37 protein-coding genes (2 of these 37 cut by a window edge) are annotated in these 57671 nt (G+C 49.7%); 15 read left to right on the plus strand and 22 right to left on the minus strand.

Translation table 11 applies throughout. The features are described from left to right. The 3 genes from H8S65_RS06810 to H8S65_RS06820 form a co-directional block, all read right to left on the minus strand. Window positions 1-314 carry the start of a RagB/SusD family nutrient uptake outer membrane protein gene (locus tag H8S65_RS06810; RefSeq protein ID WP_186929241.1) on the minus strand. Its footprint begins 1441 nt before the window's first position, so only the first 314 of its 1755 coding nucleotides appear in the window; the start codon lies at window positions 312-314; its stop codon lies beyond the left edge, outside the window. Window positions 315-333: 19 nt separating this feature from the next. Further along, window positions 334-3612, minus strand: coding sequence for a SusC/RagA family TonB-linked outer membrane protein (locus tag H8S65_RS06815; protein ID WP_186929242.1), 3279 nt, complete (start codon window positions 3610-3612; stop codon window positions 334-336). A gap of 214 nt (window positions 3613-3826) precedes the next feature. After that, window positions 3827-10135, minus strand: coding sequence for a YDG domain-containing protein (locus tag H8S65_RS06820; protein ID WP_186929243.1), 6309 nt, complete (start codon window positions 10133-10135; stop codon window positions 3827-3829). Window positions 10136-11211: 1076 nt separating this feature from the next. Here H8S65_RS06820 and H8S65_RS06825 point away from each other — a divergent pair. Further along, window positions 11212-11979 carry an AAA family ATPase gene (locus tag H8S65_RS06825; protein ID WP_186929244.1) on the plus strand — a complete coding sequence of 256 codons (768 nt, stop codon included), beginning with the start codon at window positions 11212-11214 and terminating at the stop codon, window positions 11977-11979. Window positions 11980-11994: 15 nt separating this feature from the next. Here H8S65_RS06825 and H8S65_RS06830 read toward each other — a convergent pair whose 3' ends face one another. The 4 genes from H8S65_RS06830 to H8S65_RS06845 are packed head-to-tail and all read right to left on the minus strand — an operon-like array spanning window position 11995 to window position 19401. Next, complete coding sequence (locus H8S65_RS06830) at window positions 11995-13182, minus strand: DUF6057 family protein (protein WP_186929245.1); 1188 nt, start codon at window positions 13180-13182, stop codon at window positions 11995-11997. Between the two features lie 5 nt (window positions 13183-13187). Then, window positions 13188-14663, minus strand: coding sequence for a TolB-like translocation protein (locus H8S65_RS06835; protein WP_186929246.1), 1476 nt, complete (start codon window positions 14661-14663; stop codon window positions 13188-13190). A 46-nt stretch (window positions 14664-14709) separates the two neighbouring features. Then, window positions 14710-18849, minus strand: coding sequence for a hybrid sensor histidine kinase/response regulator transcription factor (locus H8S65_RS06840; RefSeq protein WP_186929247.1), 4140 nt, complete (start codon window positions 18847-18849; stop codon window positions 14710-14712). Window positions 18850-18894: 45 nt separating this feature from the next. After that, complete coding sequence (locus H8S65_RS06845) at window positions 18895-19401, minus strand: flavin reductase family protein (RefSeq protein ID WP_186929248.1); 507 nt, start codon at window positions 19399-19401, stop codon at window positions 18895-18897. A 344-nt stretch (window positions 19402-19745) separates the two neighbouring features. Between H8S65_RS06845 and H8S65_RS06850 the strand changes: the two genes are divergently transcribed. Beyond that, window positions 19746-21146: an alanine/glycine:cation symporter family protein gene (locus H8S65_RS06850; protein WP_186929249.1), complete on the plus strand. Its 1401-nt coding sequence runs from the start codon at window positions 19746-19748 to the stop codon at window positions 21144-21146. Window positions 21147-21153: 7 nt separating this feature from the next. Here the strand turns inward: H8S65_RS06850 and H8S65_RS06855 are convergent, their stop codons facing one another. Then, entirely contained in the window at window positions 21154-22380 is a 1227-nt protein-coding gene (locus tag H8S65_RS06855; protein ID WP_186929250.1) for a M16 family metallopeptidase, read from the minus strand. Here H8S65_RS06855 and H8S65_RS06860 point away from each other — a divergent pair. The 5 genes from H8S65_RS06860 (at window position 22379) to H8S65_RS06880 (ending at window position 27709) form a co-directional block, all read left to right on the plus strand. Then, window positions 22379-22885 carry an ORF6N domain-containing protein gene (locus H8S65_RS06860; protein ID WP_222616251.1) on the plus strand — a complete coding sequence of 169 codons (507 nt, stop codon included), beginning with the start codon at window positions 22379-22381 and terminating at the stop codon, window positions 22883-22885. The genes H8S65_RS06855 and H8S65_RS06860 overlap by 2 nt on opposite strands. Window positions 22886-23115: 230 nt before the next feature. Next, entirely contained in the window at window positions 23116-23733 is a 618-nt protein-coding gene (locus tag H8S65_RS06865; RefSeq protein ID WP_186929251.1) for an SIS domain-containing protein, read from the plus strand. Window positions 23734-23738: 5 nt separating this feature from the next. Further along, entirely contained in the window at window positions 23739-24668 is a 930-nt protein-coding gene (locus H8S65_RS06870) for a carbohydrate kinase family protein (RefSeq protein WP_186929252.1), read from the plus strand. Between the two features lie 78 nt (window positions 24669-24746). Beyond that, window positions 24747-25811 carry a tyrosine-protein phosphatase gene (locus H8S65_RS06875; RefSeq protein WP_186929273.1) on the plus strand — a complete coding sequence of 355 codons (1065 nt, stop codon included), beginning with the start codon at window positions 24747-24749 and terminating at the stop codon, window positions 25809-25811. 125 nt (window positions 25812-25936) lie between these two features. Next, entirely contained in the window at window positions 25937-27709 is a 1773-nt protein-coding gene (locus H8S65_RS06880; protein ID WP_186929274.1) for a DEAD/DEAH box helicase, read from the plus strand. A gap of 41 nt (window positions 27710-27750) precedes the next feature. On the opposite strand, the gene H8S65_RS06885 is transcribed toward H8S65_RS06880, so the two are convergent. The 3 genes from H8S65_RS06885 to H8S65_RS06895 all read right to left on the minus strand — a co-directional run bounded on the left by H8S65_RS06885 (window position 27751) and on the right by H8S65_RS06895 (window position 29156). Next, on the minus strand, window positions 27751-28002 hold the full coding sequence (locus tag H8S65_RS06885) for a hypothetical protein (protein WP_255489058.1): 252 nt from the start codon (window positions 28000-28002) through the stop codon (window positions 27751-27753). 151 nt (window positions 28003-28153) lie between these two features. Next, complete coding sequence (locus tag H8S65_RS06890) at window positions 28154-28618, minus strand: hypothetical protein (RefSeq protein WP_186929253.1); 465 nt, start codon at window positions 28616-28618, stop codon at window positions 28154-28156. Window positions 28619-28676: 58 nt separating this feature from the next. Then, window positions 28677-29156 (minus strand): glucosaminidase domain-containing protein, encoded by a 480-nt coding sequence (locus tag H8S65_RS06895; protein ID WP_186929254.1) that lies wholly within the window; start codon window positions 29154-29156, stop codon window positions 28677-28679. Between the two features lie 141 nt (window positions 29157-29297). On the opposite strand from H8S65_RS06895, the gene H8S65_RS06900 reads away from it, so the two are divergent. Continuing rightward, window positions 29298-29528 carry a DUF4248 domain-containing protein gene (locus H8S65_RS06900; protein WP_374046311.1) on the plus strand — a complete coding sequence of 77 codons (231 nt, stop codon included), beginning with the start codon at window positions 29298-29300 and terminating at the stop codon, window positions 29526-29528. Here H8S65_RS06900 and H8S65_RS06905 read toward each other — a convergent pair. The 9 genes from H8S65_RS06905 to H8S65_RS06945 form a co-directional block, all read right to left on the minus strand. Then, complete coding sequence (locus H8S65_RS06905; RefSeq protein ID WP_186929255.1) at window positions 29525-29971, minus strand: HU family DNA-binding protein; 447 nt, start codon at window positions 29969-29971, stop codon at window positions 29525-29527. The two genes, H8S65_RS06900 and H8S65_RS06905, sit on opposite strands and share 4 nt — an antisense overlap. Before the next feature lie 190 nt (window positions 29972-30161). Further along, a complete protein-coding gene (locus tag H8S65_RS06910) occupies window positions 30162-30584 on the minus strand; it encodes a transposase (protein ID WP_186929256.1) in 423 nt (140 codons plus the stop codon). A gap of 619 nt (window positions 30585-31203) precedes the next feature. Beyond that, a complete protein-coding gene (locus H8S65_RS06915; RefSeq protein WP_186929257.1) occupies window positions 31204-33486 on the minus strand; it encodes a DUF3987 domain-containing protein in 2283 nt (760 codons plus the stop codon). Between the two features lie 203 nt (window positions 33487-33689). Next, window positions 33690-34013: a hypothetical protein gene (locus tag H8S65_RS06920; protein WP_186929258.1), complete on the minus strand. Its 324-nt coding sequence runs from the start codon at window positions 34011-34013 to the stop codon at window positions 33690-33692. Window positions 34014-34408: 395 nt separating this feature from the next. Then, entirely contained in the window at window positions 34409-37327 is a 2919-nt protein-coding gene (locus H8S65_RS21235; RefSeq protein WP_186929259.1) for a DUF6383 domain-containing protein, read from the minus strand. A gap of 679 nt (window positions 37328-38006) precedes the next feature. Further along, a complete protein-coding gene (locus tag H8S65_RS06930; protein ID WP_186929260.1) occupies window positions 38007-38225 on the minus strand; it encodes a hypothetical protein in 219 nt (72 codons plus the stop codon). Then, window positions 38222-38449, minus strand: a complete 228-nt coding sequence (locus H8S65_RS21310) for a DUF3990 domain-containing protein (protein ID WP_363182653.1) — start codon at window positions 38447-38449, stop codon at window positions 38222-38224. The genes H8S65_RS06930 and H8S65_RS21310 overlap by 4 nt, the downstream gene beginning before the upstream one ends. Beyond that, on the minus strand, window positions 38406-38630 hold the full coding sequence (locus tag H8S65_RS06940; protein WP_005645048.1) for a DUF3791 domain-containing protein: 225 nt from the start codon (window positions 38628-38630) through the stop codon (window positions 38406-38408). The genes H8S65_RS21310 and H8S65_RS06940 overlap by 44 nt, the downstream gene beginning before the upstream one ends. A gap of 65 nt (window positions 38631-38695) precedes the next feature. Continuing rightward, window positions 38696-40270 carry a beta-N-acetylhexosaminidase gene (locus tag H8S65_RS06945; RefSeq protein ID WP_186929261.1) on the minus strand — a complete coding sequence of 525 codons (1575 nt, stop codon included), beginning with the start codon at window positions 40268-40270 and terminating at the stop codon, window positions 38696-38698. A gap of 170 nt (window positions 40271-40440) precedes the next feature. Here H8S65_RS06945 and H8S65_RS06950 point away from each other — a divergent pair, with 170 nt between their 5' ends. Further along, window positions 40441-42051 (plus strand): dipeptidase, encoded by a 1611-nt coding sequence (locus H8S65_RS06950; protein ID WP_186929262.1) that lies wholly within the window; start codon window positions 40441-40443, stop codon window positions 42049-42051. 44 nt (window positions 42052-42095) lie between these two features. Continuing rightward, complete coding sequence (locus H8S65_RS06955) at window positions 42096-43265, plus strand: C1 family peptidase (RefSeq protein WP_186929263.1); 1170 nt, start codon at window positions 42096-42098, stop codon at window positions 43263-43265. A gap of 57 nt (window positions 43266-43322) precedes the next feature. Here H8S65_RS06955 and H8S65_RS06960 read toward each other — a convergent pair whose 3' ends face one another. Then, complete coding sequence (locus tag H8S65_RS06960) at window positions 43323-44897, minus strand: ATP-binding protein (RefSeq protein ID WP_186929264.1); 1575 nt, start codon at window positions 44895-44897, stop codon at window positions 43323-43325. Window positions 44898-45118: 221 nt separating this feature from the next. On the opposite strand from H8S65_RS06960, the gene H8S65_RS06965 reads away from it, so the two are divergent. The 3 genes from H8S65_RS06965 to H8S65_RS06975 all read left to right on the plus strand — a co-directional run bounded on the left by H8S65_RS06965 (window position 45119) and on the right by H8S65_RS06975 (window position 51766). Continuing rightward, complete coding sequence (locus tag H8S65_RS06965; protein WP_186929265.1) at window positions 45119-47908, plus strand: DUF8487 domain-containing protein; 2790 nt, start codon at window positions 45119-45121, stop codon at window positions 47906-47908. A 72-nt stretch (window positions 47909-47980) separates the two neighbouring features. Continuing rightward, on the plus strand, window positions 47981-49612 hold the full coding sequence (locus H8S65_RS06970; protein ID WP_186929266.1) for a glycoside hydrolase family protein: 1632 nt from the start codon (window positions 47981-47983) through the stop codon (window positions 49610-49612). Window positions 49613-49624: 12 nt separating this feature from the next. Then, window positions 49625-51766 (plus strand): alpha-L-fucosidase, encoded by a 2142-nt coding sequence (locus H8S65_RS06975; RefSeq protein WP_186929267.1) that lies wholly within the window; start codon window positions 49625-49627, stop codon window positions 51764-51766. Between the two features lie 235 nt (window positions 51767-52001). Here H8S65_RS06975 and H8S65_RS06980 read toward each other — a convergent pair whose 3' ends face one another. Then, window positions 52002-54353: a glycosyl hydrolase family 95 catalytic domain-containing protein gene (locus H8S65_RS06980; protein WP_186929268.1), complete on the minus strand. Its 2352-nt coding sequence runs from the start codon at window positions 54351-54353 to the stop codon at window positions 52002-52004. Window positions 54354-54743: 390 nt separating this feature from the next. Here H8S65_RS06980 and H8S65_RS06985 point away from each other — a divergent pair, with 390 nt between their 5' ends. Further along, window positions 54744-55550 carry a KilA-N domain-containing protein gene (locus H8S65_RS06985; protein WP_186929276.1) on the plus strand — a complete coding sequence of 269 codons (807 nt, stop codon included), beginning with the start codon at window positions 54744-54746 and terminating at the stop codon, window positions 55548-55550. 1431 nt (window positions 55551-56981) lie between these two features. Continuing rightward, the coding region annotated (locus tag H8S65_RS06990) for a hypothetical protein (protein WP_436277870.1) crosses the window boundary (this coding region is incomplete at its 3' end): on the plus strand, window positions 56982-57671 show 690 of its 2576 nt. Its footprint extends 1886 nt past the window's final position.

A 57671-nucleotide genomic window follows, 5' to 3' on the forward strand; every position in this document is an offset into this window, starting at 1 on the left:
GTGCAGTTTTCGATAAAGTAATTGATGTTACGCAAGTCGCTCCACGACCATCCGTCGCTCAACTCTGCCGAGTAAGCCCCTTCACGGATAAAGTTGTCGAAGCTGGTCACCGCCCCATAGTCGCACATCGCATCCTGCCGGAACCCATTCGCCACCGAAGGGAGCATGTTATAGAAGGAGTAGGAATACGTTTCCAGCCCCTTCTCGGTCCTGAAGACCGTGTCCTTGTCCACCGAAGCCTGCGGTATCTCGTCCATCGAGCAGGAAGAAAGAAGTAAACAGGCAGATACAAAAGAATATATAATCCGTTTCATGTCGTTGATAGTTCTTTAGTTAAAATGTTACTGATAAACCTAAACTCACACTCTTCATCTGCGGATAGCTGTTCCCGTCACCGCTGCCACGGTTCCCGTTCAGCCCGGAGGACATATCGGCATCCGTCAGGTCGGGATCGGAACCGTAGATGTTCGTCACATCCAAGTCGCGTGTATGTTTATAGAGCGGAGACCAGCACCAGAGGTTCTCGGCGGATATATAGACCCGTACGTTCTGCAACTTTGCCTTTGAAACAACCTGTTGCGGCAGGGTGTAACCGAATTGCAGGTTCTTCAGACGGATATACGCGACATTCTGCAGGTAGCGGGTCTGCGGCGTAGACTTCAGGGAAGCATTGTAACCGGCATAACGGGGCAGGTAAGCATCCGTATTGTCTTCGGTCCAGTAGTTGCCCTGATGCCAGGTCGGCATGTTGTTGTACGGGCGGTTGTACTGTCCCCAGAAGATACATTCCGAACTGGGATACCAATCCTGTTTCCCCACCCCCTGGAAGAATGCAGAGAGGAAGAAGTTGTTCCAGTCGCCGGAGAGATTGAGGCTGTAGGAATAGCGGGGCAGTGCGTTACCGATCACCTTCTTGTCGCCATGATCGTCCAATGTGTTATTGCCGTAGTCGATCACTTTATCGCCGTTCAGGTCCTTGATCTTCACGTCTCCCGGATAGGTGATGCGTTTGGAGGAAGACTGGATCAGCGTCTGGTCGGCATGGCTGTCGATATCGGCCTGGTCCTTGAACAGCCCTTCGGTCACATATCCCCAGATTTCACCGACGCGCTTGCCGGCATAGTAGTCGTCCAGGTTACCCGTCTGGTTGTTATAGCGGTCGATGGTCGAGATATAGTCGGACAACGTACCGCGGATCTCGTAGTTGAACGGTTTCTCCGCCAATGTGAACTGGTCGCGCCAGGTCAGCGTGATTTCCCATCCTTTGGTCGTCATGTCGGCATAGTTGCCTTTGGGAGAAGAGGCGCCGAAGACGTCGGGAAGCGTTTCGCCGACCGTGTACATATCCGTTGTCTTACGGATGTAATAGTCGCCGTTGAACTGCAAACGGTTGTTCAGCATGCCGAAGTCCAGTCCGACGTCGGTCGTCGTAGCCGTTTCCCAGGTCAATCCGTCAGGCATGACAGCCGGAGCGCTCGTGTACTTATTCTTCAAGCCGTTCAAGACACGACCGGAAGTGCTGATGCTCAACAGTTCGAGATAACTGTACGGAGAGACGTTACCGTTACCCAACGAGCCGTATGAGGCACGTATTTTCAGATTAGAAAACAGGTCCGGGTTTATTTTCCAAAACGATTCCTCCGACACACGCCATCCACCCGATACGGAAGGGAAAAACGCCCATTGCTGGTCGGTCGGGAATTTGGAAGAGCCATCATAGCGTCCGTTCACTTCCAACAGGTAGCGGTCCTTGAAGGCATAGTTCATACGGAAGAAACCGCCTGCCACGCGCCATTTGTTATAACCGCCCGATGTGGTGATCGCATCTCCTAACGCCAAGTTGATATTTTCCGATTCGTCGAGCAGCAAGCCGTTACGCTGCACGTATGTGCTCTTATAGGTAGACTGTTCATAGTTGTAACCGATCATTCCCTTGAAATAATGCGCATCGCCAAATGTTTCCTCATAGTCGGCATACAGGTTGGTCGCGATATACTCGGTCCGCATATTACTCTCCTTCAAGTCATTGTACTTCGTGCTAAGTTCGCGTGTTTCTCCCTCGTATGTGCTGTAAGGAACCGGTACACGGCGTTGCGTCTGCGCCTCATCCGTATTGCGGAACGTGAAGTCGCCCCGTACGTGCAGCTTGTTTTCTAAGAAGGAAGCCGTAAAGCCGGTCGTATTCTTCAATACCTTGTTATTGGTGTCGATCCCGTTCTTGCCATAGATAAAGTCACCGACCGAATAGGCGGCCGAGAAGGTCAGGCTACCGTCGGGATTGAAGATAGGCGAGGTCGGATGGCCTTCATCGGAAATGTTACGCCAGATGGAACCGCCTTCGCCGACGTTGATCGGGTTATGGTAATCCATGTTTGAAAAGTCCATATTGTTCTCGATCTTCAGCCAGTCGAACACCTGCACGGAACCTTTCGCACGCAGGTTCATCATCTTATAATCATCGGTATTGTAGCGGAACAAGCCGTCGTAGCCATAGAAACGCCCGGAAACGTAGTAGTTCAGCTTCCCGTTGTTACCGGTCACCGACAAGTTATGATCCTGCGCGAAGGTCGTTTTCTTATACAGGGCGTCGTAATAGTCCTCGTTGCCGTAGTAGACGTATTTGCCGGTAGCATCGACCGTCACCTCGTCAGTTATGCCCTGTTCCTTCCGGTTCTTGAAGTCTTCCAGCCAGCCGAGGGAGAATTCCTGCGTCTTGTTGATGTTCTTAGGGTCGGCCGAATAGTTGTTCCACGCATGATAGGCTTCATAGAAGTGGCTGGCATATTCATATCCGTCGGTCACGAAGTCGGGAACCGTCACCGGCTTCTGCACGGCGAAGTTACCGGAATAGGTGATGGAAGTCTTGTCCTTAGTCGGCTCTTTGGTGGTGATCAGGACAACACCGAAAGTACCGCGCGCGCCATAGATGGCAGCCGAGGCGGCATCTTTCAGGACAGACACGCTGGCGATATCGTTCGGATTCAACATCGAGGGATCGCCTTCCACACCGTCGATCAGGACTAACGCACTACCGCCCTGCCCGATCGAAGTCGTACCGCGGACATTATAACTCGCCGAGCGGGTCGGCTTGCCGTCGGTCAACTGGATGTTCAGGTTGGGGATCGAACCTTGCAAGGCCTGTGTCACGTTGGGGACGGAACGATTGTCAAACACTTCGCTGGTCACCTGTTCGACGGCTCCGGTCAGGTTCACTTTCTTCTGCGTGCCGTAACCGACCACGACTACTTCGTCCAGCGTCTGCGTATCTTCCATCAAGACTACTTTCAAGTCTTTCTCTCCTTTCAGTGTGATTTCTTTCGGAATATATCCGATAAAAGAGATTGTTAACACAGCGTCAGGGGCTACTTCCAGCGAGAACTTCCCGTCGATATCGGTCACCGTCCCGTTAGTCGTTCCTTTTTCCACTACATTGGCTCCGATAACGGGTTCCCCGTATCCATCCACAATCGTACCTGTCAGATGATACGTTCCCTGCCGGGTAACGCTTATGATTCCGCCCGGATTGGCGGAATAGATTACAGGGATTCCCTGTAATGCACCTGCGATACATAGTAAACCCGCAAACCGGGTCACTCTACTCTTAATCTCCATGTTTGTTCTTTTTGCGTTAAAACAAATATATTTTTACCTATTAAAACCGCTGCAAAGGAACAACCGGAGTATTAAATCAGCGTTTACTATTCATTACAATATCGTTACAAAAGCCGTGGCAATATTACTTTATTTTCAGGGCATACAAAGAAAAAAGGGCGCCCTCGCGGACGCCCTTTCTCATTCAATACTAAAACTCTCTATACATAATGGATTAGTATACATTAACCTTGGTAACAATAGAATTGCCGGCATTGGTTAATTTCACAATGTAAATGCCTTTCGTTACCGGTATTTGCGTATTGCCACTGATACGTGCATTGTAGACGATCTTACCGATCATGTTTACAACGGTCACCTGTAGCGGCTGAATCGGATTCACATAAATATTTCCCTTTCTTCCAAACACTTCTGTATTGGCAAGAGCTTCTTCGAGGCCGGTTGCGAAACCTACGGTTACTTCGCAAGTGGCGGTTACATCACCGATCGTTGCTGTGATCGTTGCTTTTCCAACCTTAACACCTTTGACTGTCACCTTGTTTCCATCTGCTGTTACAGAGGCTACAGTAGGATCGCTGCTGCTCCATGTAACCGTCTTGCCGGCAGGAGATACAGTAGCTGTCAGTACGAACTCTTCCGTACGAGGAAGATCTTTGGTTGTTGCATCTAAGGTGATTGTAACGGTTTCGTCTTCGTCACCACCACCAGCAGGAGGATTCGATTCGCTCTTGAAACCGATCTGGTTCTTGTCGTAAACAACAGAATAATTTTCTGTTTCACCACCGTTCACATAATAAACAGCATTGCTGCCACTACCTTCGGAAGTTATTGTAGGATTGAAGTCGATTTCACTGCCTATAACAGCTTCACCGGTTTCACGGACTGTCAGTTTGATTTTGCTCTTCAGGTTGCTTGCAGAAGAAGCTCCTTCAGGTAATACGGCAACGATTGTTGATTTTAGGATATTGCCTTTTCCAGGTTGAGAACTTGCCAGCTTATAATTTCCGGCATCACCAGTCGTACCCATTGCAAGCTCTACAGTTTGTTCGCCGACTGTCGCTGCACCAAAGATTACTTTAATCGGAACGATATCGCCACTGATACGGTCGTTCGATGCATAATCAGTCAATTCCATAACAGACTTTCCGTTGTAGTAGGCACTAAGCGGGGTTCCGACTGTCACTTCTTTCTGACTGATCTTACCGGTCAGTTTTCCTTCCAAGACATAATTGTTAGCTTCGCTACCGATCAGAACCAGCGATTGAGACGGAGTGATCGTTTTGCTATCACCTGCCTTCTTATCAGCAAAGTTGAATGTAATACCGGAAAGATCCAGTGCTACGTCCTTTCCGTCTGCACCTGTTAATGTAGGCGTTCCGGAGGCAAGAGTCGTTCCGTCGTAAGTCTTATCCATATCGGTTGCGCTAATCATCAGCTTAGCCGGAGTAACTTCGAGGTTTAGAATTTTTACTTCACCTGCACTGATAGCCAGAATCGTTGCCTTACCTGTTGCTACAGGGGTACAAACTATATCATTGCCAGTTGCATCAACAGTCAAAACATTGGCATTTGTCGATTCATAAGTCCAAGTGCCATTTCCACCAAGTTTCGTCACCTCGTATGAAACACCGTAAGATATTTTCGTGAATGCTTCCTGATTCCAATTGCCGGCAACAGCAGCTTTCGTTTGCATAGGTGCATTAAGAGAAGTAGTTGTAGCAGGAGAAGTTTCAATCTTATTCAAACTCTGGCCTATCACCTTGCCACTTGCATCCAGAATATTAGCATAGCCATCTCCTCCTACTTCAGAAGCATTCAATCCGGAATAACCGGCTTCATCAACGATCATTGCTTTTCTGTCACTTGACGTACCATATACTACCGCTTTCGGAGTACCCAACTCTACAGTCAGCGTACCCGGAACAGTTTTAATTGTGTAGTTCGGACATGCACCTGACATTTTCAGGTTCAAAGCAGAACTTTCTTCTGTTACCGTAAGTTCGCCACTATAAGCAGTGCTTAATGTTTCGCCGTTTACCAAGCCAGTTGCTTCGAATTCATATTTCGTATAACGCTGGTTCCACATGCGGGTCACGTCTTTTACCTTAACAGAGAGCGGAGCTTTCGTGATCTTACCGGTTATATTTGTCGGCTGGATCAACGTATAGTTGGCTGCATTCGTACCTGTCAATGTCAGTTCCGGCATCAGGACTTTCACGCTTTCGCCTGCGTTCTTGTTTGCGAAGCTAAGTGTCAGACCAGCTGTCTTAACGGAAACATCGTTAGACGCACCTGTTAATGTGAAAGTTGGAAGTGTCTCGATAGCAGTCGTCCCGTCATAAACCTTCTCTATTGCACCTACTGCAACCGTGATCGGTTTCGGAGTGATTTCGATTGTTTTAGTTGCTACGGCGGCAGAGTGAGTAGCATCGGCAGCACGTGTTACAGTCAAAGTGACTTTACCGACTTTAGTTGCTTCCAGCTTGCCATCCGTAATCGTTGCCAGATCGCTTTCAGCTACGGTATAGGTATATTCACCTGTAGCAGCTTCTTTGTCACTTGTAGCAGACAATGTCATTTCGTTGCCATAAACCATTGTAGGCAGGACAGATGTACTGAAAGAAACTACCTGCGGAGTCTTTTCATCGATTGTTACCTCAACAGGCTTACTTGTTCCTGTATTGTTGTCAGAAACAGTTGCAGATGCAGTAATTGAATATTTTCCTGCTGCAGCATTGGATATTGTTGCTGTATAGAAATCATCTTTTAGCGTTGCGTCAACAGAATTACCACTATTGTATGTAAACTTAACAGAAGCATCTGTGTCTACACCACCCTTGTTAACCAAACAAGCTTTCAACTGGATATCACGATCTGTTCCGTTCAATACCGTCTTTGCTTCTACCATTTCGATAACCGGGGCAACAGCATTAATAGTCAATGTACCCTTCGCAAACGTGATCGTATAGTTATCGGAAGTCAGGCCATAAGGTACGATATCGTAACCACCCTCTTTCACCAATGAATCTTTGGTTGCGGAGCAAGTGAATTTCAGGATTCCATCGAGTTTATCTCCCTCGACCAGATCGGTAGTTGTCGCTGTAAATTCAGGGTTTTCCACACCATATTCACGCGATTTAGCCTCTGCCGTGACAGTTGCAGCCTTCGGAGTAACCTTTGCTTTTACAAATGTGATAGGAGCCAGTTCGTAGAATGCGGTAGAATCAGAACCATTTGCCGCCAAAGCAGCGGTAACGATTACCTCTTTGTTTTCTCCTGCATTTGCATCTGTCAGTTCACCTTTAAATCCTTCTGCCAAATCCAGACCTGTCGCATCCGTACCTAACTTACCGGAGAATCCCAATGTTCCCTTTGTCAGAGTTATAGTCTTCGCACCATCATAGGTCTTCTCTGTAGCAGTCAAACCAGCAGTCAATGTAACCTTACGTTTGTTAACTTTCAAGACTTGCGTATTGACAGCATCTTCGTCATAAGTGAAGTTGCCATTTTCTTTATCTTGTTCATCTATTACACCATCATTATTCTTATCTTTTTTAACTTTCAAATCAAAAGTAACAGTACCCGGTTTCTTGATAGTCAGAACGCCATCATCACTGAGTGCTACGACTTCACTTGTGCCATCAATTGAAACTTCCGTACCCGGCAAGTTGAATGCCAACTTGATCGGAGCCGTACCATACACCACGCTATCCGGCAAGTTGGTTATCTTAGCCAATGTTTTCTGGAAAGATGCAATAGTATATTGGTCGCTGTTAAATGTCAATTCATACACAACCTTACCTGCATTCAGTAATTCTTTTGCTACAGTTTTGTTGGAAGCGATAACACCGTCCTTACATTCTATAGAGAAAGTCTTTTCGGAAAGATCAGATTTGTTTGTAGCCTTATTCATCGCAACAATTACAGAATCAGCAACAACAGTAGCAGCATTGACCATTAAAGTACCACCGCACAAGTTAATACCGGTCATGATATCTGATACCGGGAGGTTGAGTTTACCGTTGTTGACCAAAGTCGCAGCCTCTTCGCCTGTTCCAAGTTCAAGTCCGGAGTTGAAACTCCAAGTTTTTCCGGCTGCAATGGCAAAATCGGATGTTCCTTCGGACACAGCCGTACCATCACGGAATTTCTTCAAAGATGCTTTTGTTCCTGTCAATTCGATATTCGCATTGGCCAAGCCCTGTCCGATCATCATAATCGGATTTTCACTTTTTGAGTCGACGAATTTAAAAGTAACCCCTTCCGAAACTGTAGGGACTGGTTTTCCGTTCGTATCGGAATCGGCCCAACCATCAACAGCACCTAAGCTGGCTTTCAGATCCGTTAAGTTGTTAAACGTACAGCCCTCGAACATAAAGCTTCCTTTACGAATCTGTCCACGGTTGATCGCCCCCATTTCATAGTAATTCCCCTCCTTGCTGAACATGCAATTCTTGAGGGAGGCCTCGATTTCGTCCGCATAACCGTTAGACAGTGTTCCGTAGAGAGAACCGAGTTTTGCTCCTGTGATAGTTACTTTGGAAGTTCCGGTATAGGCATACCCTTGTCCGCCTCCACAACCTAACCCTTCGGGGAGTTCTACTCCTTCGGAGATAGTGATCTTGACATCTTTTGTACCGCAAACGGCATCATTCCATGTCGTAACCGGAGTCTTCTGAGCCGGATTAGCAAAACCTCCTGCATATAAGCACTGTACCTTCGTCTGATTACCGGAAATATTGATATCCACAGCATTGGTCTTGGCAAACTGATCGCCACCACCACACAAAAGATCCATGATTGTACCGCCTTTTATCATTATGTTTGCCGTCCCGGTAACATTGGCCGTTTTTTCAGCCGTCGAACCGTAACCACCACCATAGATCCGTTTTATATTACCGCTTTCCATCGTAATTGTAGAATTCTCTACAGCCCTATTCTTAGAGCCACCGTAAACAATCGCTTCATCACTCTTCAACTGGATGAAATCTGAAGCATTGTCTGTCGCACAAACAATCACTTCACCCTCTACGCCCGCAGCTTTAATAGTAATAGGATTACCATTTGCGAAAACAGTATTACCTTCCTGTGTCAGTTTCGAGTTCGTCCAATAATACATAGGAGTCTTGTTGTCTTTACCTCCCAAGCCTTCGAAGTAACTCCAACTTTGACCTTCCGGGCATACAACCAAACCGTCAGGATTGCTCGCATTTTCTTTTTCTGCCCAAATTTTGGCTGATTCGGCAAAAGTCGATCTTTCATCAAAAGTAAACAATCGGGGATATTCAGGGTTTCCTTTATCAACGTTCACACCTCCCCAAGTATTCCCTTTCGTATGCAAATTTGTTGCATGAACTTCGCTATGTACCAGCAAGCCCGCATTTATATTATTTTCCAGAGTCACATTCGGCAAGATAGTGCTCATTTGGGATTGTGCATTAATACCGGAGCCTTTTGAACCCTTTATACAAAGATTTTGTAATTTAACAGTTCCTCCTGCATTTCCCTCTATGGAGATCAAGTTCTTTTTTGAATCATCAACATTCCATTCTCCTATTGCCGTAATAGTTGTAGCCGGATTTCCATCCTTATCAAGTTCTCCTTTTAATGATAATGGTTTATTGATCACCAATTGGGAAGTCAGAGCATATTCGCCTTCGTTAACTAAGTTCAATGAAGAACCGGCCGGCATATTGGCAACCGTAGCAGCGTCTAACTTGTACGAATTTTCAGAACATTTCAAATAGACATTCACTGACTCGCCACCATTCAAAGCAAGATCCGGCTTGTTTGCGATAGCTCCAAAAGGAGTATACTGCTGAAGATCACTCATACTTTCACCGGTTATGGTCACATCATTATAATAGAGTTGTATCCCTTCCATATTGACAGTGCCCTTTTCTGCTCCGGTAAATGTGATACGTCCGTTATTAAGAACCAAGTTCTTCAGTGTAACTGTACCGATATTCTTTTCCGTATCTTTCGCCGGAGAATTGAAATAGATCGATCCTGCAAATTTTTCTTCTACCGGAGCATTGAATACAAGATTATTCAAAGTCACATGGTCTCCCAACACTTCGATCACCTTGTTTACTTGCTTCTTACAAGTAATAGTTGCATTCTGGATCTTTACATTATCTCCATGAATCGTGATCAGATTCTGGTCTACCCAGTTTCCATTTACAGCTTCTGCTGATGAATAAATCTTTACATCAGAAGGCTCTTGTCCACCTCCGACAATTTCGACATTGTCACGGGTAATAGCCAAATAATTACCGTCTCCGGTAGTCGCATTAGTCCGCTCGATGTCATAATTTCCCGGAGCAACAGTAATCACAAGTTTATCGATTCCCCCCAGATTATTGGCAGCTTGTACCGCAGCTTTCAATGTTTTAAAGGCTGTTTGGGTATCTGCCTCTGTACGAGTTGCATCGACTGTCCAGACAATATCTGCCGCCTGCAACCACCCCACACTCGTTATCGTCATAAAGACCGATAACAACATAAGTAATCTTCTCTTCATAATTTCTCTAATTAAAGTATTAATAATGAGTTCATTGAATGATAATTTTCATTTTTACTTTAATCGCTTTATTAACTTACCCCATACGAATGGTTTTCCCTGAAAAAGTAGTTAACAGGTGTGATTATATGTATTTTGACGACCAAAAACGATCCTTTTTTTTAGTCATTTTCTGGCTGGGTGCGAGTTTGGAGAGATTTTGAAGAAAAAAAGTCTCATCTATTGAATATTAAGGAGTTATTTTGTTCTAAAAAAATTTGGAGGATTGAAAAAAAATGTTGACTTTTGTTGACAAAAAAAACGATCGTTTTTTTTAGTCATTTTTTCAGTAGATTTTTGTTCTGCAAAGCGGACTTGATTATCAAAAGATAATAGTCTTCCCGAAAAAACACTTACGTTTTTCTGTAAAAACCTGCCGGCAGTTTTCTAAATGTATTTTCACAAAATAGCATTTTCGGGAAAAAGTTTCCGCACGTTCCGCATGTTCCGCTCTATACACTTTTCGCTTGGTAAGTTTTGCTGTTTTTCAGGTTGTTACGCTTATATTATCCTCGCAGAATCCGCACGATCAGTCGCTTTTTTGTACCCATGTATAAGGGCTGATTCTATGTCTATTTTTTCAATTGCGAGAATTTAGCCCTTTTGACAACCTTTCAAGTGTTAAAATTCGGCAGAAAGTAAATTTTAGTCGCATACTTTGCTCCCAAATGCAAAACCCGCTCGTCCGTCATCCGGTAATCGATGGCCAGCGTTTTTGACACATCTTCATGCCACTCGGTTACCCTATTTATTACAAATAATCATCTAAATTCTATCAATTTGATTTATTTCAGACGTTTTACCAACACATATATCGCGGTTTTAGATAGTCAATTTAACATTATGACAAATTGCTTATTGGAATATATGTGGCCACCTATTAAATAAATAATATAAGGTGCGGAACATGCGGAACGTGCGGAAACCAAGTTTTGCAGAATTGAAAGTTGAAAGTTGTTTTTCTTTCGTATCTTAGTATCGGGAAAGCCCGGCTTTCTCTAACTTTCAATTGTTAATGTTCAACTTTCAACTGTATCATGGTTTATCTGAAGCAAATCAAACTAATCAATCCGGACGAGGTATCGGGGCCGGTAGAAGACTTGAAATATCCCTACAAGGCGGCAGCCGTGCGGTATATGGAAGAACTGGTATTCACGAAGCCCGTCACGTTCTTAGTGGGAGAAAACGGAATCGGCAAATCGACCTTGTTAGAAGCCGTCATGTATAAATACGAGAGGCGTGACGAGGATTTGCAAGGAATGCTGAACGATGGCGACGAGAGCCACAAGGTACTCGCCAATGTCCTGCCCGACCAGATTCGCTTAGTGGAAGTGCGCAAGCCGGACGACCATTTCTTTTTCCGTGCCGAATCCTTTTTCGACCATGCCCGCGAGATCGACGCCCAATCTATGCGCGACATCCTCAGATACGGGCGCGACTACTCTATGGGACGCTATGGGGGGCGGCGCCTGCTGGAACAGTCGCACGGTGAAAGTTTCCTCAGCACGTTCCTCAACTACGGGGAACGGAACATGCTCTACATCCTCGACGAGCCGGAGGCGGCCCTTTCCCCCCAGCGCCAACTGTCGCTGCTCGTACGGATAAAAGAGTTGGCGGACCAGGGATGCCAACTCATCATCTCCACCCATTCGCCGATACTGATGGCTTATCCGGGAGCCGACATCTACAACATAGACGAAGACGGCGCCCGCCTGACCCCTTTCGAGGAGACGGAACATTACCAGCTGACGAAATATTTCCTGACGCACACGGAACAGATGCTCCGCGAACTGGGAATCGTCTAAGCCTGACCCGGAGGTTTACAGGGCGGAGGCTGCATCAAAATACATCTTTGCACGGGTGTTATGGGGGTTTTCCTTCAACAAGAGTTCCATCTCGTGCAGGAAAGGATAGGAGCCGATGAAAATATCGAAATAGCTTTTCTCCGGAGTGTCCACCGGCTTTTCTTTCAACGCATCCAGCAGGGCCAACCGCGACCGTACCCATCCCGCATGGCAGGTGGAGCGGCCCAGCAGGGTCAGGTACTTCTTCGCCAGCCGGTCGTTCCCCATCTTCAGATAGCCGTCTGCGATCTGCCGGAGGCAACCGAAAGTCATCCCGTCCGCATATTGGATAGCTACCTCGGAGAGTTGATGCACATACTCGTTGTACAAGCCCAGCGAACGGTAGAACAAAGCATTGAAGTAGCGTTCATCGGGTGTGGACGGCAAATAGAAATAGAAGCTGTCGGGCGAGGACAAGCGGAATTTCGGCAGATTCTCCGCCAGTTTATCCATCCCGGCAAATGCCAGAAGGGCGTACCGCTGCAACATCGGGTCGTGCAGGGCCTCGTCAGGCGTAATATAGCGAAGAACGGCATTCCAGGCGGTCGCCGTCGCCGCCTGCTTGACAGCAATTCTTTTCTCCCGGTTGTGTGCCGACGGGGATAGGGCGAACAGGGCAAAGGCAGACAGTATGATGGCGGCAGACAGCCCATAATGTATTTTCGGGTTCGCGATCCGCAGCAAGCGCAAAGGGATGGCAAGGCGAACCCGTTCAGGCAGCAGGACGACACACGACACGAGAAGCCCGTAGCCCGCCACAACGCCTATAGCCGGTTCAAGCCGCCCCCAATGCAGTTGCAGGCAAAGGAAAAGCCCGGCGACCACCCACGAAAACCAGGCGCACTCCCGGCAACGCAAACGGCAGGACAACAGGTCGGACAACCCTAACATGCAGCCGAAAAGAAGGGTTTGGATCAACACGCCCCCTTCGCGCCAACGAAAAAACTGGGACAAGAAACCGGACGCAAGCGACAATATCCCGGCCACTCCCCCGGAGAGTTTTTCATCCGCATAGTCGGGCGTCCACACGAAAAAGCTCTCCGCCTCCACATTACCAATCGTTTCCGGGTACAAGAAATACCATAAAAGCCAGACAAGAGGCAAGAGCCCGTAATGCCATGCCAGCCCGATCCGCTTCGTCTTTATTTCGTTCTTCTTTTTCATGTTTTCTATTCGATATCGAACAGGGAAGTGACTTTCCCTTTGTCCAGTTTTACTTCTCCCCGGATAAACTCCGGTATATTATATGATTTCATACGCAAGGTGTTCTGCTCCGGATCTTCCTGGGGCAGGAGAAACGGCTTGCCGAAACGGCCGTTTTCATCTACCGCTGCGATGAAAAGACGAGTGTAGCGGCCATCCAGCCGCCGGCTGCTAAAGAGCACCCACCGCCCGTCGGACGACCAGGAGTGGTAGCTTTCCGTATCGTCGCTATTGAGCGCCGACGTATCCATCTCCACTTTGTCGACAAGGCGGATCATTTTAAGATCGGCTTCGGCATGCCAGATGGGGAAAGTGGCACAGGCGGCTTCGGTATAAAGCAGGTATTTCCCATCGGGCGAGATACGGGGGAAAGAGGCGCTTCCTCCCGCTACCGCAGGGTTATAGAGCGTATCGACCTGTTCGAGCAACTGCCCGGTATTCTCGTCGAAGCCTACCCGGCAAAGGGCATATTTCAATGATTTATACTCCATCGGCATTTTCCGGGCCGGGGCCGTGCAGAAATAGACCTCTTTCCCGTCGGGGGAAAAGGCGGGGAAGGTTTCCATATTTTCCCGGTTTGTAAAACGGGGATCGGTCAGTACCCGGTTATGGGCCACATCATAGATCATCAGGTCTGAAGACAGGTCGTACACCTCTACCGGCATGTGCCCGAAGTGATAGAACGCCTGGTGCGTGTCGTTGGAAGAAAAAATAATGTAGCGGCCCGAAGGATGCCACATCGGATAGGTTCCGGATTTGCCGGGTTCCATTTTCGCCAGGTCAAGGCGGGCGGGCTGACCGTCGCGTACCAGCACGGTCGTACCGTTCACGCCACGGGCATGGAACATAAAGTCGTCGGGCGAATAGTTGCAGAAAGAGTGGCAATTGACGCAGCCATCATGATTCTGGCGGTTCGTCACAATCGCCTTTTCTTCAAAGGAGGTCAGGTCGCGCTGGTAGATTCCCATCCGGTTCCACAGTTCGTAGCCCGGTTCTATCAGGCGGTAGGCGATCCAGGGGTCTATGCCGCCCGTCGCAATATGCACCGGAAAGGATTGATAACGGATGCCTCCGGGATGTCCGTCGGTCCAGACGGAGACCGTCACATCGAGGGTTTTCCCGGCATAACGGCGAAGCCATTCTTTCCAGTCTTTTTCAGGAAACTTCACGCACGATCCGCCCTGCAACCGTGCCAACTCGTTTCCGTCTGCTTCGACGACCGCCTTTATTTCCCTGGCTTCGGGTACACTGAAATTCAGGGGTGCGATGTTACACGGGACTGTCACACCGGTATAATCGGGGAAAATGGCAGGATAGTCCTTACTCTCCGCTTTCGCCTCCTTATCGTCCGGTCTGCAAGCTGCCAGTGAAAAGAGGAAAAGCAGCAAGGGCAGGAAGAATTCAAACAGGTCCTTCTTTGTTGCAACAGTATTCTGAATCATCGTATTAAAATTATAAAATATTCTTCGGGGATTGCTACGTTTTCTTTCATAAATCGGACGCAGACAAGGCAGAATCCACAAACTTCTCCAGATACTCGCTGGGCTGCATGCCGAATTCCTTCTTGAAACAGACACTAAAATACTTCGGGTCGTTAAAACCGACAGCATAAGCCAGTTCGGAAACGCGGATATGCTTCTTCTCCTCCATGATCCGGCAGGCTGCCTTCAGGCGGATATTCCGGATAAAGGCGGAAGAGTTGAGCCCGGTAAGCGATTTCAGCTTGCGGTAGAGGGTGGATTTGCTCGTACCCATTTCATCGAGGAATACTTGCTGGTCGAAGTCGGGGTCCGAGAGGTGGCGGTTGACACAATCGATCGCCTGCTGTAGGAAATTCTCGTCGAGGCTCGTATAGTTGAGTTCGTTTGTCTCGAACACCAACTGTTTCTTAAAGTCACCCGACACACGTTCCTTCTGCTTCAACAAATTATTGATACGGGCATGGAGCACGCTCAGGTTGAAAGGCTTCGTTATAAAGCCGTCCGCACCGGCGTCATACGCCTCCGCCCGGTCTTCCTCCCGGTTCTTTGCCGTCAGCAGGACGATAGGGATATGGCTGGTTTCAAGACTGCCTTTCATCTGTTTGCAGAACTCGATCCCGTCCATTTCGGGCATCATAATGTCGGAGACGATCAGGTCGATATCTTCCTGGCCGATAATCGCCATCCCCTCTTTTCCGGTGGTAGCGGTAAAGACCTTGTAGGTCGGACTCATCAGGCGGACCATCAGATGCAACAGGTCCTCATTATCCTCGATCAACAGCAGGGACCGGAGGTTGTCGGCCGGCTTTGCCGGTTCGGTTTCCGCTTCCTCCAAGACCGGGGCGGAAGCTGCCGGAGTTGAAGGGTACGGCATGCTTTCGTCGATTTCTTCCGGGAGATAATAGTCACGACCGATAGGGATTGTCACGGCAAAGGCGGAACCTTCGTCCTGTTTGCTCGACACCGTTATGTTTCCTTTGTGCAACTGTACCAGGTCTTTGGTCAGCGAAAGCCCGATACCCGTCCCGATCGTCTTGAACTTGCGGTAGTCGCCTTCGTAGAACCGCTTAAAAAGGTTCTTCACGGCCTCCGGCGAGAGCCCTTTTCCATTATCTTTTATGACGATCCCGGCTTTCCCCGGTTCAACGACCGACAGTTCCACGCGGACCATGCCGCCCGGCTCGTTGTATTTGGCGGCATTGGACAGGAGATTATACAAGATCTTGTCTACCTTGTCCGTGTCGAACCAGGCAGGCAACTGTTCGGGCCGGCAGACCAGGGAGAAGTCGATCTCCCTCTTCTTGATCAGCGGGCGGAAACTATCCACACTGTTGCGGACAAACGCAGCTAAGTCGCCGTGCGAAACCTTCAACTTCAGGTTGCCGGTCTCCGCCTTCCTGAATTCCAATATCTGCTGGAGCAGGCGGATCAGGCGGTTGATATTGTTTGTCATGACCTGATAGTGCTCCCCGTTCTGCGGGCTGACCCTCTTCAACTCGTCCACCGCAGCCGACAGGATGGTGAGCGGGGTCAACAACTCATGCGTGATATTCGTAAAGAACTGCAATTTGGAATGGTTCACCTCCTCGGCCTTCGCCTGTTCGAGGCTTCTCAGGTGCAAGGCGTTCTGCATCTCGATCCGGTAATGCACGATCCGGTAGGCGATATACGCCAGGAGGCACAGCAAAAGGGCATAGCCGGCATAGGCCCACCCCGACTTCCAGGGCGGCGGCAGAATCACGACCGACAGATGCCTGACAGCCCGGTTCCACGTCCCGTTGGAATTGGTCGATTTGAGCAGGAAGCCGTAAGTCCCCGGCTTCAGGTTATTGTAATAGGCAAAAGGATGCGAAGCATCGGCATACTGCCAGCCGGCATCGAAACCTTCCAGTTTATAAGCATATTTGATCTGCCGGGGGTTGGAGAAACTCAGGGCGGCAAACTCGATGCTGAAGTTATTCTTACGGTAGTCCAGCCGGATGCGTTCCGTAAAATCGGGGGCCAGCCGGGATATCTCCTCCTTCTCCTTCGCGTCGAGCAAAGACCAGGAACGATTGTATATTTTGATGTCCGTAATCCGAACCGGCGGGAATGTCTCTTCGTCCGTCATCCGGTCGGGGAAAAAGCTGTTGTAGCCCCTGTAACCTCCAAAGAACATCTCGCCGTTGGTATCGGCAAAAGCCGTGTTCCGGTAAAAGATGTTATCCTGCAAGCCGTCGGAAACGGTGTACAGGCGGTAGGTCGCGTCCGAAAGATTGTCCGTGATACGGACTTTCATCAGACCTACGTTCGTACCCATCCAAAGGTTCCCCTGCCGGTCCTCCCGGATACTGAATATGGCGTCGCCGGGCAAATTGGCAAGTTTGTGCACCGGTATAAACTGGTCCTGCCCCGGATCATAGAGGTTAAGCCCCCCTCCTTCCGTCCCCGCCCAAAGGCGTTTGCGGCTGTCGATAAAGAGAGAGAGGACGGAAATGCTGTTCAGCTTATCTTCGTCGAGGGAATAACGTTCGAACGACATTTCGTCCGGCCGCGACAGGTCGCCGGTAATCCTGATCACCCCGCCGTTATTCGTTCCGGTCCAGATTTGCCCTTGCGAATCCTGCACGATAGCCTGATAGGCATAGGCATTGACAGAAGTGCCGTCCAGCTTCAAGGAATCGAACCGGACACCCTCGCCGTTTGCCATAAGGACGCATATGCCGTTGCGGGAACCGAACCAGGTATTCCGTTCCCGGTCTTCACAAATCGAATAGATGCACTGGTTAGGCAGCCAAGGGGCCGAGTCGTAGTCAAGCAACTGCGCCTGCTCGCCGGCAGGCAGCGACCGGTCGTAGGAAACGACTCCCCAGTCATACGTCCCCAGCCAAACCTTATCCGATGTAGGAGACTGGACGATCGTATTGATCGTAGGCAGGCGGCCTAACTTCCTGAACTCAGGCAAGTCCAGGTTATGGGTATAACTCCCGGTCGCACGGTCATGTACAAAGAACCCCCAGCTCCCTAAGCCGATCCAAAGCAGCCCTTCCCTGTCCACCATCAGACTGCGGACAGAGGGGTTCGTAAGCAGCGGGTTATCGATCGCCTCCAACCGGTCCAGCCTAAACTCCGGTTTGCGGGTAATGACCGTGTTCACCCCTCCCCCGAACAATCCGAGCCACATCATCCCTTCGTCGTCCCGGAATACGGAATTGACATCATTATAATATACGGACTTATCCGAATTGTCCGGACAGTAGTTCCGGAACAGGCCGTTCTCTTCGTCGTAAAGCACGCTCAACCCGCCACGGGTCCCGACCCAAAGAGTCCCCGTATTCCGGTCCTCCTCCATATCGTAGACGATATCATAGCAAAGGCTGTTCGGGTCGTTGTCGTCATGCCGGAACTGCCTCCAGGCCAAACGCTCCGGCTCATAGGGATTCTCAAGCAGGAACAGGCCGTAGCCCCACGAGGCGATCCAGATACGCTGCTTGCTGTCCTCGAATATATCGAAAGCGGAGTTCAACTCGTTCAACGCCGGATAGCCGTACACCTCGTCCTTCTGCTCGTCGTACCGGTAGAAACCGTCAGACCAGGTTCCGATCCACAGGTTCCGTCCGGAATCTTCCACCAAAGCCTTGACAGCCCCCTTCACGATACCGGGCTTGAAGGCGACGCAGGAATCCTGTCCGGGAAGATATTCGAATACACCCGTTTCCGTACCGATAAACACGCGGTCGGAAGAGGTGACCAACAAACGGTCCACTATGCTGCGCTGCAACCCCGAACAGGTGATTTTCCGTATCTGCCCGGTCGTCTTATCCAGCACGTTCACCCCGTCGTAGGTCGCAATCCACAAGTTATGGCGGTTGTCGTCCGTGACACAGTTGATGGTATTGTTGCTCAACAGGCCGGGCGTATGCAGGTTCGATTTGAAAGTCCTGATCTGATAACCGTCATAGAGGCACAGCCCGCTATTGGTGGCGATCCAGATATACCCGTCTTTGTCCTGGAACACCTGGCGCACTTCGTCCGTCGGAAGTCCGTTTTCTACCGATATATGCTCGAAATGCAAAGCGGGGAAAGGATTATCCGATCCATACGAACGGGGAATGACAAAGGATAACAAAGCCATAACCCATAGACGTATCGACATCGTACCAGACATAGTGTTTTTGTTGTGTTTCCGGCAAAAATAAAGAAAGTTTCCGATTTATCTCTCCCAAGCATTCACGATTTCCGCCACATAGACGTTATGCAGGTTCCCGGCCATTGCGCTGTACCACTTTTCGTATAAGGCGGGATCGACAAAATGGTCCTTATCCATCTTAGTCACGTAAAGGGTTTTGCATTCAAGCGTCAGGCGCGATTCCTCGAAACAAGGGTTACCCAGGCCGGTAAAGCAGGGCGTCAAACCGGTTGCAGCCACCTTGTCGATGTCCCGTCCCGACTTCGAACCGCAAATCTTGTGGGCGGCCTTATGCTCTTCCCCCAAGAAGGAAAGCGTGAAAGCGCCCTTCGCATCGACAAACTCGCGGGTATAACGTTCCGGACGGATAAAGACGAACACTACCGGCTTGTTCCACAGGAAACCTGCGCCTCCCCAGCTTGCCGTCATCATGTTGAACTTGTCCTTGTCGCCGGCGCTTACCAGCATCCACTCTTTTCCTATGATCTCGATAAAATTGTCTTTGATCAGACTCGGTTCTATTGCCTTCATAATTTCATACCTTATTTATAATCTCCCAAAGATACAGAAATATTTATTTGCGTGAGTGCTGAATTTAAATATTCCCCTATTGCATATAAAACTATTCCGGTGCCATACTATTCTTTGATTTCCGCCGGTGATTATGTAATCGGCGTCGCTGATTATATAATCACCGGCGGAAATTTTATAATCAGCGACGCCGATTACAGAATAATAGCCGGGAGAGCGATAAAGATATGGCATATAAAGATATATTTTGGTGCGGCCATCCGGATATTCTTGTCCATACAAAATATTTTCTTTAGGTTTGTATCTTATTATTCACGTAATTATCAAGACGATAAACTGCCAAAATGGAAATACTGAACAACTGGATCAGCGGGATTAACGATATCCTATGGTCGTATGTTTTAATTATCATGCTGTTGGGATGCGCCGTCTGGTTCACCCTCAAAACCCGTTTCGTCCAGTTCCGTATGTTGCGGGAGATGATACGCGTACTCGGCGACTCCGCCAACAAAGCCCATGAGGGCGAAAAACATATCTCATCCTTCCAGGCGTTCGCCGTATCGCTCGCCAGCCGTGTCGGGACAGGCAACCTGGCCGGGGTAGCCACAGCCATCGCCGTAGGAGGTCCGGGAGCGGTGTTCTGGATGTGGATCATCGCCCTTTTAGGTTCGGCCAGCGCATTTGTCGAGTCTACGCTCGCACAGCTTTACAAACGGAGAGGGAAGGACTCCTTCATCGGAGGGCCGGCCTACTATATGCGGTACGGGTTGGGGCTGAGCTGGATGGGCATATTGTTCGCCATCCTGATCTCCGTCACCTTCGGTTTCGCGTTCAACTCGGTACAGAGCAACACGATCTGCGAGGCCATGCAAGGCTCGTTCGGTTTCGATCCGAAGATCGTAGGTGCGGTACTGACGGTACTGACGCTTGCCGTTATCTTCGGGGGAATCCAGCGGATAGCCAAAGTCAGCAGCGTGATCGTCCCCATGATGGCATTGGGGTACGTGGCGCTCGCATTGGGGATCGTACTGTTCAACATCACGGAACTGCCGGCTGTCATCAAACTGATCGTAGGCAACGCTTTCGGCTGGGAACAGGCGGTAGGCGGCACGGTCGGCGCCGCCCTGATGCAGGGGATCAAGCGCGGCCTGTTCAGCAACGAGGCCGGCATGGGTTCGGCTCCGAACGTAGCGGCTACGGCATCCGTCACACATCCGGTCAAACAGGGGTTGATCCAGACCTTGGGCGTTTTCACCGACACCCTGCTGATCTGTACCTGCACGGCTTTTATCATCCTGTTCAGCGGGGCGCCGTTGGACGGTTCGGTAAACGGGGTGCAACTGACACAGCATGCCCTGACGCTCGAAGTGGGAAAAGCCGGAGGGATATTCGTAGCCGTAGCGATCTTTCTGTTCGCTTTCAGCAGCATTATCGGGAACTACTATTACGGGGAGGCGAACATCCGTTTCATCACGCCGAAGAAAAGCGTGCTCTACATCTACCGCCTGTTAGTCGGCGGCATGGTGATGTTCGGCGCGTTGGCAAGCCTGGAACTTGCCTGGAGCCTGGCGGATATCACGATGGCTTTCATGACGATCTGCAACCTGGTCGCCATCTCGTTGCTGAGCAAACAGGCATTCTTGCTGCTACACGATTACATTATGCAGAAACGTAGCGGGATCAAGAGTCCGGTATTCGATAAAAACAAGCTGCCGGAACTGAAGGACAAGGCGGAATGCTGGTAAACGCTTCTTATTGATAGATCAGACTGAACAACCGTTCAGGTGCAAAGACTTCGTTGGCGACCTCCCGTATCTCTCCGGCGGTCAGCTTTTCCACCTTGGCAAAGACTTCCGGCAGGGTGTCGTAGCGGTTATAATGGAGGAAGCTCTTTCCCAAGCCTAAGAACAGGCCTTCCCGGTTATCGCCTGAGACGCCCAACTGCCCGATCACCTGCTTCTTGGCCGCCGCCAACTGGGTTGCGGTCAGTTTCACATCGCGCAGCTTCGCCAGTTCCTTATGAACGAGCCTGATCGCCTTCTCCTTGTTCTTCGGATCGGTCCCGAAATAGATGCTTGCCAGTCCCGTATCGGTATAAGAGGTCACGTTCGATTCGACGTTATAGACAAGCCCGTTCTTTTCGCGGAGAGAGACATTCAAACGGTTGTTCATGCCCGGACCTCCCAAGAGGTTGTTCAGCAGGAACAGCGGCAGGCGTTTCTCGTCGTGCATGCTGTATGCGCGTCCTCCGATCAGCACATGCGCCTGATGGGTGTCTTTGTGTATCTGCCGGCTGGCGGGAAGGATCTCGCCGGGCGCCGTCCGGTTACGCGCCGCCATCGGGAAAGCGATATCCGACAGGGTGCTTTCCGCCATCTGCACGATCTTCCTGAACGGAATCCGGCCCATCGAGAAGAACACCATGTTTTCGGGGGCATAGAACCGCCTCATAAACGACTTGCCGGACTCGCTGCCGAAACCGAGCAGCGACTGCTCGTCCCCCAAGATGTTATGTCCCAGCGCATGGCCGTCGAACAGCAAATTCTCGAACTCATCGAAGATCAGTTCCGAAGGGCTGTCCTCATACGAATTGATTTCGTCCAGGATCACATCCACCTCCTTCTCGATCTCCTGCTCCGGGAACTGCGAATGGAACACCAGGTCGGCCAGCAGTTCGAAAGCCCGCCGGAAATGTTCTTCCATAAAGATGGAATAGACGAAAGTCTCCTCCTTCGTGGTATAGGCGTTCAGCTCCCCTCCCACATTCTCCATCCGGTTCAGGATATGCCAGGATTTACGCTTTTCCGTCCCTTTGAATATCATGTGTTCGACAAAGTGGGCCAAGCCGAACTCGTCCGCCTCCTCATCCCGTGTCCCGGCATTCACGGCAAAACCGCAGTACGACACCGGGGAAGCAGCAGGAAGATGTACGACACGCAAACCGTTCGGTAAAATATGTGAGAAGTAATCTTTTTCCATGTATCCATTCATTAGAGGGCACAAAAGTACAATAAATATTTGTTTACAGACTTTTTTTAACTACCTTAGCCGTCAAATTAAAACTCCTTTACTATGGAATTACGAACGTTTTCCTCCCGATTTTATGTTCCAACTAACCACTGACGAATGGTCTGTCTTGATATCACAATTTGTGACATCAAGTTGGGGTGGAACCCGGAAACGTCCCTTTGCATTTACAGAACAAGGTGTCGCCATGTTATCAGGACTGTTGAAGAGCGATATCGCAATAGAGGTGAATATTTCAATCATGCGTGCTTTCGTCGCCATGCGCCAATACCTGCTCAACTCTACTCCCTCGCCCCTGCTCAAAGAACTAAAAGACCGGATCGAGGCGTTAGAAGATATCACAGAAGAAAATGAAGAAAAATTTGACGAGATCTACCTCGCCCTGGCGCAACTGGCACAGAAAAACAAACAGAACAACAAACCCCGTAATCCAATAGGATTTGTCAAACCCCAATAAATTTTTAATGACCAAATCCTATCGGGCAGTCCGTACACTGCCCCCACAAGAACTACCGTATTTTAAACCTTCCTTCTGATTTTGATATTCCACTTTGGAATATCAAGTTGGAGGGGATGAAATCCGGAAAGCTACAAAAATATAGGTCATTCCATGTGCAGGTATCATTAAAATAGATACTTTTGTACTTTGTTAAGTTCATAACACTATATAGAATCATTTTAAAAGCTATGATAAACGAAGCAATCTCGTCTATTCTGCAACAAGAAGCTGAAGCAGTACGCAATATTCCGATAACCAGCGGCTATGAAGAGGCTGTGACGCTCATTGTGAAACATGTGCACGAACTCGGTGGAAACCTGATCACCAGCGGTATGGGCAAAGCCGGGCAGATCGCCATGAACATCGCGACCACCTTCTGTTCGACCGGCACGCCCGCCTACTTCCTGCATCCCAGCGAAGCGCAGCATGGCGACCTCGGCATTGTCCGCAAAAACGATATCATGTTGCTCATCTCCAATTCAGGCAAGACACGCGAACTGCTCGAACTGGTGGAGTTGACGCGCGGCCTCGTGCCGGAGATGCAGTTTATCGTTATCACCGGCAACCCCGACAGCCCGTTAGCAGCCGAAGCGACGATCTGCCTGCCGACCGGTGCGCCGAAAGAAGTCTGCCCCTTAGGCCTCACCCCTACCACCTCGACCACGGTCATGACGGTGATAGGCGACCTGTTGGTAGTCGGGACCATGAAACGCATCAACTTCAGTTACCCCGACTATGCCAAACGGCATCACGGCGGTTACTTAGGTTCGAAAAGCCGCGAACAGTGTAAAACCGGAAACAAATAAACAACATGAGGAAGGTAATCGGCATCGGAGAAACCATTCTCGACATCATCTTCAGGAACAACCGGCCCCATACGGCAGTGCCCGGCGGATCGACCTTCAACGGCCTCGTCTCGTTAGGGCGCCTCGGAGTGCCCGTCTCCTTCATCAGCGAGGTAGGCAACGACCGCGTCGGCGACATCATCCGCGACTTCATGGCGGAAAACAACCTTTCCACCCGCTACGTCGACCGCTTCCCGGACGGCAAAAGCCCGATCTCGCTCGCGTTCCTGGACGACGACAGCAATGCCAACTACACCTTCTACAAGGATTATCCGAAGCAACGCCTCGACGTGCCCCTGCCGGAGATCAACGAAGACGACATCTTCATCTACGGCTCCTACTATTCGCTGAACCCCGCGCTCAGGGAGCGGATGGTGGAGTTCCTCGACTATGCACGCCAGCGCAAGGCGATCCTCTATTACGATCCGAATTTCCGCAAGGCGCACGCCCAAGAAGCGATACGCCTCACCCCGACGTTGCTCGAAAACTTCGAATATGCCGATATCATACGCGGCTCGGACGAAGACTTCCTCAACATCTTCGGGGAGGCCGACAGTGAAAAGGTCTACACCGGCCATATCCGTTTCTACTGCGACCGCTTCATCACCACCCACGGCTCCGGAGGCGTGAACCTCTACCACGGCGACCGGCGACGCCATTTCGACTCGCCCGCCATCCGACCGGTCAGCACGATCGGGGCCGGCGACAATTTCAATGCAGGCGTCCTCTACGGTCTGTTAAAATATAATGTACGCCACCGCGACCTCGCCACCCTCCCCGAGGAGACGTGGGCGAACATCATCCGGTGCGGGATCGATCTGGCCACCGAGGTTTGCCGCAGCTACGACAATTACATTTCTAAAGAATTTGCGACCTCCTACCTCTCTCAGTCTTAAATATCATTAACCAGGGAGATAAAGGGGTATAAAGACACATGTTTTTCACTATCTTTGTTTTGCATGAGTAGTAGAAGTATGATATTGAAACGGATTCTTTTTTTGTTCACCAGTGTGACCTTATTAACAGGGTGCAGCTCCGGCAGAGCACCTGAAATTCGCGCCATCTGCCTGCGCGACGACATCGGCAACTATATTATCAAGTGGGAAACGGACCCCCATACCGACGGGATGATGAAACTTTATGTTTCCGACACCCCCAACTCCTTCGACATGTCGCAACCGTGCAGCTATGCCGACATCAACGACGGGCGGGTGACCTACATCACGAACGACAACATCACACACAAATACTTTCTCCTGTCGTTCAACGACAAATATTTCCGTACCGTCGGCGCCCGCTCGGTACAGATGGACAGCATCCAGAACCTGCGCGACATAGGAGGCTATTTCAGCGAACACGGGAACCGCATGACCGGCTGGGGCAAGATATTCCGTTCGGGCGAGCTCAAGTCGCTCAGCCGCAACGACACCATCCGGCTGGACAACCTGAAGATCAAAACAGTCATCGACCTGCGGGGAGAAGACGAGGTAGCCCTCGCCCCGGAAAAATATACAGGAGCAAACATCATCTCCATCCCGATCCCGGTAAAAGGCAAAGACCAGATCGCCCGGCGCCTGGAAGAAGGGCGCATACGCAAAGGTGACGGGCTCGTGTACATGCAGGATACATACATCAGCTACGTGACAGACGACAGCGAACAGTTCGGCAAGGCCCTGAAAGTCTTCCTCGACAAGGACAACTACCCGATCCTCGTGAACTGCTCGATGGGGAAAGACCGCGCCGGCTTCCTGACGGCCATGCTGCTGACGGCCCTCGACGTGCCGCAAGAAACGATCATGAAGGACTATATGGCTTCCAACAACCACATAGACCTGCGCCACCTTGCCTATATGGCACGCAATCTCAATACGGATGCCCAGGAAACCATCACCGTACTGCTCGGTGCAAACGAGACATGGCTGGACCTGGCCTTCCATAAAATAAAGAAAGAATACGGTTCGACCGACAAATATCTGTCGAAAGGGCTGCATCTTACGGAAAAAGAGCGCGATACATTAAAAGATATCATACTAAACTAACCGGTATCCGAATTATTTGCGTACCTTTGTCCCCACTCTGAATTTATTATATATACATATATCACATTTTGAAAACATTTGAAGAATTAGGAGTTGCCGCACCAATACTGAAGGCAATCCAAGAAATGGGCTACGAATCGCCCATGCCGGTACAGGAGGAAGTGATTCCTTTCCTACTGGGAGACGACAACGACGTAATTGCATTAGCACAGACAGGTACAGGAAAAACAGCCGCCTTCGGCCTCCCGATCCTGCAAAAAATTGATGTGACTACATACCAACCCCAAGCACTCGTACTTTGTCCCACCCGCGAGCTATGTCTACAGATCGCCGACGACCTGAACGACTACTCCAAGTATATCGACAACCTGAAGGTCCTCCCGGTCTACGGAGGTTCCAGCATCGAGAGCCAGATCAAGACGCTGAAACGCGGGGTGCACGTGGTCGTGGCCACTCCGGGACGCCTCCTGGACCTGATGAACCGCAAGACGGTAGACCTCAGCCTGGTGAAGAACGTCATCATGGACGAAGCGGACGAGATGCTCAACATGGGCTTCACCGACAGCATCAACGCGATCCTCGCCGAAGTGCCGGAAAACCGCAACATGCTGCTCTTCTCGGCCACCATGCCGAAAGAGATCGCCAATATCACGAAGAAGTACATGAAGAACCCGAAGGAGATCGTGATCGGCAACAAGAACGAAGGCAACAAGAACATCCGCGACATCTATTATATGGTACAGGCACGCGACAAGTACCTGGCCCTGAAACGCATCGCCGACTTCTACCCGAACATCTACGGCATCGTCTTCTGCCGCACCCGCAAGGAGACGCAGGAGATCGCCGACAAACTGATACAGGACGGCTACAACGCCGACTCGCTGCACGGCGAACTGAGCCAGGCGCAGCGCGACTACGTGATGCAGAAGTTCCGCGTCAAGAACATACAGCTCTTGGTCGCCACCGACGTGGCTGCCCGCGGCCTGGACGTGGACGACCTGACACACGTGATCAACTACGGCCTGCCCGACGAAGTGGAATCCTACACGCACCGACGTGGACGTACGGGCCGTGCCGGAAAGACGGGTATCTCCATCTCGATCTGCCACGTGAAGGAAAAGGGCAAGATACGCGAGATCGAACGGATCATCAACAAGAAATTCGAGAAAGGCGAAATGCCTACCGGACATGCGATCTGCGAAAAGCAGCTTTTCAACCTCGTAGACCAGATCGAAAAGGTGAAGGTGGACGAGGAAGAAATCGCTTCCCTGATGCCCCAAATCTACCGCAAGTTGGAGTGGCTGGACAAGGAAGACATCATCAAACGGGTCGTTTCGCTCGAATTCAACCGTATGATCGACTACTACAAGGATGCCGACGAGATCCAGCAAGTGGACGAACGTTCCTCCCGCGGCGAACGGGGCGAACGCCGTGCGTATGCGTCCGAAGAGGGCTATTCCCGCTTCTTCCTCAACTTCGGCAAAGCCGACGGCCTCTATCCGAACCAACTGATCGAACTGGTCAACAAATGTGTGCCGGGCAAGGTGCGCATCGGCAAGATCGACCTGCGCGACAACTTCTCTTTCTTCGAAGTGGAAGAGGGTGAAGCCCAGCGTGTGATGGACAGCATGAACGGGTTCGAAGTGGACGGACGACGCATCTCCGTCGAACCTGCACAGGGCAAGAAGGGCGAAGGTGACGGCAAAGGACGTGGCGGCAAACGAAGCTATGGCCGGAACGAAGGCGGCTACAAGGGCAAACGAGACGGAGGCAAAGAGGGCGGACGCCGGGGTGGCGACCGTTCGGACCGCACCTACCGCAAAGACGAACGCGACAACGACCGCCCGTGGAAACGGACAGCCGCCGCACGCGACGCACGCAAGAAAAGACGTTTCTGATCCCTCCCCACGCTAACAAAAGCAGGAGACAGCAGCATACATCAGCAACCCCCAGCCGGCAACGACGGGGAGTTGCTGTTTTTGTTTCCGCCTCTCCCCATATCCCCGTACCCCGAGAGTGTCAACAGGGCTCCCAAACACCCCAACACGACCTCCGAACGGCCCTCCCACAAGGCCAGCAGCCCCAATACCATCAGGTACAAGCGAAGGCAATGCGGGTTGCACAATCGCCGGAAACATTTCCCGGCCGCCAGGCGCAGGCGGAACCGGCTCGCTCTCCTCTTCCTTTCCATCCGGACGCTTCTTTTTAAAGTTCAACAAAAAGCCTAACAAGGCTCTGATAAATGCAAGGATTTGTCTTAATTTATTCATGACTGATGATTTGATGATTCATTATTTCTTTCATTCCGGGGGATGAATCCCCCGGCAAGGGAGAGAAGACAATCACTTCTTCTTTTTCCCTTTCATTGCCTTTTCTTTTGCCGGGGGATGAATCCCCTGGCAAAGGAGAGAGACAATCACATCTTCTTTTTCCCTTTCATTGCCTTTTCTTTTGCCGGGGGATGAATCCCCTGGCAAGGGAGAGAGACAATCACATCTTCTTTTTCCTTTCATTGCTTTTTCTTTTGCCGGGGGATTAATCCCCTGGCAAAGGAGAGAGACAATCACATCTTCTTTTTCCCTTTCATTGCTTTTTCTTTTGCCGGGGGATGAATCCCCTGGCAAGGGAGAGAGACAATCACATCTTCTTTTCCCTTTCATTGCTTTTTCTTTTGCCGGGGGATGAATCCCCTGGCAAGGGAGAGAGACAATCACATCTTCTTTTTCCCTTTCATTGCTTTTTCTTTTGCCGGGGGATTCATCCCCTGGCAAGGGAGAGAGACAATCACATCTTCTTTTTCCTTTCATTGCTTTTCTTTTGCCGGGGGATTCATCCCCTGGCAAGGGAGAGGCATCATTTATATCTTCATGCCGCCATCCCCTCACCCCAATCCATCATCCTGCCGATTTCCTCTTCAAGAGCGACGATGCTGTGGCGGTAGCGTTCGCGGTTATCTCCGTTCTGTTCGCTTATGTAGGGGCTGTAGGCGATTTCCTTCGCGTAGGCTTCGGGGATGCGGCTGAAGCTCCAGGCACGATGGTAGCCGGTATGGATCAGGCGGGCGAAATCGAAGAAAGACATCCGGGGCGACGTGTAATGCCGGAAATAATGCACCACCCCGTTCGCCGCCTCCAGCTCCGCCCGTTCGCCATGCCACCAGGCATTGGCCGCCCCGTAGCCCATCATGCCGAAATAGTTGTTATGCTCCGTCGCCAGGCAGGAGGTCCCCCAGCCGCTTTCGAGTGCTCCCTGGGCCAGGATGACACGCGGGTTCATATCGAACGCATGCCCCGCCTCTTCTGCGGCAGCCCGGCATCTACGGAGGTAAAATATCTTCTTATCCATCTTTCCTAATCTTTTTTATTTTCAATCATTTTCCTTTTTATAAGAGAGAATTTATTATGGCATTTGCTTGTTCAACAGGCAAATATTTATTATCTTAGCGGTTATAAACCAAGCGGTTCGCCGCATCAAGAAACACACAATATGATCATGGAAAATTCCTTCAATCAGAACCGTGTCTACGGCTGGGGCGAACTCGCCCAACTCTACTTCCCGAACATCTCCCAGAAGAGCGCCACCGGCCAACTGCTGAAATGGATCCGCGTCAGCGACAAACTGATGCACGACCTCAAAGCGGCCGGCTGGCACCCCGGACTAAAATACCTCACACCCCGCCAACGGGACTATATCGTGGGGCATCTCGGAGAACCCTAAAGCTCTCCCGGTCTCTCTTCCTCGCCCCCGCCCGAAGGAGCGGACGGGCTTTCGGGAGTGATCTTTTCGAAGGTGTAGTTGGAAATCGCGTCGCGCAACTGCTTGCCCGGACGAAACAGGATGCGTTTGCTTTTGATCAGGGCACTGTTGAACTCCTTCTCGGTCAGCGTTCCGGTACTGCCGAACTGCAACTGGAAATTCCCCAACTCGCCGACCTGCACGACCTCCCCTTTGCCGAGGCTGCGGCGCATGACACGGACCAACTCGTCCAGGATCAGCTTCACATCCCCCGACGAGGCCGTGGAACCTTCGGCAATCAGGTCGCATAACTCCTGGATATCGACCGTCCCCGCCGCTTTCGCATTGGCATAATATAACTTGGCATCCGCCTCCGCCCCCTTGCGCATATCCTTGCGCAACACTAACTTGTACTTTGCTGGCATACGTTTCTTTGTTTTTTAAATTAAACCTCTAACTCTTAATCACATAACAAAGATACGACACACCTGCTCCGCTGCGGGGAACAACTGGTCAGGAGAGGGAGGGAAGAGGAAAGATGAGGAAAAAGAAGGAGGAAATCTCTTTTGCCGGGAGGATTCATCCCCCGGCAAGGGAAGAGAAATCTATATTCCTTCATATAATTCTGTCTATATGCTCCTTGAATAGGGTATATTCCTCATCAAAGCTGCATTTTCCATGATGCTCTTCCTGCTTTTGGATATACCGCCGGACCACTTTCAAGCGATCCGGACTCACGGAAACGGCAAAAAAGCCATCCTGCCATTGTAGTTCCCCGTAGTGCATCGAAGAAAACCAATGGGACGACTCGCCCTTTATCAGATTCATCACCCCGTCAATGGTTTGGCCTGTTTTCAAGAAAAACAAATAATGCACATGGTCTGTAAAGCCTCCAATATGATCGACAAAAATGCCCTTCGAAATCGAGTAACTGCGCATATGTGAATACAACTCATTCCGATAACGCTTGTTCTTCAGAAAAGGAACCCTGTTTTTGGTACTCCACACACAGTGGATGGCAAGTGATAGATAGGACATAGCTAAGTGTTTTAATATTTAAGGCAAATATAATGAAATTTCTCAAGGAGAAAGAAATTTCATTATATAATCTCTATAATCTCCGGGGGATGAATCCCCCGGCAAGGGAGGGGATTCAATCATATATTTTTTCCCTTTGATATTTTTTTCTTTTGCCGGGGGATTAATCCCTCGGCAAGGGAAGGGAGCCAATCATATATTTTTCCCTTTTGATATTTTTTTCTTTTGCCGGGGGATTAATCCCCCGGCAAGGGAGAGAGAGCCAATCATATATTTTTCCCCTTGATATTTTTTTCTTTTGCCGGGGGATTAATCCCCCGGCAAGGGAAGGGAGCCAATCATATATTTTCCCCTTGATATTTTTTTCTTTTACCGGGGGATTAATCCCCCGGCAAGGGAGAGAGAGCCAATCATATATTTTCCCCTTTGATATTTTTTTCTTTTGCCGGGGGATTAATCCCCCGGCAAGGGAAGGGAGGTTTTCTCTTCCTTTTCCTCCATTCCTTTCTGCCCTATAGAGAGAGAAATCCTTCCCTACAGGGTACAGGCAAGTACCCTATAGGGAAGGGAGGGAAAGGGGGAAATGGACAGATATGGACAAAATGGACACCCGATATATTTATTTTCCGCCGGGGGATGTCTTTCGATACAAGCCGTGATTTATCTTCGTGATATACACCGGTATAAGCTTCAATATAAAGCGGCGTGCCGTGCGTTCGCTCATCCCTTCGAGGGCGGCGAGGCGGTAGACTTCGGGCAGGGTGAAGGAGGCAGGGAGGGCGTCGTAGATGGAGCGGAATTTGAGGGGGAGCGTCAGTTCGGGCTGATCCTGCGGGGCGCGGAGCTGCGTCATCAGGAGGCGGCTGTGCTCGAGGCAGCACAGGGTGATCGCCAGGGCCGCCTCGAAATGGCTGTCCGAACAGATACGGAGGCCGGGGATGTAGTCGCCCTCGGCCGCCACCTCAAGGGCGGTGAAAAGCATGCAGAGGCGGTAGGTCATCAACCCGTAGCGTTTCACCACGGAAAGGAAATCCTCGCCTCCGAACAGGTCCGACTCGCGCAGCAAATCCGCAAAACAACTGTTCAGCTTCGACCACTGCGCAAGGCTCAGGCCGACCTGCAAGTTGCGTTTCCGCAGACGCACGGCCATCTCCATGACCTGCTCCGAGAGCGAAGCGATATGCTTCACGAAGTCGGCTCCACCCCCTTCGGGCGACACGTCCTGCCAGACGGCACGCGAACGGCAGGTGTAGAGCAGCAGGCGGCTCATCAACCCGTTTTCGGCATCGGGTATCAGGCGGGAGAACTGCCCCGGCGTACCCGCCAGCAGGAGGGCGACGGCGGGACGGTCGACGACGATCATCTCGTTGTCGCCTTTGCGCGACGACGACACAGGTTCGTGGTGGAACGCCTTGCGGAGGATGTCGTCAAACTGCCCGAAGTCCTGCTTCGTCGCCGAGACCAGCGTGTCGATCTCGCTATCCACGATCAGCAGGCCCGCCTCGCCGTTGTCGCGCAGGTGGACGATCAGCTTCGCCTTCGTCACCTGGCTCGACACGACTAAGTAGCGGATGTAGGCCGGCTTCGGGGCGTCCTTCACCGACACGGCCTGGTGCTTGCCGCGAAGCTCCGCCTTCTTGGCCTCCCACTCTTCGAGCGCCTGCCGGTACTCCTGTTCTTCGCGCTCGCTCTCGGTCTTGATGAGCGTGGCGTAATGGTCGGCCAGGTGGCGCATCTCGTCGACACAGCCTTTCCCGTTGGCGGCGGGAGCCACCTCGACCGTATAGAGATGCGGGGTCAGCCATTTGCGACGGTAATAGCCGTGCACCCCCGGCAGGCAGGCGCTCAGGACGGTGCAGGCGGCAAGCACGCCCATGTCGCGCTCGCGCACGTCGACATAGTAACGGACCGCCTCGCGGATGATCGGCGGCAGCTTCTCCAACAGCCCGTCCGGGAGGCAGGGCGTCTGCTTCCGAAGCTCCTCCCCTTCCTTTTCCGGGTCCTTTTCGGAGGGGTTCGGGATTTCAGATACAGGGGGTGCCGTTTTGTCCGCAATTTGTCCGTTTGCGAAAACTTTCGTCCCGTATTCTCCCGTATGGGACTGATAGGCAGAGTGTAACGCCTGCCCGATCTCCTGCGCCGAAAACGAGGGGACTTGCATCAGCGAGACACACAAACGGGCGACTTCAGCCTCCGGAAAACCCCGGCGGTTCGCCTCGCAACCGAGGTTGTAGACCGTCTGGTTGCGGCTCCCTTCGACCAGCGGGTTGCGGGCGGCCCACCAGGAGACGAACGACTCGGCATCCGTCATCCCCCGGTTTCCGCCGGGAGCCGCCTGGGGCATCTCGACGGCCACATGGAAGACTTCGGCGCCGGGATTGTAGTAAGCCTCCGGATCGTCGCTCACGTAGCAGCAACGGCCTATGTTACGGCATTTGCGGTCGCTCGCCATCCCGGCCTCCTCCTCGTAGCGGAGGGCGACGACTTCGAAGGCGCGACGGTGGTGTTCCGCCTTGCTGTCCACGCGGACGAAGACTTTCAGCCCCTCGCCGCCGGGACTGACGAAAAGGGCGAGCGTGGTCGCAATCGAGCGGAAGAGGGCGATCAGCACCGCCAGTTCCTTCACATGGTCGAAATCGAGGCTGACGATCTGGGAATAGGCGACCACCTGGTCGTCACGGTGCCCGCCGCGGCAAACGCCTGAAGGGGTGAAACCGGGCAGTGACTTCTTCAACCGGGCGGCCTCTTCCTTACGTCCTTCGGCAACGGCATGGCGGTAGGCGGTTATTTCACGGACCCAACGGCGACGGCGAATCAGGATGATGATTTCTTCGAGGGTGGTTTCTTCACTTTCATACTTGCAAAGAGAGGGAAACAATGAGACTTTGTGTTCCTTGTTCATGATTGTTTTTTTTATTTAATTAATAATGGACAAAGGTACACTATCGCTTCTGCCCTGTCAATGAGCAAAAAGTAACGCGAGGAATACAACGATCGTTGATTTTCAAAGCATACAAAAACGCACCCGGCGCAAAACCGTTACTTTACGGTAAGAAAACGGGAGAAAAATATTTTTCCTCCCGTCCTCTTTCCTGCCTCATTCGTTCATTCGTCTTCCTTGCGGTTGTAATAGTTGCGGGCGGAAGGACGCGAAACCTTATTCAGCTTGAACACTTTCATCATCTGGGCAAAGAGGCGGTGTATGCCTGAACCGGCATGCCCGAACTCAGGCAAGTTGCGGATGGCTTTCCAGAGACGGATCAGGTCATAGGACGCATTGACCTCTATGCGTTCGAACTCGAATATCAATCCGAGGCCGGTGATTTTCTCAAACCTTTTGCCTGCCTTGCGCAGGGCGGCGCAGTCTCGCTTGGACAAGGAGGCATTCGCCTGCTGCTTTTCACAAAGATCGAGAATAAGGGATAACAACTCGATGGCTTCTTCTTTCCATCCTTTTTTTCTTGTGATTCTTTTGCGTGTACCATATTATTCAGGTATTATAAAATAAGAACTAAGATAAGAATATTTTCCCTTGCCGGCTGATTAATGCCCCTTCAAATGAAAAAAAAGAAAGCTCCGGAAGAATTTCTCCCGGAGCCTTTTTTGATCTGCTTTCTTTCTTCACAGAGGTACTGGCAGTAGAACTTTTAATTTCATTACTTTAGTATTAATACTACCACTTGTTCTCCCTCGCGGGGTAATTGGGCCTTCCGCCAAAAAGCGGATGGACACCGCGTGATATTATTTAGATTATTTGATTATAAAAAATGTCTTTCTTTTGCCGGGGGATGAATCCCCCGGTAAGGGATTATTCTTTGTTTCTATTATTTTACAATTGCCTTCACAGCAGCTTCGCCTTCAACAGCTACTACAACTACACCTGCCGGAGCAGCGATCGCAGCATTGTCGGAAGCAACAACCGTATTAGCAATCACCTGGCCCAAGATGTTGGAAACAACAACCTTCTTACCCTGAGCACCAGCAATCTGAATCTGACCTTCGCCAGCGATTACTTTGACTTCGGATACTTCGATCGCATCATTGGATGTCGGAACTTCGTCGCCGAGGGTGAAGACCATAGCCTTCTTAGGATCGGAAGTGAAACCTAACTTACCGTTCAATGCATACAACCAACCACCCTTAACAGATTTCACAACATATTCGTTGTCTACATCTTCGTCGTTCAACTGGATCGTGTACTGATATGCTTTCAGATCATCCTTAATCAGGTCACCGTCAACAGTTGTTGTCAGTGTATCTTTGGCTGTCAGAGTAGCTGCACGGAAGATTGCTTTCGGATCGGAAGCAGTACCTTCCAACAGGTAGTTCTTGTTTTCAGACAACTGAGCGTCGTCTTCAGAGAAGATACCCAGAGAGTCAGCAGAGTTAAACATGAACAGTCTTTCATCCTGTCCTTCTACACCGCGAGAGATATAGAACTTAGGAACATCAGCCTTACCCACTGTATCCAACCAGAATGTCAGACCTTCCTTGCTCAGGATACCTTCTTCCAGATTGTTCTTATTCATCTGCATAGCTACAGAACCCAGTACGTTATCGAATGATACGTGACGCGGTTCAGCTGGCAGAGAAGTTGCATCGGAGTTGTCGTTGAACTTGATGGTTACGTTGCTGATTGTAGGAACGTAAAGGGTAGCAGTACCAGCAGCAGCAAAGGCAGTACCGGCTGCATTAACTTCTACAGCTTTGGCAGTAGCTTTAACACTACCAGCATAATTTGTGCTAATCAACCCCATTGCATAAGTTCCGTCATAGTTCTTGCGGAAGAAGAATTCACCTTCGTTAGCATCGTCTTTATCGATCGTCGTTACAGCATCCTTCTTAAGGTAAAGGACCTTTTTACTCGCACTATTCGTACCAACTACCAATTTATAAGAAGGAACAGCCAACGTATCTTTAACCGTTACGATGTTTCCATCTTTATCCAGATAAGCAGCATCTACATCATTAATGATATAGTTAGCAACTGCCGGAGTGCCATCCTTAACAACCTCAGCAGTGAAAGCATAATCCCCTTTATTTTCAGAAGGAGTATAAGTTCCAGTAGCATTATTAGCACTCAACACACCATACATTTCAGCAATACCACCCGGCACTTTACCAGAGAACAACAGATGGAAACCACCTTCGCGTTCAGCCTTTGTCATTTCCAGGAAGCCGTCAGTCTTTGTTGTGGCAACGGAGTTGAAACGAACTGTTTTACCGATCAGAGATTGATTCTTAGCACCGGCATTACCTGTGCTGTTAGCAGTAACACCAGCTGCAATTGCATCATCAGCAGCAGGTGTAGCTGATTCAATCTCATATTCACCTTCTACATCTGTAGCTTTCAGTTTCAATACTAATTCATTAGCAGGAGAAGCAGCTTCACGGTTAGTCAATGTAAAGGAAGCCTTACCATTGAAACCAGAAACAACCCACTGTGTCATCGGAGAAGCCAAGTCGATCTCTGATTTAGCACGAGCTTCGAGCTGATAATCAGAAGCACCGGCACCGGCAACCAGATATTTGTGATATTCATACTGTTGGTTAGCATCACCATCAACACTCTGCTTTCCGCTTGTGAAATAGATATTAACAGTGTTAACAGCATCTTTCTTCAACAGAACAGAGGCATCCAGGTAGGTGCTTGTACCCAAAGTTGCAGGCAACATGATTGCACCAGCAACAACAGAAGAGTTCAAAAATGCAGTAACATATGCTTTCGTATCTGATTCAGATGCTTTGTATGCACCTACAGTAACAGGATTACTGGTAGCTATGGTAGGAGCCATATTTAAAGTGAGTGCATTTTCATTATTGATAGCATCACCTTCTGTAATAGAAGTAAATGCTGCATCTTTAGACAAAGTAGCCGCTGCAGCTGAAATTGTTTCACCTTTCACCCATGCAAACTTATGTCCTTCTCCTGCTTTCTGACCATTCAGAACATATTTGTCATCTGTTAAGCAAGCAAAGTAAAGGTTCTTTGCATTTTCGGCGCTCTGAGTAGTTTTGAATTTTGTAATGTCGGCAGCAGCTCCTTTTACAAAATAAGTACCTGCCACCCAACTGTCAAATGCTGCTCCAGCTTTAACAGCCTTCATCTCATCCGCAAAAACATTACCGACCAAGTTATCTGCAGCAAAGTTGAATGTTATACCTTTTGAGTTATACTCATTCAACATGTCTGCATCCCATTCGATACTGTTAGTAAAGGCAACAACACTTAAACCTACTTCTTTTGTAGGAATTACGCTTGTGTACAGTTTATTAAAATTAACCTGTCCTTTATCGTCTGCAGAGGCATAAGTAACTGCAAACACAGTATTCAGTTCAGATAACTTATTACTGCCAACACCTCCATCAGCAACTGTTCCATCAGCAGCTTTTACAACCACTTGCTTTCCATCAGCCCACAATTCAAACGTTGCACCTGTGGCTGTTGCTTGGACATTACGCAGTTCAAAAGGAACGAAGCCTGAAAAAGTTGTACTGGGATCTGCTCCCGTTAAATTTTCAAATGAAACAAAATCTTTCCCCTCAACTTTAAAAGAGGCAGAAGGTTTTAATAAATGAGTTGCATCAGGTCCTAAATAGAGTTTAGTCCCATCAACCAATTTCATGGATGAAGAAGCATATGCAACGGCAGCTTTATCTCCAGCTGCAGCATACGCACTACTAAACATCGACCCAGTCATAAGCAGAGCCGCTGTCATAAGAGTAAAAATACTTTTGTTCATACTTTAAACATTTAAATTAATAATACTATGAATATTGAAATAATATCGTCTAAACCTTAGCTGCCATACCTTATATAGGTGTATGTTAACATCTGTACTTTGACAGCTAAAACGTACGTTTAAATTCGTCATTTTCGGAGGCGGTTCGGAAGGTTTGTAGTCAAAAGAAGGTTTTTCGTACAGGTAAGGCTATCTAATTGATAAGAAACGATATAGAAAAAGAAAAAACTTTGAAGAAAGAATTGCAGGTTTAAAAAGTAGTTGTATTTTTGTAGCTGAATTATGACGAATTTAAACGTACGTTTTTTTAGTCATTTTGGAAAAAGCTATCTATTTTATTCATTCCCAATAATATACAAGCAAGAAACAAGGCAAAAACTACCCTCAAAAACAGGGTAAAAAATGTACTTTCCACCAGTATATAAAAGACTTCACTATATATATTGTAATCAATTGTTTAGATATGTTTTCCAGCAAGCCCCAACCATTCCCTTTTTTTGTGCTTTTTTCAAAAAGGGGCTAAAATGAGCCGTTTTTCCTATAAAACCAGCGCATAATCCAAGCAATAGAAATTTATATCCCTTGCTGTCGGCTTAAGCCGACGGTTTGAGAGAAAACAAAGTATATCTTATCCATTCTTCAACATATCGGTGCATCGGGCTCAGGTGTCGGAAGTTCCTTACACCATTTTCCCCGTTACCAATTCTTTTTCAAGATATTCATATACATAAGCCGTACTCTGAGCATATAGCCCTGTATCAAGATTTATGAGCCGGCTATATGTATCAGATGTATAGAGTGCCTTGAGAGCCTCACTCATATCCATTTGATGCTCCTCCATAAGCAACAATACGATTTCCTTGGAAATCTCTTCTATCATAAATAGTTCTTTGGTCATAATCCACTTCTTATTTTGGTTAAATATCGAATAGACTTCTCCGTACCGAAAAAGTACTGCATAGTCACCCCCTTCATATATTTAAGTTCTTCAAGAAACTTATCCATATCTATCAGCCCGGAAGTGAGCCGTCGTATCTGAAAGCCAACCGAATCATTTGCAATAGGGCCAATAACAATATCATACCAATGCCCCTCCTTTCCTGTGGCAATAAGCTGTAAGATCTTCTATTACGTCTTCAAACGAGAGTGTATGCTCCACATTATAGAAACGACTCACAAAGTCGAGGCCTTTGAACCTCTCCAGGTAGCGATAGGCTTGCAATGTGTTAAGTGAGTGTGCCGCAGCAAACTCACTTATCACAGCAATGATATATTCCACTTTGTTTTTGACATCCGAATCCATATCAGTTTTCCTTTCTTATCTTTCTGTTAGGTCAAATGCAAATATACACTTTTTTCATACATATCTTATCCATTCTTCAACACATCGTCCTTGTCCGGTGCACCGGGTTCGGGTGTGGATTCCGGGTTGAAGGGGTTGAAGTAGTAGATGCCTTTTTCACCGAGGAATTGCAGGAAATAGGGGAGCTTCTGCATAAAGAGGCTGCATTCCTTCGACTTGGCTGGGGTCCAGGCGGATTCGGCTACAGCGACCAGGCGGGGGAATGTCATATAGTCCAGACGCTTGGCATCGGCTACACGTTCCGTCCAAAGGGAGAACTGGAGGCCCATCACCTGGTCTTCATAATCGCGCGTCAGATGGATGATAGGTTCCGGGAAACGGTAGATATCCTCGATCGTGTTGTAACCGCCCCACACACGGCCCACCTTATGGCCGCCGTACTGGACGAAGTCGGCATACAACGGACGGCGCGGGGTCATAATCACCCGGTAGCCGTTTTCGAGCGCCTTCACCAACTGGTGTTTGCGGTCGTGGCGCCACCACATGATGACAGCCTTGTCGGGAGAGACACCGGCATCGATCATCTCGTCCCAGCCGATCATCGTCTTGCCCTTGGAAGCCACGATATCGGCAGCGCGGCGGATGAAATACTGTTCAAGGCCCGTTTCGTTGCCTAAGTTCTTATCTTTGATGAACTGCTGGATTTCGGGATCGGTGAACCAGCTCTGGTTGCCGTAGTGCACCTCGTCGCCTCCGATATGGATATAGGGAGACGGGAACAGGGCGACGATCTCGTCGAGCACGTTGCTGATAAACTCGAACGTCTCTTCCTTGCAGGGATGGAACGTGAAATGCTGCCATTTGCCCTCGCCTCCGCCGGAGATTTCAGGATAGGAACGGCAGACGGCGGTAGCATGGCCCGGCATGTCGAATTCGGGAACGACCATGATGTGGCGGGCGGCTGCGTAGGCGACGATCTCCTTGATCTCTTCCTGGGTGTAGAACGTAGCGGGCGCTTTCGGATCGTGCCAGTTGCCGACAGCCCCTTCGGTGGTCAGCTTCGGATAGCGCTTGATCTCGATACGCCAACCCGGTTCGTCGGTCAGGTGCCAGTGGAACACGTTCAGGCGAAGGGACGCCATGATGTCCAGATATTGTTTTACCTTTTCCTTACCGAAGAAGTGGCGGCTCTCGTCGAGCATGAATCCACGCCAGCCGTAACGGGGCTGGTCCTGTATCTTGCAGGCACGCACGTTGCCTTTGCCGAAACGGGAAAGTTGCAGAAGGGCTTCTTTCGCATAGAACAGTCCGGCTTCGGAAGAGGCTTGCAGCAGGATGCTGTTCGGTTGGACGACAAGCGTATAGGCTTCATCGGCCATCTTGCAATCATTATTTAGTTCCAGGCGGATGGTTCCGCTGGCAGGCGACGATTGCAGGCCGGCTTCCTTCAACTCGGTTTGCAGTCCGGCGGCTAACTTGTCGGCATACCCGCCATTGCCTTGTACTTGGAGATTCTTTCCAATGGTGAACGTACCTTTCGCGTTCTGCACCTTTGCCGGCGTCGGGAACAAAGGTTGTTGTGCCATCATCGGCAACACGAATAGAAATAGTAATGTGCTTAAATAAATTAGTTTCTTCATGGCATATTTATATTTAATTATTTCCTTACAGGGATTTTCCTCTTTTACCGGGGGATTAATCCCCCGGCAAGGCAGGGATATTCCTCTTTTGCCAAAGGATTACCCCCCGGCAAGAGGTAGCAAATATAACAAAATTTCATATCTTTAGCCGCAAAATCAAATATAATGCCATGAATAGACTAATTATCTTTATTATTGTACTTACCTGTTACGGGCACAGCCTCCGGGCACAGGAAATCGAATACTCCCGTCCGGTCAACACCCCCGAAAGTTGTACAAGCATCATGGTCGGCAAAAAAGCATCAGCCGACGGTTCGGTCATGACCAGCCATACCTGTGACGGGAACTACCGCACATGGATGGAGATCGTCCCGGCGGCACACTACGAGCGCGACACGACGGTAGCGATCTACAACGGACGGATGCACACCGAATATCCTGCCGACCGTACGCGGATGGAATTGAAGGGGACGATCCCGGAAGCCCGCTCGACCTACCAATTCCTGAATACTTCCTATCCTTGCCTCAACGAGAAACAGTTAGGGATCGGCGAAACGACAATCTCCGGACGCAAAGAGTTGCAGAACAAGAAAGGGATGTTCATGATCGAGGAGTTGGAAAAGATAGCCTTGCAGCGTTGCACGACGGCACGCGAGGCGATCCGGCTGATCGGACAGTTGGTTGCCGAACATGGCTACGGGGATTCGGGCGAATGCCTGACGATTGCCGATCCGAACGAGGTCTGGCATTTCGAGGTGTTCGGCGAAGGGCCGGACAAAGTCGGGGGCGTATGGGCGGCTGTCCGCATCCCGGACGATCATGTGGGGGTATCGGCCAATATCTCGCGTATCTCGACGCTCGACCTGAAAGACAAGGATCGTTATATGGCTTCGGAAAATGTATTCTCCGTTGCCCAAAAGATGGGGTTCTGGGACGGCAAGGAACCGTTCAAGTTCTGGAAAGCCTATAGCGGGGGCAACTATTTCGGCGAGCCGAAGGCATTCAGCATCCGCGAGTATTTCATCCTGAACGCACTGGCTCCTTCGCTCAAACTGTCGTACGATGCGGAAGAACTGCCGATCAGCGTGAAGCCGGACAAAACGGTTGCCGTAACAGATGTGATGGCATTGTTGCGCCAGACCTACGAAGGGACGGAATGGGACATGACGAAGAATCTGAAAGTGGCTGTCAAGAACAGGGAGACAAAGGAAACAGATACGATCACGAGTCCGGCAGCTAATCCCTGGATGGGAACAGATATGCTGAATATGCTGAACGGTGTGAAGGAAGGGACAGTGGCACGCAATCGCCTGGTAGCAGTTCCGCAATGTTCTTATTCGCACGTGATACAGCTTCGCAGTTGGTTGCCGGATGCCGTGGGCGGCGTCGCCTGGCTGTCGTTCGACAATCCGGGACAGAGCCCGCGTATCCCGATCTTTGCGGGTACGACAGACCTGCCGGTTGCTTTCGGTATCTGCGGACAGCACCGCCACCGTGAGGATGCCATCGTCTGGAAATACCGGACGGCAAACAAGTTGGCTACGGTCCGCTGGGGACTGACCAAAGACAAGATCAACGGTGCAGTCGCCCACTTCGAGGAAAAGGGCTTATCGGAAATGACTTTCGTGGAAAGCCGCTACAAAGAGTTGCAGGGCGGCAAAGGGGAAGAGGCCGCACGGGCTTTCCTGACTGGCTACACGGCTGACTTCGCAGGAGCGACAATCCTGCGCTGGCAGGAGATGGCGGACGAGTTCTGGAAGATGTTCGCGAGGGGATTTTGATTAATTGAAAATTAAGAATTAAGAATTAAAAAATAATGGATGTTATGAAATCACTTATTCTATCTTGCATGTTGGCGTTCTCTGCTTCGGCGGCGTTCGGCCAGGGGTATCAGTTTACAGAGGTGGTAACGGTTCCCGCTACCTCGGTTAAGAACCAGGCGGCAACGGGGACTTGCTGGTGCTTTGCCACGACTTCGTTTATGGAATCCGAGCTGCTCCGTATGGGGAAGGGCACGTATGACCTTTCGGAGATGTTCATCGTCCGCCAGAAATACATGAACCAGTTGCAGGACAACTACCTGCGCCGTGGGGACGGAAACATCGGACAGGGCAGCCTTTCGCATACCTTTATGAACGCGTATCGCCAGGTGGGGATCGTACCCGAAGAGGTCTACACGGGTATCAACTACGATTCCGAACGGCATAACCACAGTGAGATGGTCCGCTATATGCATGCCATTGCGGATGTGGCGGTGAAGACGAAAGCACGCAGTCCGGAATATTACAAACTGGTCGACAACCTGTTCGACACCTATTTAGGGAAACTGCCGGAGAAATTCACGTACAAAGGAAAAGAGTACACGCCGAAGTCTTTCGCCGAATCGTTAGGTTTGAATATGGACGACTATATCGAACTGACCAGCTTCACGCATCATCCGTATTACGTGAAGTTCGATGTGGAAGTGCCCGACAACTGGGAACATTCCCTGATGTACAACCTGCCGCTCGACGAAATGATGGAGACGGTGGATTATGCTTTGACGAGCGGCTATACGGTATGCTGGGACGGTGACGTGAGCGAGAAGGGATTCTCCTTTACAAACGGCGTCGCCATCAACCCGGAGGTAAAGAAGGTGGAAGACCTGTCTAACACGGATCGCGCACGCTTCGAGAAATTGAGCGATAAGGAACGTCTGGAAGAAGTCTTCAAGTTCGAACGCCCTTATCAGGAAATCAACGTGACCCCGGAGGTTCGCCAGGCGGGCTTCGAATCGTTTGTCACCACCGACGACCACCTGATGCATGTGACCGGCATCACCAAAGACCAGAACGGCACGAAATATTACATCACCAAGAACTCATGGGGAACCGACCGCAACAAATTCGGCGGCTACCTGAACATGTCCGAGAGCTTCGTCCGCGCCAAAACCATCTATGTGATGGTTCATAAGGATGCGATACCGAAGGAGATCAAGGCAAAACTTCATCTTTAGTGAACAGCACCTATGTAGGCTGGCGTGTCTCACGCCAGCCGCTTGTGCTTCAGATTATCAGTGGCCTTCCACCACCCACTTCTCGATATTGCGGGTTTCGGAAGAAAAGTTTACGCCGATTTTGACTATCTTCCGCCCATCAGCGATAAAGGGCTGGATATATTGTTTATCGTTGATTTGCTGCAACGCCTCCTCAGCCGTTCCATTCAGCTTAAACTCCATTACATATATATAACGATCCGTTTCCAAGACCAAGTCGATACGTCCACGGTTCGTATGATATTCCACCTTTGTATATAATCCTATCAGGCGGAAGATGATAAACAAGACGTTCTGGTAATGAAGTTCCGTGTCACGCTCAGGCTTCAACCCGGTAATCGTTTCGTAAGGAGTGTCGGCAAAAAAGCTTTGCAAACGACGGAAGAAGGCATCATAATCACCTCCCTCTATCTCACGGACGAAACGACCGATTTCAAATGGAGTCTTCGATGCGCTGACATTGGCATAATAAGGCAATAGGTATTTGACAAAACCCTCTTCAACTTCTAAATTCGGGAAGCCCAGCCGGTAAGTTCCAAAACGGGGGTCATACCCCTTGATCGTCAGATAGCCACTCTGATAGATGACCGGGATCGGATCTGAGTCGACCGAATCCACACCGTCAAGCGTTTCAGCATCGGTCTCTTCATGCGCCAAACGGTCCAGGTCGTAATGATGACGTTTCAGGAGCTCGACTAAATAGGAAGGTGTACCGGTCGCAAACCAATAGCTGCCAAATTCACGATTCTTAAAGGCATGAAGCAAACTGAACGGGTTATAAACACCCGCTGTATCAGGTGCAAAATGGTAACCGTCGTAATGACGACGGAGTTTGTCACACAATTCTGATTCCGTCAGGCCCAATGATCGTGAAAACTCCGGCAATTCATCTCCCAAACTGTCCTGCAATTCCTGTTCGCTGATGCCGCACAATTCGTTATAGTTCCGGCGAAACGAGATGTCTTCCAAATTGTTCAGGTCACTGAAAACACTCACCTTGCTAAACTTGGTAACACCTGTCAGCATCGCAAAACGGATGTAACCGTCAGCACTTTTCAATGCCCCATAAAAAGATTTCAACAAACTGCGATAGGCTTCCTGCAATTCCGGCCGACCGATCGCCTGCAACATCGGTTTATCATATTCATCGATCAGGATGACAACGCGTTGTTCCATCTTTCGGCTCGTACGTTTTATGATTCCTTCAAAGCGGGTAGCCAATGATTTTTCCGCAGGCTCTGCGCCACACTCCTTCTCCCATCCGGTCAACGCGATATTCAATTTCTCCTTCAGGCTGTCCACCGAATTATATTCCTGAGTATTCAAATCGAGATGCAGAATCGGATATCGCGCCCAATCTTTCTCCAACTGCTCGATGGCCAATCCGGCAAAGAGTTCTTTCTTTCCTTCGAAATAGGCTTCCAATGTAGACAGCAGCAAACTCTTTCCGAAACGGCGCGGACGACTTAGGAAATAGTAACTTCCACTTTTTGCCAGTTGGTAGACGAGGGCGGTCTTGTCTACATAAAAATAGCCATCCCTCCGAATCTTCTCGAAGTTCTGGATGCCGATAGGGTAAATCTTATTGCTCATGATACACGGAATTTTATTGAATCACCAGACAGACAAAGATACGTTTTTTTAAATACATCCGAAATGCCTGGGGAGATTATATCATTTTTTGTCATCATCATGACAAATGTACGGGTATAAGCAGATCTCCGAATGATTATCCATTATAATCCCTATTTTGTCTATTCTTTACCAGAAAGAAAAGGATTTAATTTGTACACGATAAACTTAATACCTGATTCATGCGACGAATAAACATTTACCTCTTGTTGACAGGCCTCCTGATATGCCTGTTTGCATGTAAAAACAATCCCGCCCGCATTTCCTTGGGCGGGGAGTGGGAATTTGCATTAGACAGTACCGATAGCGGGATAAACGAGAACTGGGCCGGACAGAATTTCAAGAATACGATCCAGCTCCCCGGAACAACCGACGATGCCGGGTACGGAACGCCCAACAAATTAAAACCTGCCATCCAAAAGCCGCAAGTCCTCCACCTGACCCGCAAAAACAGTTACGTCGGCCCCGCCTGGTACAGCAAAGAAGTCGACATACCTTCCGGCTGGAAAGGCAAAGCGATCGAGCTCAAACTGGAACGCGTCATCTGGCAAACATCCGTATGGGTGGACGGGAAACAGGTCGAAGGCATGCAAGAAAGCCTGGTCGCTCCGCACCTGTACGACCTGACGAAACAACTGACTCCCGGCAGACATAAAATCACGATCCGCGTCGATAACCGGAAACGATATGATATTACGGCTGGCGATATGGCGCATGCCTATACCAACGAGACACAGATCATGTGGAACGGGATAATCGGAGAAATAGCCCTGACAGCTAAGGATGCCGTCTCGATCCGCGACCTGCAAGCATACCCGGATTATAAGAACAAGCAAGTAAAGGTAAAATGCCTCGTGAACAATACGGGAGCGGCAACATCCGGTTCCCTGAAAGCCGATATCCGGACGGCAACAAATCCCGTTATACAAATGCAACAACACGTGACGCTCCAACCCGGAGAAAACCGGGTCGAACTGATTTGCCCGATCAAAGGCGAAGTGAAGGTATGGAACGAGTTCACACCTACCCTGTACACCCTTCGGGCATCTATCCAGACAGATCCGTACAAAGATTCCCAAGAAATCAAATTCGGTTTCCGGGATTTGCGGAAGAGCGGACCGGCTTTGTTATTGAACGACCAGAAGATATTCCTCAGAGGGACGCTGGAATGCTGCATTTTCCCGCTTACCGGATACCCTCCGATGGAGCACGAAGGTTGGGCTAAGGTATTCGCGACTGCCCGCGAATGGGGGTTGAACCATCTCCGTTTCCATTCCTGGTGTCCGCCAAAAGCGGCATTCGAGGTGGCAGACTCATTAGGATTCTACCTTCAGGTGGAACTCCCGCTTTGGTCGACCAATTTAAAAGAGGACGAGCGCGCTCCCTATCTATATGCCGAAGCAGACCGCATATTGGAAGAATACGGCAACCATCCCTCTTTCTGCCTGCTCAGCCTGGGGAACGAGCTGCAATATGATTTCGAGTTCTTAGGCTCGCTCCTGAACCATGTCAAAGAAAAGGACCCGCGCCATCTCTACACCACTACCTCCTTCACTTTCGAGAAAGGGCATGGTGATTGGCCGGAAGCGAATGACGACTTTTTCATTACCCAATGGACCCGGAAAGGATGGGTACGCGGACAGGGTGTATTCAACACGGAGCCGCCCCGCTTCGACAAAAACTACTCCGCATCGGTCGAGGGAATGGAAGTTCCGCTGATCACACACGAGATAGGCCAGTACGCAGTTTATCCCGACCTGAAAGAGATCGAGAAATATACCGGCGTACTGGACCCGCTAAACTTCAAAGGAGTGAAAGAAGACCTTGAGAAGAAGGGATTGGCAGACAAAGCGGACGACTACCTGATGGCGACAGGCAAACTGGCTGCCCTACTCTATAAGGAAGAGATCGAAAGGGCGATGAAGACACCGGGGATCAGCGGCTTCCAACTGCTCGACCTCCATGATTTCCCCGGACAGGGAACGGCTCTTGTCGGTCTGCTCAATGCTTTCTGGGAAAGCAAAGGGGTGACAGAGGCGGCTACCTTCCGCCAGTCTTGCGCCCCGGTAACTCCGCTGGCCCGTTTCTCCAAAGCTGTTTATACTTCAGACGAACCGTTTGAAGCCGGTATCGAAGTGGTGAACTATAGCGATAAAGCAATCGAGAACGCTGTTATTGACTGGAAACTGACCGACCGTAACGGGAAATCTGTCGCACAGGGAGAGTTTCCGGCACGCTCATTACCTGTCGGGGAAAACAGCTCTGCCGGAACCATCCGTTGCCCGCTGAACACAATCGCAGAGGCTAAGGAATTAAACTTGTCGGCCACACTAAAAGGGACAGTCTATACGAACGAGTGGAAAATATGGGTATATCCGGCATCCTTATCCGTCGACAAAGGAGAGATAGTCGTTACAGACCGTTTAGCCGTAGCCGAGAAAGCCTTGCAAGACGGAAAGAATGTTTTATTCAATCCTCCCTACGAATCTTTGAAAGGGTTGGAAGGCAAATTCGTCCCTGTCTTCTGGAGCCCGGTGCATTTCCCCAAACAGGCCGGGACAATGGGATTATTGCTCGATCCGGCCCATCCGGCATTCGCCCGTTTTCCGACCGACGGACACACCGACTGGCAATGGTGGAGACTCACGACACAGTCGAAGACACTCTGCATCGACAGCCTGTATACCGAAGTGACTCCCCTCGTCGAATGTGTGGACAACTTCGCCAACAACCGCCGCCTGACCAATCTGTTCGAGACGAACTGCCTGAACGGTAAACTGATCCTATGCAGCATGGATCTGCTTCATGAACAGGAAAAGAATCCGGAGAAGAAACAGTTGTTATACAGTCTTGTAGAATATATGAAATCCGAGGCTTTCAATCCCGCGTCGCATACTTCTCCTGATGTTATCACCCGGTTTCTGACTGCCGGACAATCAAGTTCACGGGAAAAACCCGAATCCATTTACTAATATGTGAAGAAAGACTGCTATATTTGCCTTGCAACAATCGTTGCAAGGCAAATATCGTATATACAGAAACATATGAACACACACAAATTACACCTGCTGCTCGCAGCAGCCTGCCTGGCTCCCCTGTCGCTAACCGCCCAAATCACGGAAAGAGAACGTCCGGCAGAATGGAGACACCTCATTACAGGCGGACGCTATATGGACCGCTTCGAAGCAATGCCCGAAGGTACGCTATCCGCAGACACATGGGGAGCGGACAGCGTGCGCCCCCGCTATATCGACAACGGCATCGAACATCCCGATATCTCGTTCTGGGGAGGCAATATCATACAAACGCCTGACCGGAAATATCACCTATTCGTGTGCGGATGGCCCGAAAGCGCTCCCAAAGGGCACATGGAATGGCCCAACTCAACGGTCTACCATGCGACCGGCGACCGGTTGCACGGACCTTTCGCCATTCAGGACACGATAGGGAAAGGGCACAATCCGGAGGCTTTCATCCTCAACGACGGACGGGTCGTCGTATATGTTATCGACGGGTATTACATAGCGGACAATGTCAACGGCCCCTGGCAATACGGAAAGTTCAAGTTCGACCCTCGCGACCGGAAAATCATCGAGGGACTGAGCAACCTCAGCTTTGCCAAAAGACAAGACGGGTCATACCTGATGGTTTGCCGCGGAGGAGGCATCTGGATCAGCAAGGATGGCATCGCCCCTTACGAACAGATAACGGACAAACGGGTTTATCCGCCCGTCAAAGGAGAGTTCGAGGACCCGGTCATCTGGCGGGACTCCCTGCAATACCACCTGATTGTGAATGACTGGTTAGGACGGATCGCTTTCTACCAACGTTCCAAAGACGGCATCCACTGGGTTACGGAACAAGGGGAAGCCTATATGCCCGGAATCTCTTTCCATCGGGACGGGCACGTCGAACACTGGTTTAAGTACGAACGTCCTAAAGTCTTTCAGGACAAACAGGGACGTGTAGAGCAGATGAACTTTGCCGTAATCGACACCGTCAAATGGGACGACCACGGCAGTGACAACCATAGTTCGAAAAACATCTGCATCCCGATGAACAAGGGGATGCTATTATCCGTATTGAACCGAACACCGATAACGGCATCTACCCCGGCCATCCAGGTCAAAGTCTTGGCGGAAGAGGGTTTCGACCCGCTTCAGGAAATCGACTTGGGGTCTTTACGGTTCGGCTCCTACAACGAGGTGAACTTCGGCAGAGGATGTAAAGTGGTCAAAACCGAAGCATCCGGAAAAGACCTTATCCTGACATTCGACGGCAAGGGAAGCGGCATCACACCGGATGAATTCGCTCCGAAGATGATCGGAAAGGATAAAAACGGAAAACTGTTGTTCGGATATGCGAACCTGCCTTATGTCGATTACAAGCCGGCTCTATTGTCCTGCCGACGTCCCGTTTACCGGGAAGGCCGGAACGAAGTCGAACTGGAAGTCCAGAACTTCGGGCTATCGGCATCGGGAGAAATGACAGTCGAAATCAAGCAGGCCGGGGCAGGAATGGGCAGTCATACGGTCAAGCCCCTGCAACCGTATGAAAAAGCAAGCCTCACCTTTACCCCTAAAAAGGGGAAATGGACGGATAAGGCGGATTACCAGGTAGTCTTCCTCCGGGATGGGCAAATAGTAGAAACAAACAATTTCAATATCTCCAAATAATCATTTATAAACATGAAACACACTTTTATCCTTCTGCTTGGGGCCATGCTATCCTTACAAGGACAGGCCCAAGACAAGCAAATGAAATTCCAGAACACGATCCCGGTAGAAGCGGGCGACAGCCATGCGACAATCATCGAGAAAGCCGCCCATGTCGTACCGACACCGAACCAGTTGGCAGCGTTGCAAAACGAGTTTATCGCCTTCATCCATTTCGGGCCGAACAGTTTTACCCGCCTGGAATGGGGAAGCGGCAAGGAAGACCCGAAAGTCTTCGACCTGAAAGAACTCGACACAGACCAATGGTGCGAAGCCATGAAAGCCGCCGGCATGAAGATGGTGATCCTAACGGTCAAGCATCATGACGGGTTCGTCCTGTGGCAAAGCCGCTACACGAAGCACGGCATCATGTCCACCGGTTTCCGCGACGGCAAAGGCGACATCCTGAAAGACCTGTCGGAATCCTGCCGCAAGTACGGATTGAAGTTAGGCGTCTATCTGTCACCGGCAGACCTGTACCATATCGAAAACCCGGAAGGGTTGTACGGCAACCTCAGCAAATACACCACACGGACCATCCCGCGGGAAGTGCCCGGACGGCCTTTTGCCAACAAGACCCGTTTCGAGTTCGTGGTGGACGACTACAACGAATACTTCCTGAACCAGCTCTTCGAAATCCTGACCGAATACGGCCCGATCCACGAAGTATGGTTCGACGGGGCACATCCTAAACGGAAAGGCGGACAGACCTACAACTACCCTGCCTGGAAGAAACTGATCAAGGCACTTGCTCCCAACGCCGTCATATTCGGACGGGAAGATGTCCGCTGGTGCGGTAACGAAGCCGGCGGGACACGGTCGACCGAATGGAACGTGATCCCCTACCAGGCAAATCCGGACACGATGTCGAACTTTGCCGATATGACGGACAAAGACCTCGGAAGCCGTGAGCAGCTCTATAAAGCCCGCTACCTGCATTACCAACAGGCCGAAACCAACACTTCCATCCGCGAAGGCTGGTTCTACCGGGACGACACGCACCAGAAAGTACGAAGCACCGACGATGTGTTCGACATCTATGAACGCGCCGTAGGAGGCAACTCCACCTTCCTGTTGAACATCCCGCCCAACCGGGACGGCAAATTCTCTCCGACGGATGTAACCGTGCTGCAGGAAACCGGCCAGCGAATCCGGGAAACCTACGGGACCGACCTGTTCCGTCAGGCAGAAGGCCCGAAAGAGGTGCTCGACCAAAATGCAGACACCTACCTGATGGTCGATAAGGACGGGGCGGGAATCGTCATCTCCACTCCCCGACCTGTCACCCTCAACCGCCTGGTTATCCAGGAAGCGATTGCCGCCAACGGGGAACGTGTGGAAAAACACGCCGTGGACGCCTGGATCGACGGAGGATGGAAAGAGATCGCCCATGCCACCAACATCGGCTACAAACGAATCCTGCGTTTCCCGGATGTCACGACGGACAAGATACGGGTCCGCATACTCGAATCCCGCCTGACACCCGCAATCTGCACCATCTCCGCCCACCATTACAAAGCCCGTCCGCCCCGGTTGAGCGCACAGAGAAGCATGGACGGACTGGTTACCATCGAACCGATGGCACAGGAATTCGGCTGGAAAGCGCATGGCGAGAACATTGCCGAGAACCTGAACGCGGGTTTCAAGATCTACTATACGACAGACGGAACGGAACCATCGGCAAGCTCTACCGAATATAAAGCACCTTTCCAGATGGGAAACAGCGAACTGAAAGCGGTAGCCATCCTGAACGGAGAAAAGGGAGCCACCTTGCAGGAACGGTTCGGGCTGGTCAAAAAGGGATGGAAAGTGACCGGTAAAACATCGCAATCCCTCGCCATCGACCTCGGTAGCCAGCAAACGGTAAGCGGCTTTGCCTTCACCCCGCAAAAACAAGGCGGTAAAGGAACGGTGGCCGGTATCATCCGGATCAGCAATGACGGGAAGAACTGGAAAGAGGTGGAACGCTTCGAATTCGGCAACCTGATCAACGATCCGTCCAAACGCTACCACCACTTCAAGCAAACGGTAAAAGCCCGCTACGTCCAAGTGGAGGCAGCGGAAATCGCCGCCCGTACGGAGGCTGCCGCCCTTGCCGGGATAGACCTGTTCTGATCCATACCCTTAAGGCTAAAAAATATACCCTCTATCCTGTCCGGCTGCACCCTATAAGGTAGCTCCAGACAGGATAGAGGGTATTTTTTTAGCATGTACGCTTTTTCAAAAAAGGGTGAAGGTGTGTCGAAACAAAATCCTGCTTACAATAGATATAATTTAGGCACGGATTACCGGATCCCTTTGATCATACCGGGGAACCCTGTCAGAATCTTGTTTAAGTGTTTCATGTAAGTTAGTTATATTGTACTGTTACTGTTTTGTCTTTCACTGTTTCCAGGATCAGGATGCCCTCCTTTTCCTGCTTTTCTCCCTTATTGCCTGTTACGGAAGCGACTTTGCATCCTTCGGGAATGGCCAGGCGCAACGTTCCACCCTGTTCAGGCAGTATCCGGACTTGCCGGATTTGCCCCGCTACTTTTTCAGCCGAGACAAGGAAAGCCCCCATCGCACGCAGCTTGTCAAAGGCGACATCCTGCCAGGCAGCCGGAACAGCCGGGAACACCCGGATAACACCCGTATGGCTTTGAAGCAACATCTCCTGGATACCGGCGGCAAAGGCGAAGTTTCCTTCCAAGGTAAACGGGCGGTAGGTGAACTTAGACTTTCCGCTCTTCGTCTGGTCACCGTTCGCATGGAACGTATTGGGGAGGCAGAAGCATTCGGCAAAGGTGCGCAGCGCATCGGCAGCCCCTTCCCCATCGAAGGCACGGGCTTTCATGTTTCCGAACCAGCTATAGGAATAGCCGCACCAGTAATCCGGTCCGAAGTCCTGCAACTTCTTTAAAGTCGCTTTTATGATCTCCTGGGATTTCTCTCCCTGGCTCCAATCGATCAGACCGAGCGGGTGGATAGACATGGCATGGGAGAAATGGCGATGGGATTCATCATAAGGAAAACCTTTCGCAAAGGCCAAAGCTCCATCCTCATCCAGGTTCAGATCGGGCAACTGAGCACCGACAGCTTTCCAGTGTCCGGCCTCGTCTGTCAACTCCAGTTCGGAGGCCAGTTCGGAAGCGGCGTTGAAAGCAAAGTGCATCAGGGAAAGATCATAGTTCGTCATATCCTTGAACCAGGCGTCTATCGAATTGTCGAATATCTCCGGGCTGGAACTAAGCGGCAGCCGGCGCACCCCGTCCGCATCGACAACAGAGATCTGTTCCAGATAGGTCACCACATCCTTCAGGAACGGATAGGCCCGCTCTTTCAGGAATACACGATCCGCCGAATATTTCCACTGCAAATAGAAATGCTGGGACAGCCATGCTCCGACCGTAGGCGACATAGAATATTGTACCCAGCCGCCCATCGGCTCACCGGTCAGGGTGCAAACACCGGGCACATTCATCCCGTCTGTCCCGAAATACTGGCGGGTATATTTCTTATACACGTCACGCTGGTTCCACAAGGTATTCAGATAGCCCATCCCTTCCTGCAAATGGTTACCGGTATAGGCAGGCCAATAGCTCAACTGTGTGTTCAGATCATGATGGTAATCTCCTTTCCAGGGCGGCAACATGCCGTTATCGGCTGTCCAGACTGCCTGCAGGGAGATCGGATAGGAGTCTTCGCGAGCAGACGACCCGAACTTATACATTTCGTTATCGTACTGTTTCTGTAAAACCGTATCCGGCAACGAGACAGACGACTGTGCCCAATACTGGTTCCAGAAGTCCATATGCGAACGATAGTCTGCCTCCACGCCGCGCTCCATCGCCTCTGCCGTTTCCCGGTCAGCCCGGTCGTCGGCCGAAGAAGAGGTCAGGCTCCATACACCACGCAGCGTACTACCTTTCTGCTGCCAACGAACGACCACATCGTACGAAAAGCCTCCCCACCCTTCCTGGTGGAAAGTGGTCGTGCCGGATTCCTTCTCTATATTACAAATATTCTTGTTATTTCTGTCTACTTTCAGCAGGGAAGTCGTGCCGGATTCCTTCTGTATCGTCCCCTGTTTATATCCGAGGCGTCCCAGGGCCGGACCGGCATGCGAGTTGTCGCCTGCAACCTCATCCGGGTTGCTGTAGCGAGGTGTTATAATCTCCGGTGAAACCGTATCCGGCAGGTTCTCGAACACAAACCACCCGACCGGCTCGCTGGCATGCACGAACGTTTTCAGTTTCGTCCCGTTCTCCCAGACCACCTCACAGAGGGCATTATTAAGAAAAAGATGTACGGAAGAGACCTTTCCGATCTTCAACGGAAATTCCAAAGCCGCCCCCGGAATCTTAGAGGGGGCAGGTAAAGCATTATAGGGGTGGTCGTATTTCTTCTGCACCGGCAGGTAATCCCCTTTCCTCACCTGCTCGCATACCCAGGCAAAGCGGTTGTTCTCGCCGGCAATGCTATCCGACGGGCGCAAGTCCCAGAGATCCGTCCGGTCCAGCGAAAGGCGTAGAACAGAATCGCGTTGCCAGACTAATGTTCCTACTGTGGCATTTCCTAACGGGACACCTTCGTCCCAAGTCTTGGCCAAGTGATCAAACTGCAAGTCACTGCTTGCCGGTGTGACAGGCAGTGACTCCTTTTCGCAACAAGCGGCCAACAGGCATGCGCTTATACAGGTTATCCAAAATTCCTTTTTCATTCAATCGATATTATTCTTCAATTACGATACAAAGATACGATTTCAGCATGATTTAGTTCCATTGCCTTTACTTTCATGAAGTTTCCTTACAAGGGAACTCTCGTTTCCTACCGAGGAAACTTACGTTTCCAGCACAGGGAACTCTCGTTTCCTGCCGAGGGAATTTCCGTTTCCTACAGGGGGAAACTGCAATAGACTGGTTATCAATGTTTATCAATACACTATTTTGAGATCCGTTTATTACTTCATTCAAAGTATATCAGGTACTTGTATTTTAGATTTTCATCGATTAGATTTAACCGATTGAATCTTTGTAAATAGTCCATTAAAAAGAATGCAATCTCGCAAATTATAGTAACCTTTGTGATTGAACTCAATGTATCAATTACAATGGCAAAAATTACCGTTCAAAATACAGATATTAGCGTTGTCAAGTACAATGAAGAAGACTACATCAGCCTTACAGACATGGCAAGAAGCCAACTGCAAGAGCATATTATCTTCCGTTGGCTTAGCCTTAAAAGCACTATCGAGTATCTTGGCGAATGGGAAATGTTGTATAATCCCGATTTTAATTGTACCGAATTCGGTACAATTAAAAATGCGGCAGGAAGCAACAATTTTGTGCTTTCGGTGAAAACGTGGATAGAACGGACCAGTGCAATTGGCATTCGTTCTAAGGCTGGTCGCTACGGTGGCACATATGCACATCGGGATATAGCATATCATTTTGGTATGTGGATTTCTCCTAAATTCCAATTACTTCTTGTTAAGGAGTATCAGCGGCTAAAGACAGAAGAACAAAGGCTGCTCGGTTGGTCAGCGAAACGTGAATTGTCAAAAATCAACTACCGCATACATACTGATGCCATAAAGCAAAACCTTATTCCGATGGAAGTTACGCCGATACAAGCAAGCATTATTTATGCCAATGAAGCCGACGTGCTGAACGTGGCGATGTTTGGTATGACAGCAAAACAATGGAGAGAAGCGAATCCCGAACTGAAAGGAAACATCCGTGATTATGCTACTATCAATGAACTTATCTGTTTGTCGAATATGGAGAATCTAAATGCTGTGTTTATCGAACAGAATATGACACAAAGGGAACGTCTTGTTAAGCTAAACCAAATAGCTATCCATCAAATGAGCATATTGGAAAGTGGTGATAATCAAAATCGTAAGCTGTTGAAATAAAGAATTATGAAAGACAATAAGACTTCGCATAACTCACTCTTTTTTTGTTACAAAATTAGAGAAATCTGCTCTATCTGCACGGTAATGAGGTAGTAACTGAACTCTTGCGTTATGTGACTTTCGCACGGCTTCGGATGACTTTATGCCAACCCAAAAGAAAAGCGTATCTTGTATTTTATCCCTAAACCTGAGGGATATGTTGTCCAAATGGTATTGTTTTGTCCTGTAACCCACATATTTTGGAAAATTACGAGTATTTTTTCTTGTTGATTCGGAAACCTATTTACCTTTGCAACTATTCCGTAGTGGGCAGCGGCTCACGGAGTGCAGGATCAATTACATATTGTAAGTATTTTACGAAGATTATTCCTTACATAAAATCTGGTAAATTTTTAGCATAGAGGAATAATGGACAGTAAATGCTTGCGCTGACTACGTATGTAGAATGTCTTCCATTTTTGATGGATAGATTATAATATATCGTATAAGCGCGGGCTTGTTGTTCTATTATTTCTATGCGGGCTTACCAGAGCCTTATGTTTGATAATAGACAACTCGTCCGCGTTTTTTTTATGCCCCATCCGCCTCTCTTTTGCCGTCTGCTTCAGCAGACGGTTTAAAGGATTTAGAGGCAAAGCCTCTTCCTCTGTGGGTTTTTAACCCCTTTCATTGATTGCATTTAAAGGGGTTAAAACCCACAAAGGAACCGGCAAAGCCGGGAACAATCACCTATCCGTCTGCTGAAGCAGACGGCAAAAGAGAGGCTGCGGCATGAGGCTTGCCTCACCTGAATCTCATAGGAGCAGGTGGTATCGGCCATCCCCAAAGAGCCGTCAGGCTCTATTTCCGGCATAGGGAATTCTCGTCTCCTGCCGAGGGATTATCCGTTTTAAGATCCGTTTTTTACTTCATTCAAAGTATATCAGGTACTTGTATTTTATCCCTAAACTAAGGGGATATGTTGCCCAAAGAGTATTGTTTTGTCCTGTAACCCATATATTTTGGAAAATTACGAGCATTTTCCCTTGTCGATTCGGAAAACCTATTTACCTTTGCAACGATTCCGTAGTGGGCAGCGGCTCACAGGGCACGGGATCAATTACATATTGTAAGCATTTTACGAAGATTATTCTTAGTTAGAAATCAGCAAAATTTTTAAGTACCCGGAATAATAGACAGTAAATGCTTGCGCTGGTTACGTATAAATTTATCTACCATTTTTATGGGAGGATTGTTATATCGTATAAGGCGCGGGCTATTGTTTTATTATTGGTGTACGGGCTTTGCTGAGCCTCTAATTAGATAATAGACAATAGACCCGCGTTTTTTTATGCCCGTTCATAATCATTCGCGGGGAGTTGTCCTCCCCTTCGTGAAATTAGTTGTTGGATTTTTAAACACTATTTTATTAACAATTAATTTTTAATGATTATGAACAAGAGATTTTCTACTCTTTTGGCTGCCGCTCTGGTAGCAGGTGGACTGTCTTTCAATGCGGCGGCTACAAGCTATTTACCTTCAACGGTAGATGATGGAGGCGTAAAGGAAGGCGTCAATGCGTATTTAATGGCAGGAAGCGACTATCTTACTGTAGACAAAGATGGTTCTCTGAAAGTTGTTTCTGCTCCGTTAACTGGAGTAAATTTGTCTTCTGCTCTTTGGACAATTAAAGCTGTTCCTACAACAACTGTTACAGGAACGACTTATGCTTATCAATTTACAAATAAAGGAACAGGCCAGTTGCTTTCTATCGAACTGAAATCGAATAAGGCTGATACAGGTAAAGATAATTTGAAAATTGAGGCAGGTAACACAAACTGGGGATGGGACAACTCAAAAGGTCTATATGCATTGACTGCTGACTCTGTGTTCTGGATTGATGGAACAGGATTGAAAGCCGATAAAGGGACTACTGTTGGTGTTGTCAGTACTGCTATTACTTATGGAGAAGTTGCAGCAAGCACTAAAATAGAAATGACAGCCGATGATTTTGCTGCTTTAGTAAAAGACGGTAAACTGTATTTCAATGGCGAAAATGTTTCGACTGGTCAGAAGAACGTGCTGACTGCAAATAAGTGGACGGCTGAAAGCTATGCTATCAATAGTGGCGTTTTTAAAGCT

It is taken from the genome of Parabacteroides hominis (assembly GCF_014287585.1).
Lineage (GTDB): Bacteria > Bacteroidota > Bacteroidia > Bacteroidales > Tannerellaceae > Parabacteroides > Parabacteroides hominis.

What these genes read in the sequence shown, in the direction of transcription:
- H8S65_RS06815 (WP_186929242.1), bottom strand. Translation starts at nt 3,612, where the DNA reads ATGGAGATTAAGAGTAGAGTGACCCGGTTTGCGGGTTTACTATGTATC.
- H8S65_RS06820 (WP_186929243.1), bottom strand. Translation starts at nt 10,135, where the DNA reads ATGAAGAGAAGATTACTTATGTTGTTATCGGTCTTTATGACGATAACG.
- H8S65_RS06825 (WP_186929244.1), top strand. Translation starts at nt 11,212, where the DNA reads ATGGTTTATCTGAAGCAAATCAAACTAATCAATCCGGACGAGGTATCG.
- H8S65_RS06830 (WP_186929245.1), bottom strand. Translation starts at nt 13,182, where the DNA reads ATGAAAAAGAAGAACGAAATAAAGACGAAGCGGATCGGGCTGGCATGG.
- H8S65_RS06835 (WP_186929246.1), bottom strand. Translation starts at nt 14,663, where the DNA reads ATGATTCAGAATACTGTTGCAACAAAGAAGGACCTGTTTGAATTCTTC.
- H8S65_RS06840 (WP_186929247.1), bottom strand. Translation starts at nt 18,849, where the DNA reads ATGTCTGGTACGATGTCGATACGTCTATGGGTTATGGCTTTGTTATCC.
- H8S65_RS06845 (WP_186929248.1), bottom strand. Translation starts at nt 19,401, where the DNA reads ATGAAGGCAATAGAACCGAGTCTGATCAAAGACAATTTTATCGAGATC.
- H8S65_RS06850 (WP_186929249.1), top strand. Translation starts at nt 19,746, where the DNA reads ATGGAAATACTGAACAACTGGATCAGCGGGATTAACGATATCCTATGG.
- H8S65_RS06860 (WP_222616251.1), top strand. Translation starts at nt 22,379, where the DNA reads ATGTATCCATTCATTAGAGGGCACAAAAGTACAATAAATATTTGTTTA.
- H8S65_RS06855 (WP_186929250.1), bottom strand. Translation starts at nt 22,380, where the DNA reads ATGGAAAAAGATTACTTCTCACATATTTTACCGAACGGTTTGCGTGTC.
- H8S65_RS06865 (WP_186929251.1), top strand. Translation starts at nt 23,116, where the DNA reads ATGATAAACGAAGCAATCTCGTCTATTCTGCAACAAGAAGCTGAAGCA.
- H8S65_RS06870 (WP_186929252.1), top strand. Translation starts at nt 23,739, where the DNA reads ATGAGGAAGGTAATCGGCATCGGAGAAACCATTCTCGACATCATCTTC.
- H8S65_RS06875 (WP_186929273.1), top strand. Translation starts at nt 24,747, where the DNA reads ATGATATTGAAACGGATTCTTTTTTTGTTCACCAGTGTGACCTTATTA.
- H8S65_RS06880 (WP_186929274.1), top strand. Translation starts at nt 25,937, where the DNA reads ATGGGCTACGAATCGCCCATGCCGGTACAGGAGGAAGTGATTCCTTTC.
- H8S65_RS06885 (WP_255489058.1), bottom strand. Translation starts at nt 28,002, where the DNA reads ATGGAAAGGAAGAGGAGAGCGAGCCGGTTCCGCCTGCGCCTGGCGGCC.
- H8S65_RS06890 (WP_186929253.1), bottom strand. Translation starts at nt 28,618, where the DNA reads ATGAAAGGAAAAAGAAGATGTGATTGTCTCTCTCCCTTGCCAGGGGAT.
- H8S65_RS06895 (WP_186929254.1), bottom strand. Translation starts at nt 29,156, where the DNA reads ATGGATAAGAAGATATTTTACCTCCGTAGATGCCGGGCTGCCGCAGAA.
- H8S65_RS06900 (WP_374046311.1), top strand. Translation starts at nt 29,298, where the DNA reads ATGATCATGGAAAATTCCTTCAATCAGAACCGTGTCTACGGCTGGGGC.
- H8S65_RS06905 (WP_186929255.1), bottom strand. Translation starts at nt 29,971, where the DNA reads ATGCCAGCAAAGTACAAGTTAGTGTTGCGCAAGGATATGCGCAAGGGG.
- H8S65_RS06910 (WP_186929256.1), bottom strand. Translation starts at nt 30,584, where the DNA reads ATGTCCTATCTATCACTTGCCATCCACTGTGTGTGGAGTACCAAAAAC.
- H8S65_RS06915 (WP_186929257.1), bottom strand. Translation starts at nt 33,486, where the DNA reads ATGAACAAGGAACACAAAGTCTCATTGTTTCCCTCTCTTTGCAAGTAT.
- H8S65_RS21235 (WP_186929259.1), bottom strand. Translation starts at nt 37,327, where the DNA reads ATGAACAAAAGTATTTTTACTCTTATGACAGCGGCTCTGCTTATGACT.
- H8S65_RS06930 (WP_186929260.1), bottom strand. Translation starts at nt 38,225, where the DNA reads ATGACCAAAGAACTATTTATGATAGAAGAGATTTCCAAGGAAATCGTA.
- H8S65_RS06940 (WP_005645048.1), bottom strand. Translation starts at nt 38,630, where the DNA reads ATGGATTCGGATGTCAAAAACAAAGTGGAATATATCATTGCTGTGATA.
- H8S65_RS06945 (WP_186929261.1), bottom strand. Translation starts at nt 40,270, where the DNA reads ATGAAGAAACTAATTTATTTAAGCACATTACTATTTCTATTCGTGTTG.
- H8S65_RS06950 (WP_186929262.1), top strand. Translation starts at nt 40,441, where the DNA reads ATGAATAGACTAATTATCTTTATTATTGTACTTACCTGTTACGGGCAC.
- H8S65_RS06955 (WP_186929263.1), top strand. Translation starts at nt 42,096, where the DNA reads ATGAAATCACTTATTCTATCTTGCATGTTGGCGTTCTCTGCTTCGGCG.
- H8S65_RS06960 (WP_186929264.1), bottom strand. Translation starts at nt 44,897, where the DNA reads ATGAGCAATAAGATTTACCCTATCGGCATCCAGAACTTCGAGAAGATT.
- H8S65_RS06965 (WP_186929265.1), top strand. Translation starts at nt 45,119, where the DNA reads ATGCGACGAATAAACATTTACCTCTTGTTGACAGGCCTCCTGATATGC.
- H8S65_RS06970 (WP_186929266.1), top strand. Translation starts at nt 47,981, where the DNA reads ATGAACACACACAAATTACACCTGCTGCTCGCAGCAGCCTGCCTGGCT.
- H8S65_RS06975 (WP_186929267.1), top strand. Translation starts at nt 49,625, where the DNA reads ATGAAACACACTTTTATCCTTCTGCTTGGGGCCATGCTATCCTTACAA.
- H8S65_RS06980 (WP_186929268.1), bottom strand. Translation starts at nt 54,353, where the DNA reads ATGAAAAAGGAATTTTGGATAACCTGTATAAGCGCATGCCTGTTGGCC.
- H8S65_RS06985 (WP_186929276.1), top strand. Translation starts at nt 54,744, where the DNA reads ATGGCAAAAATTACCGTTCAAAATACAGATATTAGCGTTGTCAAGTAC.